The organism is Hyphomicrobium sp. 2TAF46, assembly GCF_052114865.1.
GTDB lineage: Bacteria > Pseudomonadota > Alphaproteobacteria > Rhizobiales > Hyphomicrobiaceae > Hyphomicrobium_B.
Window position 1 is genome coordinate 515984 of the sequence record NZ_JBFRFO010000003.1, and the last position, 57671, is coordinate 573654.

Genomic DNA, 57671 nt, shown 5'->3' on the forward strand with positions numbered 1-57671 from the left:
GGACGGGCGAGAAGTTAAACTGGAGCCTCGGCTGGTTCCGAGCGCTCAACTCCGATGACATCATCCAAATCGCCGATCGGCAGCAAGGCCGCGGATACTTCGCCAACGCGGGCGAAACGCAACGCCAGGGCATCGAAGCTAGCGTCGACTACCGCTCGCAGAGGTTTTTTGCCTATGCCAGCTACGCCTACGTCGACGCAACCTTCCAATCGACGAACATCATTCCGTCGGAGAACAATCCGCATGAGGAAACGCCCTGCCCTGTGGATCCTAGCGCAATCGATGATGAAGTTCCCACTTGCCTCACCATCCGGCCCGGCAACCGCATGCCCGGCGTTCCGCGCCATCGCTTCAAGGTAGGCTTCGACTATAAGCTGACGCCCAAGTGGACCTTCGGCTCGGATCTCATCGCTGCCAGCGACCAGATCTTCTACGGCGACGAAGGCAACCATGACCGGCCGCTACCGGGCTACGCCAAGGTCAACCTACATACGTCCTACGACATCACCGACCGTATCCAGGTCTACGGACTGATCGAGAACCTGTTCGATCAGCAGTACGGCGTCTACGGTACATACTTTAATACTGAGCTGGCTCAGGAAGCTGGCCCCGGCGCGGGTGGTTCAGGTGGGCCTGATCCGTCTCTCAAAGGCTTGAAATATGATCCGGACAACGCGCGGACGATCACTCCGGCCATTCCGTTCGCGGCGTATGGTGGTGTGAAGGTCAGGTTCTGATCGTAGATAGCAGGCGCCCGCTTCGGCGGGCGCTTCGATCGCATTCTGTCAATCGAGTACAACCCGTCTCTCGATTGCGTAGCGAGCGGTGGCCCAGAAATGGGCTACCGCTCTTCTCTTTCGAGCAACGACAATAGAGATGAGCCAGCCAAAACTCTATTTGGCATCCGGCTTGACTGCGACGCCCCATGGGAGGCGCCCCACACGAATGGACTTTTCGGCCTTGAGCGTCGCCACATCGATAACTGTCACGTCATTGGTCATGCCATTGGCGACGTAAAGTTTGGTACCGTCAGGCTTCAAGGCGAGATGCCAAGGCCGCTGTCCGACCAGGATGTAGCTTTTGATTTCATGCGTCGCCGCGTCAACAACTGCGACCCTGTTGGACGGCCCGAGGGCTACGAATGCCGTCTTGCCGTCGCGCGTAAATCGAATGCCTATTGGCTGCATCAGTTCGGGGCGAATGCCGGGCACATCGAACGTGAGCTTTTTTTTGATCTGAAACGACTTGGTGTCGATGACGGAGACCGTGCCGCCCACCTCTGCAGAGACCCAGACCTCGCTGCCGTCTTTGGTGAAAGTTGCTTCTCGCGGCCGGGTATCGACGAGGATATTGGCCAAGACCTGATTGGTCTTCGCATCAATAAAATGCGCCATGCTCGTCTGTTCGGAGGTATTCACAACAAGGCCATCATCCGGCGAGACCGCCATACCCTCGGGCTCTACGCCGACGGGAATTTCCGCGATCGCTTGGCCCGTGGCCCGATCCATGACAGTGACCAGCCCATCGTCTTCGTTCGCAACGTAAATGCGATCACCCTTATGATTGATATCAAGAAGCTCCGGATCTGGGCCGGACGCCGGATAGGATTTCGTAACCTCCAGATTTTCGGTATCGATAACATCGAGGCGGTTGTCGTCGCCAACACATACGATCAGCTCTTTGTAATCCGGTGTAATGACGATCCCGCGCGGCCGCTTTCCGGTCGGAATGCTCTTGATGATCTCGAGCGTCTCGCTGTCGATGACGGTCACGGTATTATCGCGCTCGTTCGAAACAAAGATCTTATCGGCAAAGGCGGATGGCGCGGCGCTTAGCATGAGCGTGGCACACAACGCCCGCGTCGCAGCTTTTTTCATCGTCGTCATCCTCCAATGCATTGATCAGTTCAGCCTGGAAGTTTGCAAGCTGTTTCCGGCGCATCGACGCCGAGCGTGTCAGTCAGATGTTTTTGATGCAGGAAACCTTCCTGCGGAGACATCGAGACGAGAGAGCGTGGCCCGGTCAGGATGATGGGTTGACGGAGTTGCCTGTCCCATGTGCGGAACGACATGCCCTGACCTTTGAAGCCGGCAACCTGAAAGTCTTTCGACAATAAATACGCGCGCAAACTCGAGATATCGGCCTTCCCGCTGCGCGTCACCGCCTCACCAAAGACGCGCGCCGCGAGCCACGCCATGTAATCGCGCTCCGTCATCTGCCGTTTGGCCATTGCGAGAAATCGGTTTTGGAGCTGAATGCCGCCGTATTGCTCATATGAGCGATGCCAAGCGACGGCGACGAGACCGTGCGTGCCAGCGACCGGCTTCGGCACCAAGGTTCGCCAGAGCAGATACTCTCCGAACGTATCATCTGTATCGGCGGCGAAAACGATATCGTGCGGTGGCGGAGACTGCGTCAACATCGGAATTTGCGCTTGAATTTGCTGGTGTCCGGTTTCTGAGCGCCGATTGCCCGGATCGAATGTGATCGTTCTCTCTTCGGCGATGGTGCTGCCAAATTTCTTCGCCGCGCGCTTCATTGCATTGGCGTAGTCGATGTCCTCCTTTGAGGCGCCTCGAAGAAGGAACCAAGTGTTCCACCGTTTCCACGCCATGTATTGCGCCAGGGCGTCCGCGCGCATGGCCCAACTCGGTGCGACGTGGAAAACATTTCGCCGACAATTCACGCCTCTCAGATCATCGTCGCTCGTGCGCACGTTGATGATGATGGCATCATGCGCTTCCGGTAGATCCGCGAGGCGGAGAAGATCGTCCTGCTCCAGATCGGCAAGGAGCAGATGCGTCGACTGCAGCAACGCCTTGGCATCCGCGACGACGTCGCCGTCCTTCGGCGTGATCTTTTCGTCGAGGCGATACGACTGGCTAAGAAAGCGGCCGGTTGCGAGATTGTCGCTGACGCCAAGCCGTGCACCTTGGACGCCCTGATCCGTGATAACCGGTTCTACCAGCGAGACCGGCAGCGGCTCCGGATAGGCGCGGCCGAGATATCCGATCTCGACTTGAAGCGGCGTTGTGGGGGTTGAATTTGCGGCTGCCGCAAACGCCAGAACGAAGGGCAGCAGGCAGGCAAAAAGTCGAGCTCTCGCTTTCACAGACTGTCACTGAGTTGTCTTGACTTCGTTGGCCGGCTTCCCGGTCCCCGAGCCCGCAAGAAACTTCAACGCGCCGACTGCAGATTCATTGCCCGCGCCGGATGCTATGTCGAGGGCAGTTTTTCCCACGGCCGATTTCATTTTTGGATCTGCACCCGATCGCAGGAGGAGGCCAATCATCGGCGCGCTGTTCTGTCCGGCCGCGATCATCAGAGCCGTCACTCCATCGGTGGAAGCTGAGTTGACATCCGCGCCGCGTTTGATGAGTTCCTCGGCGAGTGCGAGCGGCGTGGGTCCGTGAGCAAGCTGATTGAGACGCTGTTGCGGTTGCAGCTGTGTTGCGCAGACCATCAACGGCGTCAGCTTCTCGGGACCGCCGCCAGCGTTCACCTTAGCTCCGGCATCGATGAGGGCCTTGGCGGCGAAAAATTTGCCGTCCGAAAGCGCGACTTCAAGTGCCGTGTAACCTTTCTCGGTGCCGCGTTCGATGTCCGCGCCGCGTTTGGCAAGCAGCTCGATTGACGGCACGTGATTGACGTTGATCGCGTGTTGCAGCGCGGTCATGCCGTCACTGTCCTGCGCATCGACCTTGGCACCGGCGCCGAGGAGGATCTCCATAAGGTCCGACCTTCGGATGCTTGCTGCGGAACCGAGAGGCAGGGCACCTAGTTGATCCCGCTTGTTGACGTCGGCGCCCTTCTCGATGAGGAATTTCAGGCGCTCGGCGTCAGCGCCGACGACGGCATTCATCAGCTCGGTATTGACGTCAACACCCTCTTTGAGCCACGCCTCGAGACGCTCGCGCGAGACGATCTGATCGGGTGACGCTTCGGCGCTCCGCTTTCTGGTCTCCTGAACTTTGAGATAACGATCCTCATAAGCTGCGCCCTGGGTCTCCTGGATGACGCCGTGGGACGGCAGATTGCCCTCGACGATGCAGTTTGAGCATTGAACAAGCGGCACGCCGTAGTCTTCGAGAATCTTGGCGATCTCGTCTTTAGCGTCTTCCATCGCCATGTCGATCTTGAGCTTCAGAACGACGTCGGTGTTCTGCACACCCCATCCCAGAGAGAACTCGAGAGGTGTCGTGTCGACCATCATGTTGACCGGCTGGATCGTGAGCGGCGCGCGGTTCTTTTTCACCCAGCCGGCAAATGGCCCCCAGACCGCGGCAACATCGATCTTCTTGTCAACCACGCGCTGCACCTGACGCCAGGGTTGCTGCTCTGGTTCCAAATCGGCGTCGACACTGACGATTTGAAGATCGACATTTTCCTTGATGCCATGATCGGCGAGAACATCTCGCATAGCGGAATGCTGGAAGACGCCGACCCTGAGCTGATGCAGGGCCGGATCATCCATACTCTTTATATCGATCCCACTATCGGATCGATAAGCGAGTACATACGTGGTGCGGTAGAGCGGCACCGTTGTCAGCAGATTCGGATAATCGGTCGGCATGCCCAGCAGAACTTGGCATTCGTTGTTATCGAATGTCTCGCGCGTCAGCCCACGTTCGATATAAGGCCGCCAGAAGAAAGTAATATCGATGCCGAGTTTGTGGCCTATTACATTGGCGATCTTATTTTCGTAGCCTTCCTGTTTGTTATCCGAGAGCGGCATGTTGCCAGGATCTGCACAAGCGACAAGGCGCGTCACCTTCAAATTCTTCGCTTCTTCTTTGGCTGCGGATAGCTCGGCGGAAGTCAGCTGATCGAATGGCTTGGATTTGAGATAGCTCAGGTCTCGGCACAAGCCGGGCGTAGTTGTTGCCGCGAATGCTGCACTGATAAGAAGAAGCTTCAGGCCACGCATTAATCTTTGACCTTTTTGTTGCGTTGAATTCTGCCCGCTCGGCCGCCTGTCGCGCACAAATTGGTGCATCAAACGGAAATGGCGTCCGGCCTCTTTGAGGTCCGGACGCCGTCTTTGCAGTTACATCATCCTTACGGATAGACGCGGAACGTAGAGAGGACACCGCCCTGCGGGATCTTGTCGAGGCCAGCGGCTTTCGCCATGGCCGTCGCACCGATCGCGCCGAACTTGTCGTCCATATCGAGACCTGCAGTGACCGGGATACCGATCCAGCCGCCAAGACCCTGGAACACGGAGATGTACTCTTTGTCGCCGACTTTCCAGGCGATCGGGTTGCCGATGATGCCGGAAGCAAGCTTGCGTTCCCAAAGCACCTTGCCGGTATTGCGATCGACCGCGCGGAAGTGGCCGCTGTTCGAGCCGTAGAACATCAGGCCGCCGTCGGTGTTGAGCGTACCGGACCAGTTCGGATAGGGATCCGGAATTTCCCAGTCTGCCGTACCGGTCACGATGTCGAACTTCTTGATCTTGCCGGTAATGCCTGGCTTTTCAGGATACATGTAGACATTGGCGAAGACGTACACGGTGCCCTGCTGGGTATGCGTACGATCCTGCGGTTCGTCTTCCATGCACCAGTTGTTGGTCGGGCAATAGAACTTGTTCGGTTCTTTCGGGTCGACCGAGCACGGCTGCTGGTCCTTGCCGCCCATCGCCGACGGGCAAGCCTGGACGTTGCGGTGACGCTCGAACGGCGAGTGCTCATAGACCTTGATCGGACGGCCGGTCTTGAGATCGACCTTCTCGGCCCAGTTCACGGTCACGAACTTATTGGCGCGCAGCAGCGTGCCGTCGTCGCGATTGAGAACGTAGTTGAAGCCGTTACGATCGAAGTGAACAAGGACGTCCTGCTTCTTGCCATCAATGTCGAGATTGTCGACGAGGATGTTCTCGTTGACGCCATCGTAGTCCCACTGATCGAACGGTGTCATCTGGTAGGCCCAGGCGACCGAGCCATCTTCGACGTGGCGGGCGAAGATGGTCATCGACCACTTGTTGTCCCACTTGCCGTTGTTGCACTCGTCATGGGTCTTGGCGCCGCAGCGATAAGACGGGCTCCAGTGGCCGGGGTTACCGGTCGACCAGTAGACGAGCTTACGCTTCGGGTCGTAGCTGCCCCATGCCCAATACGAGCCGCCGCCGATTTTCCATTCGCCGCCGTTTGTCGCTGGGTAGCTCGAAACGCCGATGTCGGAACCGGCCGTGCCGTACTCAGGGTGCGCTTTATTGGTGTCTTTCGTCAGGCACACGTCCTTGTCGGGGCCGTTCGAATGGCACTTCCACACAACTTTGCCGGTCTTGAGATCATATGCCGTCAGACGGCCGCGTGCAGCAAATTCGTCGCCGCCGAAGCCTGCGATCACAAGGTTCTCGGCAATCAGCGTCGGACCAGTGATCGTTTCGCCTTTTTCAGGATACGCATGCTTGACGACCCACACTTCCTTTCCGGTCGACGCGTCGAGTGCGATCACGAAGCCATCCAGAGTGTGATAGATGACCTTGCCGTCGGCATAGTTGACGCCGCGATGAACGGTATCGCAGCAGGCGCGCGGCACGGCTGTTTCATCGCGGTCCGTTTTCTTGACGTAGTTCCAGACCTGGACGGGATTATCAGGGTCCGTCAGATCGAGGGCCTGCAGGATGTTGCACTGGGCCATGTTGGGGCAGCCCGACGAGAAGTACATCATCGGCTTGCCGTCATGAATGACGACAATCGGCTGGCCTTCATGTCCGCGTAGCGCGCCGGTCGATTGCGACCAGGCAAGCTGTAGCTTGTCGACGTTGCCGGTATTGATGTCGGAAAGATCCGAGTGGCGCGTCAGCTGGTTGTCGCGGCCCGGCGCCGGCCACAAATTCGGGTTCTTCGCCTCTTGTTCAATCTGCTCGTTGGCAAAACTTGGCACAACTGTAGCGCCGCATAGGAGCGCCACCGCAAGCCCGCCCGCCAACAGGAACGATTTCCTGAAGCTCATGGGTTTTCCTCTCCATCCTTTTCGATACAGACGCTTGCCTTGCAACCGTGCCTTTCAGCGCCGGTTCGCTTCCAATTGCGGCCACACAAGCAAGAGCAATCGGCATTGCATCTTTTGGTCGCCAGGCAGGCACGCGTTCAACACGCGTAACTTCCCAACAAAAGAGCGGAGGATGGCGTGAACATCTGGAGGACCGGATCTTCACTCCAACCTGCCGCAAGCGTGGCAACCGGACACTAGGTGTCAGTTCCCCAGCCCACCACGGGATGATTTCCCGATGTTTTTTGTCTGCATTCCCATTGCGATCGGGATTGATCGGTTGACGCGCGGTTCTAATTCTTGCGCATTTCAAGCGCCATTCTGATGAGATCGGCGGTCCTCTCGACCGCAAGCTTGTTCTTCATCAGACTGCACGCATTGGCGACCGTCTTGTAGGCGACATTGAGAGTTGACGCGATCGCCGAGAGGCTCTTGCCCTCGCCGAGCAATCTCAAAATCTCGATTTCCCGCATAGTCAGCCGCTCGAGAAGATCGCCGTCCCCGGAAAACTGCTTCATAGCGAGGTCCGTCGCGATGTCCCGCTCTACGTAGCGTTTGCCTTCGGCGACGCGCAGCACCGCGGTTACGAGCTCTTCGGCGGAGGCGCCTTTCGAAATATAACCCCGCGCGCCCGCCTGCACAGCTCGCGCGGCATAGATCGCCTCGGCATGCATGCTAAGCATCAAGACCTTTGCGTTCGGATTCTCGATAAGAAAGCGCTTCAGAAGTTCGAGGCCGCTCGATCCTGCGAGACTGATATCAAGCACAACGACATCGGGGCTCTGCTGGCGAAACACTGTGAGCGCTTCGTAACTCGTCGCCGCTTCGTAAATGTCCGCACTCGGGATTGCTGAGAGAAGACGGCGGACGCCCTGGCGGACAAGAACGTGATCATCGACCAATAGGATCTTCATCATATCCCCGTGCCTGTTCTCAAGGATTCGGATGCACTCGATTTCATGGCGAGATAAGGGAATTGCGCCTCGACCAGCGTGCCGCTGCCGTCCGGACGATTCCTTATGCTGAAAGTGCCGTTGCGCGAGGCGACCCGCTCCCGCATGCCCGTCAGTCCGTGTCCCGAACGGTTGGATTTCAGGCCGCCACCATCGTCGACGACGCACACGCGGACGCTGTTGCCCTCCAAAGCAACCGTGGCGTCGATCGACGACGTATTGCCGTGACGAACAGCATTGCTCATGCTCTCTTGAATGATGCGGTACACGACGGAATCGAGCTCGGCGCCGACGCCGCCCTCCGGAATGATTGTGTGAACATTCAATCCGGGATGACGGGAGGTCCAGAATTCAACCAATCTCTGAACGGCGGCTTCAAGGCCCAGATCTTCGACCGTTCCGGTTCTCAGCCTCCCGAGAATTTGGAGGACGCGCTTCTGACTAAGACCCACCGCCTCGCGAATGGAATCGAGGCGCTCAAGCACGTCAGGGTTTGCGCTGTCTCCGAGCGCCTTCTGCACCGCCGCCGCGTCGAGGCCAACGGAAAACAAGAGCGGCCCGATCTCGTCATGAAGATCGCGCGCCAGCTCTGCCCGCTCTTCGTCCTGCACGGTCGACAGCTGCTCTTCGAGCAACGTTTTCGAAGCCTCGGCCTGTTCGAGCTGTCCCACCATGTGGTTGAAACCGCTCGTTACCGCCCGTAGATCGCGAGGACCGCCTTCAACGATCCGCAAACTGAAATCGTGCTGCGCTACTCTCGCAATGGCGTGGCGCAATTGATCGAGCGGTTTCAATTCCCGCTCAACGGTCCAATAGATGAGCGCTGAAACGAGCCCGGCGAGAATCCCTGCGAGGAGCAGGCTGTTCGCAAGATCTTCCCAAACCTCCTGCACTTCGTTGCGGGGTTCCGCCTCGATCAGAAACGCGGAATAGCCCTGAACATTCGGCGGCGTCGGAACCCGTGCTGCTTCGGGTGACCCTCCGAGCAATTTGTAAAACCAGGCCGGTGCTGGATCATTGGGCGTTTCAATATGCGATTGCACGACCCTGTCGCCGCTCATATCGAGAAGCGACACACGCAAATGGCGCCCATTGTTGAACTGCTCGATGATGCCGCTCAATTTCTGATACGGGTTCGGAGAACCCTTCAGCCCATTTACTCCATCCTCCAGAACCTGTTTGCCGACCACGAACGCGGAATGCAGCTCGGTCTCTATCTTTGCAGCGGCGCGCCAGTAGGACATGAACGCGCCGATCAACAGGCTTAGTGCCAGCACGAGCGCGACGTTCAACAGGAGCCTTTGACGGAGCGACATGGCGCGAACATCAGGGTTTGATGACAAGGCCCCATGGGAGGCGGCCAACGGGGATGGATTTCTCCGCTTTCAAGCTGGCGACATCGATTACGGTAACATCGTTCGAGAGGCCATTGGCGGTGAACAGCTTCGTATGATCGGAATTGAAGTCCATATGCCAGGGGCGTTGACCCACGAGAATAAGGCTCAACGTCTTGTAAGTGGCTGTGTCTATGACCGCGATGCGATTGGCCCGGCCTAAGGCGACGAACGCGTGCTTGCCGTCGGGAGTGAATTTCACGCCCATGGGCTGGATGAGTTCCGGCCGGACGCCCGGGATGTCGAACGTCAACCTTTGTTTGATCTTGCGTTGCTCCGCGTCGATAACCGATACCGTGCCGCCGACCTCCGCGGTGACCCAAACCTCTTTTCCATCGGGCGTATAGCGGGCGACTCGCGGACGCGTATCGACGAGCACGTTGGCAACGACCGCCATCGATTTGATATCGATGAAATGGGCCATGCTCGTCGATTCCGAGGTCGCAACCACGACAGTATCATCAGGGGATACCGCCATCCCTTCGGGCTCGACGCCGATCTGGATCTCGCCGCGCACCGATCCGTCGGCGGCGCTGATGACCGTCACCATGCCGTCGTCTTCGTTGGCGATGTAGATGAACTTGCCGGCGTGATCAATGTCGAGCAGCTCGGGGTCTGGACCTGACGTCTCGTGTGTGCTGGTGATTTCAAACGTGGTCGTATCCATCACGTCGAGGCGATTGTCGTCGCCCGCGCAGATAAAAAGCGTTTTGTAATCGGGCGACAGCACCATTCCGCGCGGCCGTTTTCCGACAGGCACGGTCTTCACCACTTTCAGCGTACCCGTATCGAGCACTGTAATGGTGTTATCTTTCTCGTTGCTGATGAAGGCGGTGCCAGCGATTGCCGGGTGCGCGAGCCAGAACAAAACAATTGCCAATTTCCAACCCAATCGCATCATTCGGCGCCCTATGATCCCTGCCCTTAGTTTCGCTGCCGACATTTCGACTCTGGCTCGTCGTAGCCGAGCGTGTCGGTGAGATATTTCGGATGCAAAAAGCCGTCCTGTGGCGATATCGAAACAAGCGCCCGCGGGCCCGCAAGCAGGATCGGCTGACGCAATTGACGATCCCACCGGCGAAAATTCATGCCTTGAGATTTGAACCCGGCGACTTCGAATTTGTCCGACATCAGGTATGACCGGAGCACGCCCGGCTCGGCCGAGTTCGTACGCGTCACCGCTTCGCCGAAGGTGCGCACGGCGAGCCAGGCGGAATAATCGCGCTCTGTCATGATGCGGCCGGTCTTGCGTTCGAACCGGTTCTGCATCTGTGTTGCGGCGCTCTCCTCGTAGGAGCGATGCCATGAGACGGCGGTGAGGCCGTGCGTGCCTGCAACGGGGCGCGGTTCGTAGGTGTTGAACAGAAGGTAGTCGCCGAAGCTTTCCTCGACATCCGCAACGATGATGACGTCAGCATCGCCGAGGCCCTGCGTGAGCAACGGCATCTGCTTCTGGATTTGTTGATGCCCGGTGTCTGTGCGGCGAGAACCCGCGACATATGCGTAGGTCTTCTCGCCAACAATCTTTCCACCGAAGCGCACTGCCGCCCGGCGCATCGCAGCTGCGTAGTCCTTATCCTTCGGCCTCTCACCGGAGATCAGCGCCCACTTCCTCCATTGCTTCCAGATCAGGAACTGAGCGAGCGCATCAGCGCGCATCGCCCAATCGGGAGGGATGTGAAAGACGTTTTGACGGCAATCTTCGTTGCGAAGTCTGACGTCGCTCGAGCGGATGCTCAGAATAATAGCATCTCTCGCCTCGGGAAGATCGGCGACGGCAAGAAGATCGGCCGGTTCGAGATCCGCGACGATCAACGAAACGCCCGACTTCAGCAGTTCGAGCGCCTTCGGCTCAAGATCGTCGCCTTCAGGAATGATGGCTTCGACGAGTGCATAGTTTTGGCCAATAAGGCGGCCCGTCATGTTGTCTTCAGTAATCCCGACTCGCGCGCCCTGGATGCCCTTATCCGTATAGATCTTATCGATAAGGGAGAGTGGCTCAGCTTCTACGTATGTCTTGCCAAGGTAGGCTATTCTTATGGAGAGTGACGCGTGCGCGTCGCCACCGGGCGGAGCGTCATCGCTCCGCACCGGATCAGCCACACACATCAGAAATGCCGCCAGCACGAATGCAAACCCTTTGGCAACATGCATTGTGCTCGCAAGGACGTACGAGGCGCGTCGTTGTTGCCGCGTCACCAAGTCCTTTTCGAGCCCTTGTAGAGCGAGTGAACGAAGGCAATGATCTTCCACAGCTCGTCGTCGTCCTTGATGATTTCGCCGAATGGCGGCATCGGTCCAACGACGGCTTCTTGGCCTTTGCGGGTCAAACCGTAAGTCTTCTGCAGCTCTTGGCTGCCATGGGACACCAACCGGAAGAGTGTGTCGTCCTCGCCGCCATAGACCCAGGTTTCATTTGTGAGCGGCGGACACATGCCGCCGCCGCCACCACCACCGTGGCAGCCGTTGCAGCTGTATGAGAAGTAGAGTTTCTTGCCCTCTTCGATTTTGTCGGCCTGATCCGTGTAAGGGTTCTTCATTGTCCCTATCGGATTTGCCTTGTCGACTTCGAGAGGTGGCTTGTGCGTCACCTCCGTCGGCTTCCTGGCCTTGAATTCTTCGTAAGCCTTGGCGGCCGCGGCTTTGGCTGCAGCCTGCGGATCATCGTCGTCATCGGCCATGACGATGTGAGCGGATGCGAACAATGCCGCCGCGCCGAGTATGAGGGCAGCGATAAATACAGATACCCAATTCCAATTTCTCACGAGCCGATCCTTCCCTGCATATTCTGATTGACCCCAAGTTCCCAATTGATTGGTTCGGTTGACGACCGACGCCTTCCATTTAACGCGTTCGCCGTTGCCGAAATTTCCCGAAATTGATTGTCAGAGCGCGGCTCAATTGCTCCGCTCCTGAGAGAGAAGGCCGAGCAAGCTGACGACCGAAGCGTTGCCATTCTGGCGCGCGAGATCGACGGCGGTCTGGCCTTGCGGCGACTTGAAATTCTGATCGGCACCCGCCTGTGCCAGCAGCCCGACGATCGGCGCGTTGTTGTGCGCGGCAGCGAGGAGAAGCGCCGTCACGCCCGAGCCGGAAACATCGTTGACCTTCGCACCTTTTGCGATCATCGCGCGTGCAACATCGATCGGACCCGGATCGCTGGGATTTACCTTTTCTATGCGCGATACCCCGGCGCCCAATGTCAGCTCTCGGTCTTCAGAACCGGAGATCAGCATCAGTGGCGTCAGCTTCGCCTCCCCGTCCGCCGTCTCGACGTTCGCGCCGGAGGCGATCAGGGCGACCGCTGCCTTGTATTTGCTTTCCAGGATCGCCAGCGCGAGCGGCGTCACACCTGCCGGCGTCCGCGCTTCAAAATCGGCGCCATGCGTCCCCAGCGCTTCAATGGTGGGCGCCGAATTACGCAGTACGGCATGCTGTAACGGGGTATAGCCGTCCCGGTCCTTTATGTTGACATCGGCTTTGCGGGCAATCAGTTCAGCGATGATTTCCGGACGCTCGTTTCGCGCCGCGATGTGCAACGGCGCATATCCCTCTGGATCGAGCTTGTTCACATCAGCACCCTTGTCGATCAGGAAAGAGACGCGGTCTTTGTCATTGGCGAGAACGGCGTTCGAAAGCTCCTGGTTGATGTCGGCTCCGTCCTTAAGCCAGTTTTCCAGACGTTCACGCGTGACGTTCTGGTCGGGCGCGATCGCGACGTGCGCAGGGCCGGTATCCACAACGGGCTTCGTATAGATACCGTGCGAGGGTAGATCGCCGGCGACGAAGCAACGGCTGCACTGTACGAGTGGCACGCCATAGTCCCGCAGTATTTTTTCGATCTCAGCCTTCTTCGCTTCCAGCGCCAAATCGAATTTGTATTTGAGAATCCAATCGATTTTCCTCAGTCCGATCGTCAGATCGAATTCGAGCGGAACATCATCCTCGTCGAGATTGACGGGCTGGATAACGAGTGGCTCGCCCTTCATCGTCTTCAGCCAACCGGCGAATGGGCCCCACACTGCCGCAACATCGAGTTTGCCGTCGAGGACATCCTGCACCTGCCGCCAAGGTTGGGCTGCGGGATCGAGGTCAGAATTGTGGCTCAGGACGTGCAGGCTGACGTTGCTGCGTATGCCGCGCTCGGCCAGCGCCATGCGAATGCCGGACGTCTGAAACGTGCCAATGGAAAGCTTCTGCAGTTGCGGATCGTCGAGGTTCTTGATCTTCAGACCGCGGTCGCTGCGGTACGCGAGGACATACGTCGTCCGATAGATCGGCTCCGTCGTCAGGACGCGCTCGAAGCCGACTGGGAGATCGAGCAGGACATCACAATCGCCGGATTCGAATGTTTGACGGGTGATTCCTCGTTCGAGATAGGGGCGCCAGAAATAGGTCACGGACGTGCCCATTTCGGCCGCAAGGAGTTCGATAATCTTGTTTTCGAAACCGGCGCGATTGATATCCGAAAGCGGCAAGTTTCCCGGATCGCCGCAGACCTGGAGCGCCGGAATCTGCCGCTCCATCGCGGCCTTTTTCAACGCGTTGTGATCGGCAGACGTCAGCGGTATCTGCGCTTCGAGGTGAGCCAGCGCCGTGTCGAGACGAATCTTGTCTTTGTCCGCCGGAGCATCTGCAGCGATAGCCGTCTGGCCGGCAACATTCAGGCCGGACGTCAGCAGTGCAGCCGCGAGGGCCCGGAAACGCCGCGAACGCCGCCAACTGCGATCAGAAGCCATTGAGGTGACTCTCATTTTGAAATCGCGCGCCTTGCTCAGAGGCGCTCATACCGACGACGGCGCCCGGCGAGTAATTCGCCGAGCGCCAATCGACTTCTTTGCGTAGCGACGGATTATTCCATCACCCGGAACGTGAAGAGCGTTCCGGCCTGGGGAATCTTGTCGAGGTTTGCAGCTTTGGTCATGGCCGTGGCGCCGATCGCACCGAACTTGTCGTTGAGATCGAGGCCTGCGGTGACGGGTACGCCGATCCATCCGCCAATACCCGACAGGATCGAGACATACTGCTTGCCTTTGATCTTGTAGGTGATCGGATTGCCGATGATGCCCGAGGCGAGCTTGCGATCCCACAGTACCTTGCCGGAGTTGCGATCGACCGCACGGAAATCACCGCCAAGCGAGCCGTAGAACATCAGGCCGCCGGACGTGTTGAGCGTGCCGCCCCAGTTCGGATACTGATCCGGAATTTCCCAATCGGTCTGACCGGTCAAGACATCGTACTTTTTGATCTTGCCGGTGACGCCGGGCTTCTCCGGGAACATGTACACGTTGGCGAACACATAGACCGTGCCCTGTTGCGTGTGGCTTCGTTCTTGCGGCTCAAGCTCCATGCACCAGTTGTTCGTGGGGCAATAGAACTTGTTAGGTTCTGCCGGATCGACCGAGCACGGCTGCTGGTCCTTGCCGCCCATCGCCGACGGGCAGGCATTGACGTTGCGGCCACGTTCGAGCGGCGAGTGCTCGCGCACCTTCACCGGACGGCCCGTCTTAAGGTCGATCTTCTCGGCCCAGTTCACGGTCACGTACTTATTGGCACGGAGCAGCGTACCATCGGTCCGGTCGAGAACGTAGTTGAAGCCGTTGCGGTCGAAGTGGACGAGCGTCTTGCGGTCTTTGCCGTCGACGTTCATGTCGACGAGAATGTTCTCGTTGACGCCGTCATAGTCCCACTGATCGAACGGAGTCATCTGGTAAGCGAAGACCGCTTCACCCGTATCGACCTTGCGCCCGAAGATGGTCATCGACCACTTGTTGTCGAACTCCCCCGTGTTGCATTCCTCGTGCGTTTTCTTGGCGCAACGATATGCGGGGCTCCACAGGCCAGGGTTGCCTGTCGAGTAATAGACCATCTTCAGTTCCGGATCGTAGCTGAACCAGCCCCACGCCGAACCGCCGCCGATCTTCCAATCGTCGCCGACGTGCGTATGGATGCCGAGATCCTTGCCTGCCGTACCGTAATGGGGATTTGCCTTGTTGGTGTCGGCAGTCAGACAGACGTCCTTGTCGGAGCCCGTCGAGTAGCATTTCCAAACCTGCTTGCCGGTCTTCAGATCATAAGCGTTGACCCGGCCGCGGGCCGCGAACTCGTCACCGCCGAAACCGATAATAACAAGACCATCGGCGATAAGCGGCGCGTTGGTGATCGTCTCACCTTTTTCCGGCCACGCATGCTTGACGACCCAGACCTCCTTGCCGGTCTGCGCGTCGAGAGCGATGAGGAAGCCGTCGAGCGTGCCAAACACGACCTTTCCGTCGCCGTAAGCCGGGCCGCGGTTGACCGTATCGCAGCAGGCTCGCGGCACGGCGGTTTCATCGCGGTCAGTCTGCTTTACATAGTTCCAAATCTGCTTCGGATGGTCGGGATCGGAAAGATCGAGACCCTGTACGATATTGCACTTCGACATCTCAGGGCAGCCCGAGACGAAGAACATCATCGGTTTGCCGCCGACGTCTTCGATCACCACGGGCTGGCCTTCATGACCGCGAAGCGCGCCGGTCGATTGCGACCAGACCATCTGAAGCTTCGAGACGTTGTCGGTATTGATGTCCTTAAGTGGGCTGTGACGGGTCAAGGCATTGTCACGGCCTGGCGCAGCCCACTCGTTGGGGTTGGCCGCGCGTTGCGTAGCTTCATCGGCAGCGGCTGGCAGGACAAACCCGATCAGCGTCGCCAAGATGCCGCCCGCAAGATAACGGAGCGATCTCATTCTCATTGTGCTTCCTCCTAGCCTCTCATTTTCACCGCGGTCCGCTTTCGCCAAATCGCGGCACGGCTCTTTTCCGGCTTCGCGGCAAGCAAAGAGACTTCGTTCCGCAAACCGGATGGTCGCGGATTGAGAAACGACGAAGTGAATTCGCTGACTGCGTGCGTCGGGTCGTTATTCAGCTACCCCGCTCAACGCGCGGCAACTCGCTGTACTTCAGCGTTCGGACGCTAATGTTCAAAATTTTCCGAAACCATGGGAGTAGTTCCTAGCGCACAGAGGAAGACTTCCTCTTCACACGGATGTGATGTTATTACGACGCCTAGGGATCACTTTGCCCGCGAGGAACGCGGCTCCGCTAACGTCATCTGACGACGGAAGCCAAAAAAATGGCGCCGAGCGGGAGGACGGGAGGAAACCGCTCGGCGCCTTGCAACGTGGCATTTGCAATATGCCGATAGCCTTCAACATTCCGCCACGGGCAATTCTCCCGAATTCCATGCCTCAAAATCCCGGGAGCGAGATTTAAGTTCAATCGTTTGTGAAAGTTGGTCTTCAAGGCCCTAGGACGAGTGCCGCGAGCTTATCGGCCAGGACGTCCATGTCTTCCACGCCGTCGCTATTCGTCAGTAGGGTAACCGACACCCAATGATTGCCGCGAGGGCGCACGATCAAATTGAAAGCCGTGTAACCCGAGACGGTTCCGCTGTGAAAATAGCGGTCCACGCCATCCTTGTGCGTGATGAACCAACCCGCGCCATAGTACGTCCAGACATCGACGCGGGCCGAATCCGAGAGCATGACATCGCGCATAGCCGGGGTCAGTGCGCGCCCCTCCATCAGGGCCTTATTCCATTTGAAGATATCGATGACGGACGAAGCAACGTCGCCACTGCCTTTCAACCAATCGGGCTGCGTGAAACGCGGCCGGCGGTGATAGTGCGGACTTGCCAGGCGATGGGCAAAGCTCGGGTCGCTTCCGAATCCCGTGTCAGCAAGGCCGAGGCGCGAGAAGACTTCCTCCTGCAGGATGCGGCGGTAATCGCGCGACAAGCCATTGACCTCGACGGTCTCCATGAGTTCGGAAAGCAGGAAGTAGCTCGTATTCGAGTATTCGAACGATCCGGGAAAGCCGCTCGGCCGATAGTCTTTTATGCCATCGAGCAAGCGTGGGGCGGGCACGGCTCCCCAGGGGTCCAGCTCATGGGGCGGGCGCCGCGTGAAGTTCGGAAGGTTCGACGTCATCGACAAGAGATTGCCCACCGTAATGGGCGGCCCCCCTTCGAGCGTCCAGCCATCCGCGACGTTGAGCAGTTTTGCGACGGGCGTGGCCGTGGTCAGCGGTGAACCGTCTCGCTGGACAACTGCGTTCTTCTCAATGAGCCGCAGGACTGCCGTGGCTGTGAACTGCTTCGTTATCGAGCCGACCATGTAAATGGTTTGCGCGGCCGCCGGACGGTGCTTGTCATCCACGTCTCCAAATCCATCAACGTAGAGCAGTGTTCCATCGCGGCCTATTGCGACGCTCATTGCCGGGATCCGAAACGACTTGCCATCGGCGCTCGCGGCCATGAAGTTTTGAATCGACGTTGCAGCAGACGCCCCAAGGGAGCCGGGTGTGTCCGCTGCCCCTGCCGGGGTGCGCGCGAGCGACATGGCGACTACGGCTAGAAGCAATATCCAACGGCAAGCTGCCATACGCGTCCTCAGCCCCGCGGCGCGAAGTCGTGCATTGCCGGTGCGGCTCCCGGCACAATCAGGAATATTTCCCCATGGAACAGCCGATTGCAACGGCTGGCGATGAAGTATTCTAAGCGGCATGCTTCGAGCAACTGCACAGCTGTCGTTTTCTCATTCGCCATCGACTGCAGAGGAAACCATGCAATCCATTTTGCGAAAATTTTCGGCTGTTCTTGCGTCCGCAGCAGCCGCACTCATGACCTTTACATTTGCGGTATCGGCCGACGATGATCCTTGGCCTGAAATCCAAAAAGCGCTCTTCGCCAATCGGTCAGTGCAAGACGACCCGGCGAGTGTCCAGATCTTTGCGCCGAACCAAGCGGATGACGCCGCCGTGGTGCCAGTCTCGATCAAGATCCCGTCGACCGTGGCGCCTTCCGCAAAGTCCCTAACGCTGATCATCGACAGAAATCCTGTGCCGATTGCCGCGACATTCGCATTTGGCGATGGCTTCAGGAAGGGAGCTGACATCGGAGAAAGGACGATCGCAACTCGTATTCGAGTGGATGCGTTCAGCCGCGTTCGCGCCGTTCTCGAGACGACCGACGGCGTGCTCCACATGGCATCGAAATTCGTGATCGGCTCGGGAGGATGTTCGGCGCCGGCTTCAAAAGATCAGGAACAAGCACTCGCACAAATGGGAAAGGCGCATCTTACAGTTTTGCGCGACGATTCGAACGGCAAGGATTGGCGCGAAGCGCGTGTGATGATCAAACACCCGAACTTCACCGGCATGCAGATGAACAAGACAACGGGCGATTACACGCCTGCTCGCTTCGTCAACGCCATCGAAGTGAAGCAAGGCAATACTGTGTTGTGGTCGATGGAGGGGGGCATTTCGATCTCGGAAGATCCCAACATCCGCTTCACGTTCGCGACGGATAGCCCCGCCGATCTCGAGTTTACTGCGACCGACACGAGCGGGGCCAAATTCCGGGCGACGGGCTCGATATCTCCGCCCTCCTAATTCTCCCGCCGTTCGGCCTCACTTCCGTTATCAACGGGCACGTCAACGTCTTGCGCAGGGCTTCGACGAGTTCATCCTCCGTCTCGACCGAGAGATAGAGGCCGCCGGTTTGTTCAGCCAAGCAGCGCGCGCCAAAGACCGCTCCGAGCCCAGCCGCATCCCTATGACGATAGCCGATAACATGGATCGTCAAATCCGTTGCATCCGCTTTCAACGCTTCGGCCAGCTCGCACGGCTTGCCGGCGCAGGTTTCTTCGCCGTCGGTCAAGAGAACGACGACCGAGGGATTGTGCCGATAATCCAGAATATCAGCGGCGTCGCGAACGGATTGCGTTAGCGGCGTACGGCCCATTGGCTGAACCTTGTCGACCTCGGCGACGATCGTCGGACCGGCATTCAGTTGCGGCCGGACCTTCAATTCAATGCTGTCGCATTGGTTGTAGGCACCCTCGCCGTAGATGATCAATCCCATTCGGCGGGATGCCGGAATTTCCGGAAGAATCCGATGGAGCGCCCTTTTCACCCGCTCGATGTGCGGTTCCTTCGCGGTGAGGTCCGTCGTCCCCATCGACCCGGACGCGTCGAAGACGAACATCAGATCCTTGGTGCATTCGGCCTTCTTGTCAGCCGGTTCGGCTCGCGCCGAAAGCGATACTGGCGACATGATCAGGAGCGCGTAGAACATGCTCACGCGCCACAGCCACCGCAGGAAAATAGCTTTTCCAATCATCGGTACGCGCTACCGGGCTGGAAGTCGCGACAAATCCCATATCCGCGCCTTGCCGTCATAGGACGCAGTCACGACCTTGCGTCCATCGGGCGAAAACTCGGCATCCTCGACCTCCATGAGGTGACCTGCCAGGATCGCCAGAGGCGCACCGGTCTTGGCATCCCAGACGCGCGCGGTCTTGTCGTGCGACGCCGTCACGAGCCGCGTGCCTTCGGCATTGAGCGCCAGCCGCATGACGTAGCGATCGTGCCCCGTGAAAGTCGCGATGACCGTTCCCGTTTCGACATCCCACAGCTTCGCCGTCTTGTCGGTCGAAGCCGAATAGAGCTTCGTTCCGGTGTGGTCGAAGATAACTTTGAGAACACCACGCTGATGGCCCTCGAGCTTTCGAATGAGTGTGCCAGTGCTTGCATCCCAGATGCGAACGAACTTATCGCTCGACGACGTCGCGACTTTCTTTCCATCAGGACTGAACGCGACGCTCGTGACCATGCCGCCGTGATCGCCCAGCGTGAAGAGCAATGCTCCGGTCTTGCCGTCCCAAATTCTGGCTGTCCGATCGTTCGACGACGTCGCTATGCGCGAGGCGTCCGCGTTAAATTCAATATCGGAGATATTGCCCTCGTGGCCGGTGAGCTTCAAAAGCTCCTTCCCGCTGCCGGCATCCCAGACGCGGGCCGTCATATCGAGGGAACCGGTCGCGATCCTTGACCCGTCCCGGCTGAAGGTGACGGCTTCCGTCATCGCAGTATGACCGACGAGTTGGCCGAGTTCAGCGCCTGTCTCGCCGTTCCAGAGACGGCCCGAACCATCTCGCGCGACAGTAACGACGATTTTGCCGTCAGGGCTGAACGCAGCGTTGCGCACACCTTGCTCGTGCCCCGTCAAGGTCGCGATCTCGGCGCCGGTTTCGGCGTTCCACAGCTTGGCAGTCTTGTCGCTCGACGCCGTCAGAACACGCGTTCCGTCGGGACTGAACTGAGCCACCCAAAGATCGCTCGTGTGACCGGCCAATACGAACTGCGGATCGGTGAAAACGACGCCATCGGCTCGGGAATTCTCCGGCAAGAGCGCGCACATGGCGAGGACGACGAAACTCAGGCCTCTTGCGAATGACATCCGAGTTTCACCCGTCCAACAGAACCGACCGGAGATTGATAACGAACAATAGGCAACGGCAATGGGAATAATTCCCGAACTTTATTTCCCCTTCATCCAATCGTTGCACACCTCACCGAAGCGGCATTAGAGATCCGCGGCGTGCGGATGAAACACGTTTCGCCAACAAGAAGCCGCCTTGCCGTTCCGGAGACACCCGATGCGTTCGACAGCTCTGCTCTTCGCTCCCCTCGTCTTTCTCGCGTTTTCCACATCCTCCGCCTCAAGCGACGACGCACAAGCGACGCTGCCCGAGCGAAAAGCCGGGCTCTGGGAGCTGAAGACTGTTATGGACGAAGGCAACGGCCCGCACGACCAGACGATGAAGCTCTGCATCGACGGCCAAATGGAAAAGAATACCGTTTCAGCCAGCGTCCTCGAACACAAGGCAAACTGCACGTCCTACGACGTCAAATCTGCGGGCGGCTCCACCGAAGTCAATGCCGATTGCCTCTATAACGGCCGCAAGGTCATGAGCACCACGACCATGTCGGGTGACTTCAAGTCCGCATTCGAGATCAAGATCCAGAGCACGACGACCGAGCCCGAGAAGAAGGAGCAAAGCGTCGTCGTCAAGCGGACGATCACGCAGGTTGGCAAGTACGTCGGTGAAACGTGCGGCGACCTGAAAGCCGGCGAAGCCGAAGCGGCCGACGGAACGCGCATCCTTGTTCAGTAAATATCGAGAGATGGATCAAACATGCGTCGTCTCACCGGCATCGCTCGTGCTTGCGCGTGCGCGACACTGCCAGCTTTCTTATCCGTAGCCATCATCGACGCCATCCGGCCGGCGTTGGCGGCCGACGGAGCGGCCTCGGTGCAAGCGATCAACGATTGTCCCACGGCGCATTGTCCGGACATGGTCGTCATCCCAGCTTCGCCACCGGGATTCGAGATTGGCTCTCCGGAAAATGAGCCCGAGCGTTTGCCGTCGGAGAAGCTGCATCACGTTTCGATTGGGTCATTCGCGATGGGCAAATATGAAGTGAGGACGGCGGAATATATGGCCTGCGTCGAGGCGAAAGCCTGCCGGCCGCCGGAATGGCTCGAGCCCGGCGGTGAGCACAACATCTATACGGGCAACGGTGTGACGTACAAAAGCATGGCGGACTACATCAAGGGCGACAATCAGCCGATCGTCGGCATCAGCTGGGACGATGCCACCTCCTATGCTGACTGGCTATCCAAGAAAACCGGTCATCACTATCGCCTGCCGTCGGAAGCAGAATGGGAATATGCGGCACGCGCAGGCAGCAAGTCCGCGTACTGGTGGGGAAATGACGTCAAAGACAACGGTGAAGTGATGGCTTGCTGTCGCGGCTGCGGAAGCGAGCGCGATGGCACCGGCGCCTATCCGGTCGATAGCTTCAGGCCGAATGGCTTCGGCCTCTATAATGTCCACGGCAATGTCTGGGAGTGGGTCGCCGACTACTATTGCGACGACTACGAAACGGGTCCGAAAGATGGTTCCGCACGTCAATCAAAAAGCTGCGGTAAGCCCGGCGTGATTGAGGGACTGCGCATTTTCAGGGGCGGATCGTGCTTTTATGAACCGCGTCAGATGCGCGCCGCCATGCGCCTCAGAAATTGGCCGTTCTTCCGCAATCAGACACTGGGCTTTCGAATTGCTAGAGATCTTTCGCCCTGAGCGTCTTAAAAAAACCAATCGCGCTCAAACAAGCTTTAGCTCAACGGCAATGCGGACCATTTCTGATGACGTACGCGCGTTAAGCTTCGTGCGCAACATCGCGCAATCAGCTGCAACGGTCTTGTACGAGACGGAAATATCGTTGGCAATTTCAGCCATGCTGCGCCCCCGAGCCAGCATCCTGAGGACCACGTGCTCACGGTCGCTAAGTAAAGCCGTCGTCCCCGGCGCCCGCGACCGGATAAGCGCCATCTCCTGGATTAGCTCATCGGATATCCAGGAGCCCCCGCTCGCAACCGTGAGGACGGCATCTCTCAAATCGAACGGGTTGCCGTTCTTGCTAACATAACTTTTCGCCCCGCATTCGATTGCCTGGATAGCTAGCATCGGGGTGTCGCTCATCGAAAAAACGACGATCCGTGCATTGGGATCCTTGGAGACAAATTCCCGAGTGAGATCGAGGCCTGAACCGTCGGGAAGATTGATGTCGACAACTGTGACGTCCGGCGTCTCGTCTTTCATCGCGACGCGTGCCGCCGAGACCGTGCGCGCCTCGATCATTGTCACTCCGTCATCTTCCGAAAACAATGCCCGGCAACCGGAGATGACGATAGGATGATCCTCGATCACGAGAAGCTTCACGTTGGCTCGCGCTCTTCTTGACTTCCAGAACAACTTTGGTTCTAGCGGGCGACGACTGATTATCAATATCCATTTTTCCGGGATATTTTCCCGATCAGCTGCGAGCATTCCCATGTCCATTCAGCTGCGTCTCAATCTTGCAATCGCGCTTCTCTCGGCGTTGGGCCTCTTTTGCATGATCGCTTTCATTCTCATCGATGCAAAACCGCGTATGGACGACGAAAATGCGAGCACGATGCTGCTGACCGAGACACTGATCCGATCTTCGCTGGGGCCGCTCAAAGATTCGCAGGACCCAAAGGCAGCGCTGCTAAACCTTGTGGGCGAACTCAAGAATCTTCGCCACGCATCGGTGTCACTGGCTTCGCAGGAGGAGGCGGAACGCCCGGCCGTTCAGGACGACATCGAACAATCTTGGCTCCTTGGTTACAATGGCCATCCTTTCGTCCCGGTCAGGATTCCTGTCGAAGGGCGCGGCAAGATTATCGACACGATCGTGATCATGCCGAAACCCAGCGATGAGTTCTCCGAGCTTCTCGAAGCCATTTTCCGGATCTTCGAATGGGGCGTCATCATCTCGACGGTGACGCTCGCTCTGACGTGGCTCATTATCGATCGCTCTCTGGGCCCAATACATGGGTTGCGCGATGCGATGCGGCGCATGGCAGACGGCGAGTTCAATCTTCGCGTTCCCGAAGCGGGACCGCCCGAGATCAAAAGCATTTGCGGAAGCCTGAACGGCTTAGCGGCCGCACTGCAGAATGCACGACAGGACAATCAGCAGCTGACGAGTAATATGATCCTGATCCAGGATCAGGAACGCCGCGAGATCGCTCGCGAGCTGCATGATGAACTCGGTCCCTACCTGTTCTCGATCCGGACCGACGGGATGCTCCTCGGCCGCGAACTCGAGCGAGCAGAACCGGATTTCACGCGAACGCAACGGCTGAACAAGCAAATTCTCGGTCACGTCGATCTTCTGCAACAGACAAACCGCAGGGTACTCCAGAGATTGACTCCTCCCGGCCTCTCGGAACTCGGTTTGAGCGGTGCTCTCCGCGCCATGACTGAGATGTGGCAGCGAAACAAAAATTCCGTCACGCTCGAACTTGCAATCGATGGCCCTATCGATACGCTCGACGAAACAACGAAGTTAACGGTCTATCGGATTGTCCAAGAGGGTCTGACGAACGCCTTTCGGCATTCCGGCGCCTCGGCCATTGCGGTCGACGTCTCTTTGCGGCGTGACGATGCCGTCAAAGTGAGTGTGCGGGACAACGGTCGCGGACGATCGCATTCGTCAGCGGACGGATTGGGTTTGAAAGGCATGCGCGAGCGCGTCAACGCTCTCGCCGGGTCATTCGCACTCTCCTCCGCAGCTGACGGCGGAACTTTTCTGCACATCCGTTTGCCGGTCACGTCTCCGGCGCCGACCGAGCGCGAGACGCCGCGACCAGGAGATCATCTTTAAGGCGGATGATTTTTTTCGATCTCCGACCCGCTTAGAAGGACCAGCATCACCGAACCGCAGCGGAAAAAGTTGCTCTTGGGCGCATCGAAAGCGGCGTTTAGGGAAAAAATCCATCAAATGAACCCATGTGGTAACGCCGTTACATCCCCAAATTCGGTTCAAAACTCCAGGAAGTTTTCCCATATCCTCAATTTATTGCCATTCGATAGTAATTCCCCATCGGAACTAATGCGAAATTGGTCGGGCAAATAAAGCGCCGACGTAGCAAACATCACTAAAATCCGGAATTCGGCAAAGGCCTGACCGGAACCGCCTGAAAAACAAACAATGATAACCAGCCGGGCTTCCAGTCCGGATGGGAGGAGGAGTCGTGTCGAGTTTCATCCGGAAAAATGGGCTAAATCGCGGTCATTTTACTCTCGTGTCGCTGACCGCGGCGTTGGCTATGGGCGCATCGCATCAAGCCATGGCGGCAGGAAGTTGCACAGTGACCGACACCGCATCGGGGAGCCTCCTATGCTCGGGCGGTGTGATCTCGACAGCGATCACAGTTTACGACGCCGCCGCGCAATTTCAGCCGACGAATGGCAGCAATAGCTATACGCCAAACAACCCTGCCTTTCCGACCTCCGGCTACAACCCCAATCCGCCGACGACCGTCATCACGATTGATTCCACGGCGACGTTCAACTTTGTGAATCCAACCACCTCTCAGCTCGCCGACAAAGGCATCATCGCGGCAAACTTTTCAAACAGCGAAAATCCCGCCGTAAACAATGTAGAAATCGACAACTACGGCTTGGTCGCGCTTACGACGAATCAATTTGCCAGCCGCATGCATGGGATCGTTGCCGACAGCCAAGTCAATAATTTCGTCGTCAACAACTACTTTGGCGGCACCATCTCCGCAACGCAGACCGGCACCCCCGGCGCTCTTACCGTCACAAGTTCTGGTTCGCCCGCAACCTATTCGGCTCGCCAAGGCGGAGCTGCATTGAACATTGTCTCGGCCATTTACTCGGATGACAACACCAACTCGTTGACGGTCAACAACAGCAACGGCGCTTTTATCACTGCGACCGGATCATTTGCCGCTGCGGTTTATGGGCGTGCCGATACGACGATCGTCAATAGTGGCACTTTCGGAAGCACGTCCTGGGTCTGGGGTGATGCGCTTTCGGCTGGCCATTGGGCCGTCGGCACATATGCCGGTGCGGAATTCGACGCCCTTCCAGGATCCCCCAATCCCGACTCGCCTTTCTATAACGTCACCAACATCGTCGGTGGAGTCGGCCAAGTAATCGTCACGGATACGGCGGCGACGACAATTACGAACAATGCAAACGGAACCATCAAGGGCGACATTCTCGTAATGGATACCAATCCGCTGGTAACGACCGCCGGCGGAACATCCGCGCCCAATGGCTTCTTCCTTCCGACTCCTTATGCGGTCAGCGGAACCAACTCCGGTCCCCGTGACAGCAACATCACAAACGCCGGTGAGATCGACGGCAACTTCTATCTGGGTTCTGGCGCTCACGTCATACAAAACCTGAATGGCGGCACGATTTCTGGAAATATCAACGTCGATCAATGGGCCAGCGTCGGCTCGTTCGCGACTGCCGTCGCGGGTACCGCCAGCGGCACCTACCAGAGCACGGGAACAGGCACGGATTCTCAAGGCAACGCTTGTCCGACAGCCGGCAGCAACACCACGGATCTCAATTGCGCAAAATCTGCAAACGTCCTCGCGGCTTTCCACGGCGATCGCCGCTTCACGCTTGAGAATGCCGGAACCTTGAATGGCAACGTAACCGTTCGCACCGCGACCACCAATGGAGACGAGGTTACAATCGCGCCGCACATCTTCGGCAACGGCGCCACAAGCGCAGATTCCGTCGTCGATAACCGCAGCGGGTTTATCGGAGGCACGCTCAAGATTTGGGATGGCACGAACAGCAGCATCCAAGCGACCACGACAATCACGCCGCTTCTCGACGCCACCGTGAAAGACGGACAATGGTACACTGTCGCGACAGGCCTTTTCGGCACGTCGGCGAATACCGCGCTCGCCGGTCTCAACGTCGCGGGAAGCGCTCTCGTTGACTGGTCGGCGCAGACGAACAGCACGAACGAACTGGTCATTGGGGCAAACGTCAGAGATGCCTTCGATGTCGCAGGAATTTCAAAGCCGGGTGCGTCAACGATCAACGCCCTGATCGACGCGGGTGGAAATGATCCGACACTGGATCAGCTTGGCGCCGCCGTTGAATCGCTTCCGACCGACGCAGCTGTCGCCAAAGCCGCCAAGCAACTGGCGCCGCAAACGAACTTTGCCGCGCAGCAATCGGCGATCACGCTCAACAATGCGATAGGCCAGCACATCGACGCGCGCCTCGACGCAGTGGGTGGCACAGGCGCATCTCCGCAAACTGCTTTTGCGAAGCCCTATGGACTGGGCGCAAATCAGGCCGCCGATCCTAACCGCTCGAACCTCGGTGGCAGCCTCAAAGACGGCGATGACGATTTTATCGTACCTCGCAGTGCCGCGCTCTGGGGTCAAGCGTTCGGCGCCGGCATGAACCAAAACAGCATCGACAACGTCGACGGCTACAACGCCCGTCTCTATGGCATCGTCGCCGGCTACGACAATTGGATTTCACCGGGGGTCCGCGTTGGTATCGCGGGCGGCTACGCGAATACCAGCATCGACGGCCAGGGCGACACCGTGCAAAACCGCACGGGCATCGACAGCTATCTTGTCGAGGCGTATGGCGCGTTGAAGAGAGAGGGATGGTACGCGACGGCTCGCACCGGCTTTACCTGGCATAATTACGATACGACGCGTGTCCTGACGGTCCCGTATTCTGATGTAGCGAAGGGGACCCATAACGGCGACCAGTTCAACGCTTCGATCGAAATCGGTGCGCCCATGCAGCACGCGGGAACGATCATCACACCCGTTGCGTCGCTCACGTATTCGCATCTGCATCAGGATGCCTACACGGAATCGAGCGATGGCGGCATGGCGCTCGGCGTCGACGGCCAAGACAATAATTCACTGGTCTCGGGCTTGGGCTTGAAGGGTCTCGTGCCGATCGCAAACGATACGGTGATCGAAGGACGTGCCCTTTGGCTCCATGAGTTTGGCGACGACGCCCAATCAGTTACCGCGAGCTTCGCTGCGGGCGGCGGAACGTTCACTTCCGCGGGGCCAGCAGTCGGCCGCGATACCGCGGATCTCGGAGTTGGAATGTTGGCTCAGATCGGACCCAACTCAGCGTTCCAGCTCAACTATGACGCCAACGTTCGTCAGGATTATCTCGCTCACGTCGGCTCGGCTCGGCTCGATATCAATTTCTAAGAGCTCCCCGTCCTGCCGTCGCTGACGTCGAACTCGTTTGGTTGAAGAACTCGATGTGAAGGCACCAGATGCAAACGAATTCAGTCAGCGCCGGCAGCGAGCAAGGGAACTGAAAGGGGGGACAACATGAAAATGAAACTCGGGAATTTCACGTCAACAGCCGCTATCGCACTCTTCGCGACTGGGCTCGCTGGCCCGGCGATTGCTCAGGACGCGAGCGGCTCCAAGGCCGTTCCATCGTCAGACTCTAAGCTGCCTGAGGTGCAGGTCATCCAGGAGCAGAAAAACGCCAAAGCCAAACCGGTCAAACAAGCGAGTAAACCGAAGAAGAAACCTTCCGCTGTCGCGACAGCACCGGTGACGCCGGCGTCCGCTCCTGTGCCTGCAGTGGAAACATCGGTCGAGGGTACGTCTGACGGGGCACACTACGAGGTGGCTCCGGGGCCAGCTGTAGCAAAGATGTCGCCGATCAGCGGCAGCGAAATCCCGATCGCGAAGGTTCCGGGCGGAGTCAGCACCGTATCCGCTTCTGAATTGGCGCGGACCGGCACCGAGTACGTCCCCGACGCACTGGCCGCTTACGTTCCCGGCGTAATCCTGAGTGACTTGCAGGGAAACGTGTTTCAGACAAACGTGGACTACCGCGGCTTTAATTCGTCGCCGGTCGATGGTGTCCCGCAAGGTCTTGCTGTCTACCAGAACGGCGTGCGCATCAACGAAGTCTTCGGTGACACCGTCAATTACGACTTTCTGCCGACTGCCGCCATTCAAAGCATGACCATCATGAGTGGCAATCCCGTGTACGGCCTGAATGCCATTGGTGGCGCGCTTTCGATCGACATGAAGAATGGCTTCACGTACCAGGGGCTCGAGACGGATGCGCGCTTCGGCTCTTATGGGCGCGCACAAGGCTCCATTCAGGATGGAATGCGGTTTGGTAACTGGGCGACGTACATCGCGCTCGAGGATATTCATGACGGCGGTTATCGCGATTTCGGCGAGTCAGATATCCGGCGAATGTATGCGGACCTCGGTGTCAGGGGTGATGGATCGGAGTTCCACCTGAACTTCACGGGTGCCGACAATACCGTCGGCGTCGCTGCTGCATCACCCGTCGAGCTTCTCGATCAAGGATGGAACAAGACCTTTTCGACGCCGCAATCGACGACGAACCAAATGGAAATGGTGTCGTTGAACGGCAAGGTGCGGGCAACCGACACGTTGGATTTTTCCGGGGTTGCCTACTACCGCCACTTCAACCAGCAGCACATCGACGGCAATATTTCCAACGCCTCACCCTGCCCTATAAACGACGGCTCGGGAGATACCGGCGCCTGTCTGCAGAGTCTGGATGGCACGAACATCCTGCTGCATGATACCAATGGCAATGTCATCACCCTGCCAAATGGCATCTCTGGCCTCGGCGAAATCGACCGGACCTCCGTCGATTCAAACAGCTTCGGCGTTTCCGTGCAGGCCGTCGAGAAAGCTAGGCTCTTCGATCATCACAATCAGTTTCTGGTCGGCGCCAGCGTCGACCACGGCAATGTCTCGTTCCAGTCATCCGCGGAGCTTGGTTTCTTCCAGCCACGATTCGTCGTCCAGGGCGGAGGACCATTCGTTGGTCCCATCGCCACGGTCTGCGCAAACAATGTCGCATCCGATGGCTTCTGTACTCCGACTGCCGCGACGACTTTATCGGATATAAGACCGGTCAATATCTCGACCTCGAACACCTACTACGGCGCGTTTTTCTCTGACACGTTTGACGCAACCGATCGCCTGTCGCTGACCGTCGGCGGTCGCTATAACATCGCCGATCTTCAAATCAGCGATCAAACCGGCTTGGCGCCGAATCTCAATAGCTCGCCAACCTACAGCCGTTTCAACCCTATGGCTGGCGGCACCTACAGGCTTTTCGACGGCATCTCGGTTTACGCGAGCTACTCGGAAGCCAATCGTGCTCCTGTCGCTGCCGAATTGGCCTGCGCCGACCCCAATCAGCCTTGTCTTCTCCCAAGCTTTTTGACTTCCGATCCGCCATTGAAGCAGGTCGTGTCGCACACTTGGGAGGCAGGATTCCGAGGCGAGGACACGAATGTTCTCGCACATCAAAAGATCAGCTGGAGCCTCGGCTACTTCCGTACGCTCAATGACGATGACATCACCAACGTCACCTCTGCGATTATCGGCAGAAGTTCATTTGCCAATGCGGGACAAACGTTGCGGCAGGGGCTTGAGGCGCAGGTCGACTACTGGTCAGGGCGACTCTTCGCCTATGCCAGCTATAACTTCGTCGACGCCACATTCCAGAGCGATATCACTTTGCCGTCGCCCAACAACCCATCGGCCGATGGCGGAAACATTTTCGTTCATCCTGGCGACCGCCTCCCTGGCGTCCCGGCGCACAAGTTCAAAGCGGGCTTCGACTATGGTTTGACGCCGAAGTGGCGTTTTGGAGCCGATCTCATCGCTGCAACCAGCCAGGTTTTCTTTGGCGACGAGTCCAACCAGAACAAGCAGCTTGGCGGGTATGCGAAGGTCAACCTTCATACCTCGTATGACATCACCGATAACGTTCAGATCTACGGTCTCATCGACAATCTGTTCGATGCGCACTACGGTGTCTACGGAACGTATTTCGATTGGCAGGGAACCGACAACAGCGGTGCCGCTCTCGGCAGCATCAACTTCACGGACGCCCGCACGATCCTGCCAGCGCCGCCGATCACCGCGTACGGCGGCATCAAGGTAAAGTTCAACTAAGACACTACCTCCCGAACTCGACTTCAAGCGGCGGACACCCAATCCGCCGCTCGATTTTTTTTTAGAAGAACCGTGGTGCGGGAACTTTCGAATAGCTAAAATGGCCAGCTCAAATCAGGTTGAGCTCGGACGCTATCCTCACCAGCTCGGTAGAGTTTCGCGCATCGAGCTTTTGTCGCAAGCCTTGGCAATCCTTGACGACGGTCCAATACGAAATACACATCGTCTTCGCGATTTGCTTGAAGTTTCGGCCTTTTGCGAGATTTCTAACGACCTGCTGCTCCCGAGAACTCAACCGAAATTGAGAGAGCCGCGTCGCCTTCAGAAACGCGATCCTTTGCGCGAAAGGTTCCGATAGCCAGACCTCGCCGGATGCCACTGTGCGGAGGGCCCGCCTTAAGTCAGTGACTTCGTTCGTTTTACTAACGAAACCTTTTGCTCCTCGCTGCAGAGCGTCGAGCGCCACGGTTGGCGACTCCGTCACCGAAAAAACGATAATCCCGATCGTCGGATTTTTCGCCAGTGTTGCCCGGCAAAAATCGAGTCCGGATCCATCATGCATCTCATTGTCGAGCAGCATTACATCCGGAGGCTGATGCTCGATAGCTGCTTTGGCCTCCGCAATTGAACGCGCGTCGCGCACCACAATATCGCTGTCTTCGCACAGTACCAGGCGAACGCCAGAACTCACGATGGGGTGATCATCAACGATCAACAGGTGCATGGCAGCAATTCCAACCGAACAAGATGCCCACGAAGACTTGGTCAAGTGTTGCGGCGTTTGTCGGCGAAGAACGCGTCACGCTCAGCGACGCGCCAGTCGCTTCGCTGCATCATCGGCAAGGAGCTGCCATTTATGCAGAGAAAGCCTCGGAGACATTCAACGATCGCAAACGACCACAAACTTTTGAGGCATTACGCTTGAATGGACGTGTTGCTATTTGAGCTGAATCGATACCGAATTGTAACAATCGCCCATCTCAATAATTTTGTGAGACTAGATCAGAATTGCGCGAACATTCATGGCCGAATGGCTAATGCAAATGGCCGACCGCGTTCGGTCGAATTAAGACCTAACATCTCGCTCCAATCAGATGTCACGGTTGATATCGAGGTCTAGAAAGCCAAGGCTCCCGAAGCCTCATCCGACGGCAAACCCGGAGGACATCACATTGGCCATTGACATCAAGCCGAAGCGGTCTTTGGCAACCTGGAGAACGCGATCCATTCAGAAAGGCAATCCGCTCATAGGTACATGTGCCGATGCCTATTGGACGGCCCGCCATCTTGAAGGTACATCGTTGGGGCACCTTCGCGATGAGGTGGGCAAGCCCATCCCGCTATTTCGGATTTGACGACGCCAGAACGCTGTTCCAGCGCTCGACGAGATCATTCCCTCGCACAAGCCGCCGAATGGCTCGTGATAGGTACTATGGCTACGTCAATCGACACTGGCAGACGGGATCTTGGTGGAGAGGGCTGGATTCGAACCAGCGTAGGCGAAGCCAACGGATTTACAGTCCGTCCCCTTTAGCCACTCGGGCACCTCTCCCCAGGCCGCTGACGCGGCTGCAGAAATGAAAGCGCCCTGCCGACGAGGCAGGGCCTTCGCCCGGGTTATCTTCATGGGGGCCTTTCATGTCAATCGGAAAAGCGGCAATGTGGGCTTCGGCCTGACATCCCGTCGCGGGACAAAGACTTAAGGCGGGCCGTAACGACTGATTTTCGAGGCAAACCCCTGCAGAAACCGCGATTCAACAAGCCGTGGCGCGATAAGAAGCGCTCGAGCGACTTTTCCACCCGCCCGGCAAAAGCGGCCTTTAACGCCAATGCACGCCCCAGGGACGCCCGCCGTCCGGCCGAGGACGAGGATGGCCCCATCCGGCTGTTCGGCCTACACGCCGTCGAGGCGGCGCTGCGGAACCCAGCGCGCCGGGTTCTCCGCGTCCTTCTGACCGAAAACGCCGAACGGCGCCTCGTGGAGGCGCTCGGCACGATCGAACTGCCGATTGAGCGCGTAACGCCCCGCGACCTGGACAAGCTTCTAGGCGCCGATACCGTGCACCAGGGAGCAGCTCTCGACGTCGAACCCCTGCCCGAACCCGATTGGCATGATCTTGCCGAAGCGGCAGGCGGACGCCCACTCATCGTTCTCGATCAGGTGACCGACCCGCATAATGTCGGCGCGATTTTGCGATCGTCCGCGGTTTTCGGCGCGAGCGGCCTCGTCATGACGCGCCGGCATAGCCCTCCTCTCAACGGCGTTCTCGCCAAGTCAGCCTCGGGCGCCCTCGAACTCGTGCCCGTCGCCCTCGTCGCCAATCTTGCGCGCGCGCTCGATGAGCTGAAATCGGCGGGCTTCACCGTCGTCGGCCTCGACAGCGAAGGCGAACAGAGCATCGAGACCCTCGATTGGTCGCGACCGACAGCGTTGGTGATGGGATCGGAAGGCAAGGGTCTGCGCGAACTGACGCGCAAGACGTGCGATAGCCTCGCGCACATCACGACAGATGATACGCTCGCGAGCCTCAATGTTTCGAACGCCGCCGCGATCGCACTTCACACGGCTCTGCTCGCCAGAAAGAAATAAGGCAAAAAATGAAATCGGCCGGCGCGTTCCCGCGCCAGCCGCTAAGTCTCAACCCGAGTGATCTCGCTCAATCGCAGATCAGCGGACGTTCGCAGAAATACCGGCCACCACGGCAAACGGTATCGCCGAATTCGTTTTCGAAGCAACGACGCCCCGACCAACGGCACTCGCGAGGACCGCGATAGCAGCCGCCTTCGTCATAGCGCGAATAGTAGCGCGGGCGGTCATAGTCACGCGCAGCTGCAGCTGCGCCGAGGATGCCGAGACCGATGATACCGGCAGCGACACCGACGCCGACGCCACGCCCATACCCATGCCGGGCCTGTGCCTCGGGAGCGACGGCCAGCATCATTGAACTAGCAGCGGCAAGCGCCATCATCGCTTTGCCAAATCTTTTCATCATGGGTTGTATCCCCCTTAGCAGGTAAACTCGTACGCGTGCTCATACCGAGAGCAATCGCATATTCTCAGACGACCTATGAACATGTCCTGAATGCGAGCACGCCGGCGGCGAAATCATGAAAAAGAAGCGCCCGGCCAACAGAAGGACCGGGCGCAGCAAAATCTTTTACGATCGAATAAGGTCAGATCACCAGTCGCCGCGGCGATGACCGCGATAGTGCAGACGGTGCCATTCGACGTGGTGGTAGCGGCGGTTCGGAGCACCCCAGGAAGCATAGTAGGGCGGCAGCGGACCCTTGTAGCGCTTGACGATCGGCGGACCCCACTCGCCTGAGTTGTAGTAGGGATACCAGCCGCGCGGATCATAATAATAGGAATAGTACTGCTCGAGCGCCTCGTTGGGCTGGTACGGGCGAGGCCTGAGATCGGGACTCTCGAGACCCCATGCGGAAGCCCCACCGCTCGGCGCCAGCGAAGCGGCCGCAAGCACGGCTAGCGCCATCAAGGACTTAAAGCGCATCGGTGAAACTCCCTCGTGGTTCCGGATCGGCCTCGCGCACGCATAGCGCGAAGCAGCAAGAATCGTTGCCCAGACTATCTTAAGAACGCTTGAACACCATCCCGTGAACGAATCCCGGCGCCGAATTCCACGCAGCCGTTACATCTCTGCCCTTGCTGCCGAATGGCGCAGCCCTCAGCGGGCATTGCGCCCCGTCTTGGGCGAAATCACCGTCATCAAGATAATATAGAGATCGAAACCGAACGAACAGTTGTCGATGTAGTAGAGATCGTGATCGACACGTTGCCGCATCGCCTCCTCGGTGCGTGTCTCGCCACGGAAACCGTTCACCTGCGCCCATCCCGTGATGCCGGGCTTGACGTTTAGCCGCCGCGGATAGAGTTCGATCCGCCGCTCGAAGAAGCGGTCATGAGCGACCGCATGCGGCCGCGGCCCGACGAGAGACATTTCGCCCTTAAGCACGTTGATGAGCTGCGGAAGCTCGTCGAGGGACGTCCGCCGCAAGAAATCCCCGACGGCCGTAATGCGGCGATCGTTCTCTGTCGCCTGCACGATGACATCTCCGTCGTCCAGCGACGTCATGGTGCGGAATTTCCAGATGCGGAATTCCTCACCGTTGTAGCCACGCCGGCGCTGCTTGAAAAAGACCGGCCCCGGGCTATCGAGCTTGATGAGAAGCGCGATCGCTGCAAACAGCGGGCTTAGAATGACGAGCGCCACGCCCGCGGCCACCATATCGAACGAACGCTTCGTGACTGCCGCGAATGGACCGAGCGGCGGCCTCGTCAAAGAAAGCGTCGCGGTTTGTCCGAACCGGGCGATGCGCGCATCCTTGAACCGTCTGACGAAGCTGCTCGTGCTGAGGTGCAACGCGACGGGCAGAACCTTGAACGCGTTGACCGCGCGCTCCAGAAACGCGCTGTTGCAAAGCCCATTCGATATGACGATGTCTTCGATGGCCAGCGCCCGGGCGTTGGCAACCGCCGCATCGAGCACGGCGTCGATTTGAGCCGGCTCCTGCGCCGTATTTGGAACCACAGTCCGCGCAATGACCCAAAAGCCGGTTGCGCTTTCGTTCATTTCCCGCTCGAGCGACGCGACCTCGCGGTCCGTCGCCACGATCATGACTTTCCGCCGCCGCATCCAGCCGCGCGCGATAACGCGAGCAACCGCGAGGCTCAGCATCGCGTTGAGGAAAAGCACGCCCGCAAGGCCCGACAGGAAAAATACGACCAGCCATCCGCGCGAAAACTCGTGCGTGGTCTTCGTCAGGAAGCCGATGATCGAAAGTCCGGCAAAGACCAGGCTCCACGTCAGGAAGATACGTCCCGGGCTCCGTCCTTTCTCCAGCAGAACGCCGATGGCGTACTCGTTGCGAATGAGAAACACGGAAGTGTAACCGAGCCCGGCAAGAACGCCGATCGCGGCATAGTTTTCGACGAAGCCCTGCTCCCCATGGACGAGCCCCTGATACGCCATGCCGGTCACGATCGAGATCAGAACGATGCCGCCAAGCTCAATCAGCAATGCGGTGGCGCCGAAGCACGATTGGGCCAAAGCAAAGCGTGAGAACCCCACGAAGTTCGGCGACGCGAGTTGTCGGACACTAGCAAGCACGGATGCGTCTTCCTCGTCAGAACAGCAGGCAGCCAAAACGCTGCCCACCGCCAGCAATGCATTTGCCGGGCCGCGACGGTCCGGCATGACGAGAGACGAAGGATTAGGCATCCGTCATCCTGTGAGTTGCAACAGCATACTCACGCGAAAATGCCTTGAATAACTTGATCTTTTTTCAACTCCCGCAGATTCGCTGCGCAAGACGCATCCTCAATGGCCGGGAAAAACGAGGATCATTCCGCCGCGCCTCGGCTGGCCCGCGCGGGTCGATCCAATGCGCACCGCACTCACCGTGCAATATCGGGACGTTCACCCGCAAAAATGGCACAGATCTTGACGGCGCCCCCCGCGCCGCGGCTCCCGCCCCTCTCAATTGCGAGGCATGGGACTTGCTCCCTCGCAAGCTCTCAGGGACTCGATAGCCGGATCAGAGATCAAAAGTGCAACAGACGAATGCCGCCGCCCTCGCCTTGGCGGACCTGGAATTACCAGGCACCGCGAAAGAGCAGACCCCAACCCTCGCCTATGTCGACGGCTGGGCGATCAACACGCCGGATATGGAAACGGCGATCTCCCGCACCATCGGCCGGGCCAAAGCAAGAGACGCCTTTACGGTCTTCACTTTGAACCTCGATCACATCGTGAAGCTTCGATGCGACGAGCGGTTCCGCCGCGCCTACCGCAACGCCGACATCGTCACGGCCGACGGCGCGCCTGTAGCCTGGCTTGCGCGCTTGCAGGAACCGAGTGTCGTCCGCGCGACCGGGTCCGACATGCTACTCCCCTTGCTTGACGCCGCTGCCGTTGCCGGCCTCCCTGTTTTTCTTTTCGGATCCACGGAAGCGGTGCTGACGAAAGCCGCGCACGAAATCGGCAACGCCACTGATGGTCTCTTGAAGATCGCTGGAATGCTGTCGCCATCTCGCACGTTCGATCCCGAAGGAGCCGAGGCGGACCGCGCCATCGAGACCATCAAGAGGTCGAGCGCAGGCATCTGCATCGTCGCACTTGGCGCACCGAAGCAGGAAATTTTTGCCGAGCACGCCCGCGCGAGAGGCTTGACCTGCGGCATGATCTGCTCGGGAGCATCGCTCGATTTCCTCGCCGGAGCACAGATAAGGGCGCCAGGACTTTTCAGAAAGCTCGGCCTCGAATGGATGTGGAGACTGGCGACGAACCCGCGCCGCCTTGCGAAGCGATACGCCGAATGCGCAATCGTCCTTACAGAACTGCTCATCGCCGAACTGGCTAGGCGGCACCTTCCGCGACCAAGATCCCAAGCGTGACTTGACGGAAAATCAGTTCGGCGAAAGAGCCGGCAACGGTGGATGACGACTGTCGCCACGACGGTTGCGCGGCCGAACATACATGATGACCGCCGTGGGGCACTGCGCCTTCAATTTGAGCGCGGCTACGAGTGCATCGTCGCCGTCGATAAGAACGTGCCCCAGCCTTCCGTCAGACTTGAAACCCACGGCAAACTGCATGACTCGATCTCCTCTCGTCGACGCGACTTTACCACGGTCCGATGAAGTTTCGCACCGTCGGTTTGCACTCAAAGCAAGGCCTCGCGCAACTTTTTGATTTACTTTGGCAAGCCATGGCGATCGGGCCGGTTTGGTGGTGCCCGTAATAGATCGCTTCTGACCGGAAACCAGGGAAGCAGGGAGCAATCTCTGCTTCTTTTTTTGTCCAAGTTGCCCGCGTCACCGGAGATGCGGTGGGACGCTTGCGCACCACCCGCCCCGTCTTGTATCAAGCGCCTGCGCGGAGTCGGACATGACCAGACGACGGCGCAGCCAAAACGACGCGCCCAAACGGGGCGACGCCGCAGGTTCATTTAGCAAGCCGGCTTAGCACAGTGGTAGTGCACCTGATTTGTAATCAGGGGGTCGTAGGTTCAAATCCTACAGCCGGCACCAATGACCGCAGCGATTTAGCGCGCTTCCCACATTCATTCCGACTGTGACGCGGACGGATACGCACGGCATCGGGATGCGCGGCCGGGCGATGATCGGTTCAGCAAATATGTCTCCGAGCACGTTCCGGGGGCGCTGATGCCGCTCAAATGCGATCCTGGGGACGGCGACCAAGTGAAGCTCGTCAGCCTCCACAAGGGCCTCCACGACATTCCGATAGAGACGCTGGACGACGTGCCATGCCCGAACAAGGCAGGCGACAGCGAGATTGGCAGTGCGCAAACGCTTCTCGCACCATCAATCAACTATTGAAATGAAATGTGATCGATCGGTCCCCGTCACCTGCCGCGACGCCGAATAACCCTGCCGGTCCAATAAATCCGGGATTTGCTATTCCGTATTCGGGTCTATTGTCGTTCCGATATTGAAAAATGGAGTATTTCTCGAACCCATTTTCGCCATTCAGCGAGCGAATTGTGCAATTGGGGAAACTGGGCAAATGGGATTGCCCCATCTCATATACGGAATTCGCCGCCGAAGATATTTAGGAAAATTGCGGCTCAACCTGCCCGCGGCACTTTATGCCGCGGCCCGTTCCGTAAACGAGACACGGAAGAAAGCGCGATGGCGACAACGTTTTTCGATTTAATCGTCGTTTTCCTCTTCCCGCTCCTTTTGCTGGCAGTCGCCTGGACCATTTTCAACGGCGCGACAGCCGGAAGAGACGGCATTTCACAAGTCGTTGAAGCTCTAACTCGAACGAATGGCGTTGAAGACGGCGGAAAGCGTGGCACCGGCTTCTCCCAAAGTATTAATGGCGAAAGGCAGAGTGATGAAAGGCCAAAGTTTACGCGATGATGCTCGCTGGAATAACGCAGAAGCCGAAGGCATAGGGTTCCGCCGAAAACTCCCTAAGTGTGCGTCGCCAGCAAAAGCGCCAACATCTCTGCGGATGGCGCTTCTCGTATTACTTGCAGCAGAACTGACTGTCGCCGGTGCACCGGCCGCCCACGCCCGTCGCTTCGAATTCGACCAGCGCCGCACCGAGGTCCGCTTCATCTATAAGATGGCTTACGCGACGCAGCGCGGCCGTTTCACAAAGGTCAGCGGTACGCTCGACTATGATGAAGCCGCCCCCGGGAAAAGCAAGATCAACGCTTCCATTGCTTCGGCGAGCCTCACGACCGGCGAAGCTCTCATCGACAACGAGCTTAAGGGCACGGATTTTTTTAACGTCGAGGGCGCGCCCGTCATTGCCTTTAAAAGCCTCGCGGTCCGAACGGGCTCGCCAACCACTGCAGAGGTTTCGGGCGAGATGACGGTCAATGGCATCACCAAACCCGTGACACTCCAAGTCAGAATCGAGTCACACGACGACCCGGCACTCAAGTACGACGTCGGCGCACGCAGATTTTTCGCCACGACCCGCATTCAGCGCAGCGCATTCAACATGACGAACTACCGGTCCATGGTCGACGATGACGTCGACATCGAGATCGACGCCATCGCCCGGCCTCGATAGGGCGCAGGACATCCTCGCCAGTTCGGCCGCCATCAGCGATCATTCAGAACTTGCTCCGGAGCTCGGTGCGGAAGCCGAAATTATCGTCCGCACCCTCTTGGATCTGATAGGTCGCATCCGCGCGGAACAGCCAGGATCGGGTGATTGGAATCTGATAGCGGACCCCGAAGCCGTACTGCGCACCTTTGGCGCCGATATTATCGTTTTCAAAGGGCTGCACCGTCGCAACCTCGAAGACGAGCTGCTGATCCAGATTGAAGAGATATTCTACGCCAAGCGCACCTCCGAAGGTGCTGGACGCAGTGTCGTCGAGCTTCGGGTAGCCCGTCAGGGCGTCGGTCTCGAAGTTGATGCCGACGTTCTTCAGGATGCCCGCGTTGTTGCCGTCGACGAGAGGCGTGGGATTGCCAAAGCCGACGAAGAAATTGGCGTAGGGAAGCAGAGTACTCGGCAAGGGCGAGATCAGGCTGTTCTCCGAAATGATGGCCACGCCGTCGCCGTTTCCGTGGCCGTCGTCCCCAAAGTTCGCAAACACACGGGTCGAGTTCGAGATCGTATTGGCATAGCGCCGGCTGTAAGCAGCGGTCAGGAAGTGCTGCTCAACACCCGCCTCAGGACCAGTGCCCTGCAGAAAGCCATAGCCTGCTTCGATATAGCCGTTGAAGGCGTCGACGAAGGTCGTCACGCCGAAGAGGTTCGCGTTGTCGTTGTCGATCTTACCGTTCGCTTTGACGAAGCTGGCATTGTCTATGTTGTCAAACCCAGCGAAGAACGTGATGTCGAAGTTCGAAAGGCCGAGAGCCGCCGAATTCTTTGCAGGAAGCGTCACCGCACCACCGAGGATCGCGTCGTTCGCCCAGATCCCGTTCTGCAGGAACAGCGGGAAGAGACCGACGGTGAAGGGGAGGTCGAATCCGGCGTACTGACCCGTGAGGCCCGAATAGATGGAACCGGCGTCGCCCTCAAAAAACAGAGTCTGCGGATTGAGGTTGAGTTCGTCGTTGAACTTACCGTTGCCATCACCGCCGCCGAACTCGAAGCGAGTGAATTTCGTGCCGTCCTGAAGCGGCGTGAAGAAGGCATGGATGCGCTCTGTTGCCGTCAGTTTGAAATCAACATCGAGATTCAACCGCGTCGCGACCTGCGCTATGTCCTTGCCGTTGTTGCTATTGTAGGCCACCGCCGTCCGCCAATCGCCGTAGACGGAGAGTCCCGGCAGCAATGGGTTCAATTTTCCGAAGAGCGTACTGCTCTCGTCGTATATCCCTGACGTGTATTGCTCGCGACCTAACTCAAGCAGCGGGCGTGGCGGCTCCACAGCGGTTTTCCCGCCGTAAATTTCGGATTGTCCCTCGGCATCATATTTTTTTTCGTACTGAGGATCCGAGCGGAAGGCGCTCTTCGTCGATTGGCTCTTCTTGCGCGGTTTCTCACCGTTTTCTTCCTCCGCGGTGGATTTGCTGACGTCGCCCCCGAGGTACTGCTTTGGAACGATCGTCTCGTTTTCGCGTTTCTCTTCGGACTGGGAATTGGCAGGTGCAGCGCTGGACAACGTCGTAATCCAACCATCGTCTTTTCCGGCTTCGGCGCCACTTTCACGGGGTTCAGTTTTTGCGCTCGTGCCGGACATCGTCAGATAGCTTCCGGCCATCAGAACAATAACAGCAGTCGTCGCACTCGTTCGATATCGAAGGTTGCCCTTCGCGTAGCAAGTCATCTGGAAGCTCCCACTTCACGCCCCTGGCTCGTAAGTTCGCTCGAGTATCAGGTGGCTTCAGAGAGGCTTCGGACCCGCTTTTTTGGACTCGTGGCGAGACCAAATCCGAAACGCTCGGCTCTTCGGTGTTACCCGTTCACAAGGACATCAACTTCGAAGTCATGGAAGTTCATGATCCGCTCATTCATGCTCTCCTCCATGGCTTTGGTGGCACCGACGAAGCGCATGAAGTAGATGGGCTCGGCGCGGCTGCGCATGCGGAAGGCGAGGCGATATTTGCCAGGCTTCTTGATCAGCTTTCCCGGCACCGAATATTTCGCCTCCCTCACCCCTAGCGGCGGCAGAGAATGATTCTCCATACGCACGAGTGGCGGATGGTTGAGAACCGTGGTCGGGATGCTCGGCGGACGCAGCTGGGGCAACGGATCGATGTCGAAGTTCACCGGCAAGTACATCTCGCGGTCAGTACCCTTGACGTTGGTCGTGAGGAATTTGGTCTGAAAGTTCACCAGCATTTGGTCCGTATCGATGCGGCCGGCGGCGACGTCCAAACTGTGCAGATCGGCCATGTCGCCGTTACTGTCGACGTAACCCGACTCCCAGATGTTCTTGCCATCCGGATCGACCACGGCGACGTTCACCCAAAGCTGCGGTTGAGCCCCAAGCGAGCCTGACGGCAGATTGTGCCCGGTGTTGATGTTCTTGATCTTGTAGGAGAACGCCAGATCCGCGCCGACCCTCGGTGTACCCTCGACGTAGGGACCGTCGACCTTGCTGCTGTTCTCCATCACTTGGCGACGGAGCTTGTCACGCTCGTCGAGCTTCTTCAGATTCTCATCGATGATCTCTCTGGCATCTTCGCGATCGCTCTGATCGGCCCAACGCTTTGGAAATTTGACATTGATTTTTCCGGCCGCGATCTTGTCTTCGAACTTGGGGCTCCCCCATCCAGCGCGCCAATCGAACTGCAACCAGTCCTCGATGCTCGTGGCCTGAGCTTTCGTGTTGTGCGGGAAGATACCTGGGTGCGCGATGGAATAGCCCGGACCGATAAATCGATGGTTCGCGTGCTTCCGCCCCGGGTTGATCTCCTTGCCGCCGACAATCGCAGAGGGCGCCGTGGCATAGCCTGCAGGCTGCCCGGGAGACTTGCCCATGTGGCAGTCCTGACAGGTGACGCCGGCCTTGCGTGCAGGGCTGTCGCGATATTGATCCCAAACGATTTCTAACTTGATGCCGAGGTTGACCGCGACCTGATGGCAGCTGACGCAGAACTCCGACTTAGTGATCTGATCGTTCGTAATCATGCCCTTGTGAATGTCATTGCCGCGCCCATCGGCTCCCGTTTTGACCGAGTAGGTTTCCTTGTTGGCCAGGACGTTTTTGATAACACTCTTTTCGCCGCTGCCGTATACGGGCTCGTAGATTTTTCCCGGCTCGACACGGCGCTCGCCGTTGACCTTGCCGTACTCTTCCTTGACCCGATGGCAGGTGATGCAGGTTATGCCCTCGCGCGAGATCTGGCTGCGCGCCCAGAGTGGTGCTTCCCGCGCCTCGCCGAGCTGCGTTCCGACCTGTTGATGGCATCGCACGCAAAAGGTGCCGACAGTTCCTTGAGTAAGGGACTGGAACTTCTGCTCGAACTTATGGAACATCGGTGAGATGGACGCATAGGCATGCTGTGAGGACGACCACTCCTCATAGATTTGCTTATGGCATCCGCCGCATTGCGCAGCAGTGGGATATAGAGACTCGTCCTGGCCGCTGTGAGCATCGGACTTGGATCTTACAATCTCGATATTCTTGGCGTTCGCGGGATCGCTCTCTCCGGGCGCCGCGGCATTCTTTCCTAATTTCTGCTGAGATTTGGACTGTTGAGTTTGCTCAACGCCCTCGGAGCCAGCGATCGCGTTTTGCCGTGAGAACATAACGCAGACCAGCGTCGCGCCCACGCATGCGCAGGCGAGCAGTGAAACACGCGAAACTTGAACCATAACCCCCAGTCCAATCTGCCCGATACCCGTCGGAGCAGAACTCGAAATTGCTTGATCGCGCGAAATGCCGTCCGATTTATGCGATCCCCCGTCGAAATTAAACAATATGGAAAACGGGGCAGCGATATGGCCGGATTTAATTGAATGCAAAACTGAATATAGTTAATTCTGAATCGAAAAAACGATTCTATTCCACTCGATGTGAATATAAAAAGAATTATGCTCATCAATATAGTTAGGGAAGCCGCGCGCAAGCCACTGAAATAGTGTAAAATTTCAGGCAATTCAGTTTTTGCTGCGGCGAGCAAAACGATAAGCATCGCGGGCGGCGCGATTAGTGCATAATTTGAGCTTATTGGCTGAAATTATTCGCCTTCAATCCGTGTTTCATTTTATTCGATCGCCGCGGGGTCATTGTCTAACCATAATAGCTGGATAGCCAATTGCGAATACCCTGAAATGGCGAGAATTACAGGCACGTGATGGCAAGAAGCCATAAAATTACGATCGATGGAAAAAGCTTCGAGGCGCGCCCTGGCGAGTTACTGCTCGACGCGGCTCTGAACAACGGCGTTGATCTACCCTACGATTGCCGCGCCGGACACTGCGGCACATGCTGTGTTCGGTTGGTTTCCGGCGACGTGGTCGGAGGCGAAGGCTCGGAGCCTAGCATCGTCCATGCGTGCCAGTGCCGAATCGCCAGTAACGCGGTTCTCGAAAGCAATCGCCGGACAAGCATTCGCACTGTCGAAGGCGTGTTGAGTTCGTTGCGCCCCCTGTCGGCCGAGGTGATCGAGGTCGGCATCAAGACGGACCGGGCGCTGGCGCATCATGCCGGTCAATATGCGCAGGTGTGTTTCAAGGGCTATCCGCGCCGCCCTTTCAGCATTACCCATCCGCTGCGCGGCAATCCGGACAGCAGCTCTATCTGGTTTCACGTCCGGCGCATGAAGGGCGGTCGCGTCAGCGCATCGCTCGGCAAGCGCATCAAGCTGGGTCACCGGGTGACTTTGACGGGACCCTACGGCTCGGCACATTTACGGCCCAATCTGGAAGGCCGCCTCATTCTCGTCGCCACCAATACTGGCTTCGCACCGATCTGGTCCATCGCCGTCGCCGCTTTGCGAGAATGGCCGGAGCGAAGGATGATGATCATTGCCGGTGGCCGCACCGTCGAGTCTCTATATATGGGCCAAGCTCTCGTGAAGCTCGCCCGTTTCCCCAATGTCCTTGTCGTGCCAGTCTGCAGTACGCCAGAGGCTTTGCCCAACGCCATCATGCCCGGGCGGCCGACCGACTATCTGCCGCGGCTGCTGCCGACCGACGTTCTCTACGCCTGCGGCGCGCCAGGGATGGTCGAGTCAGTCAAATCCATCGCCGCGCATGTTGGTGCGACCTGCCATGCAGATCCTTTTCTGCCAAACGCCGATGGCACGAGCGAGGGCAGCGTTCTGACCCGGGCGATAAAAAAACTTGCTCTGCCCCTCGGTCGCCCGATGCGCAATCCCGATTTAGATCGCTCCCGCGACCTCGCAATCACATTCGATGTGAGCGCGTAGAGGCCAGCCGAAGCAAGGTTCGAACGCGTTGTGGTTTTAGATCGTTTGAGTTTCAGTCCCTCGGATTCCGGCACACGGCGCCTCTCTCGCCTCGGCACCTTTCTCTCCGGCTCGCTGATCATGTGTTTTGCCGCGTGCGCTGCGGCTGCGTCCGATCCCACCCTAATCGTCGGGCCGAACGCCTGCGCCGAGTGCCACAAGCAGGAGACCGAAGCCTGGAAGACGACGCATCATTTCAAAACATTTCGAGACCTTCCACGCAGCGACGAGGCGAAGAAGATCGCGGAAAGAATGGGCATCAGACGTATCAAGTCGGAAAGCTTGTGCGTGAATTGTCATTATACCGTGCAGCAGAAGGACGACAGCAAGGAGCCGATCGCAGGCATCTCCTGCGAATCTTGCCACAGCGCCGGCAAAGATTGGATCAAGGTTCATAGCGGCTACAGCGGCAAGACAGCGAAGACAGAAAGCAAAGCCGAGGAAGCGGCGCGCTGGAAACTTGCCGATTCCAAAGGGATGATAAGGATCCGCGCAATCTATCAGCTGGCGAAGAACTGCTACGGCTGCCACGTCGTGCCACAAGAGGAACTCGTCAACAAAGGCGGCCATCTTGCTGGTAGCGCCTTCGATCTGGTGTCCTGGTCGCAGGGCGAGGTGCGCCACAATACTTGGTACTCCAAAGGCAAGGAGAACGCCGCCGCGAACCCGACGCGCAAGCGGATGCTCTATCTCGTCGGCCTTGGCGTTGAACTCGAGACTTCGTTGCGCGCCGTCGCGAAGGCGACAGTGAGAAAGCCTTACGCGTTCTTCATGGCGCAGCGCGTTGATCGGGTCCGAAAGCAACTTGCGGCTGCGGCAAAAGCCGCGCCGAACGTGCCGGAAATCGCCAAGTTGGTCGAATATGCACATGCGGCATCGCTGAAGCTCAATAACGAGCGCCAGCTGACCGCCGCAGCTGACGGCGTTTCGAAGCTGCTCACGGGCCTCACCGACAAATACGACGGCAGCACGATGGCCAGCCTCGATGCGCTTATTCCGGGACCGGAAAAGTACGTGGGGCCAGTGAGGCAACCGAGTGCAACCAACTGATCTCGACGCGATGTCAACCGCAACAGCCTAACACGCACAATGGGGGAACGACGATGAACGGTATTGGCGGGCCGCCTTGAAATTGGTGGCGCGGCGCGCGGCTAACGGGTCCATGGGATTACGCTCTCAGGGCTCGACAGCGGGAGTCAGCGGCCAGACAATCACTGTGATACTGCTCGCAGCCGTCTCCGGCAGCCTATTCTGGCTTGTCGAAATCTACGCTCAAGGACTTCGCGACCCACGCTATCTCGACGGCTGGCTGCTGGCTGCCGGAATGAGCCTGCAGCTCCTTTTTCATGTCGCCACGAAAACGGGCCGCCTATCGCCAAAATCCCTCATGCGCTGGCGGACGTTTCATATTTTCGTCGGCTATCTGCTGGTCGCTGCATTCCTCTCCCATTCAAATTTCTCCTTTCCGAAATCACCTTTCGGAGCGGCGTTGTGGACGGGATTCGTGCTCGTAACTTTAAGCGGCCTGTTCGGCACCTACCTTGCATGGTCGCTCAAAACCAGGGGCCGCATCGACGAGCGCGTCGGCTATGACCGCATTCCGCTTCGCGTCGCTGAACTCGCGCAAGATGTCAAAGCCGTCGTTGCAATGCCCGATCCACCGGCGGACGCGATCGCCTTGCCCGCGGCGCCTTACAATGCCTGGATCATCGATCTCTACACCAACCACCTCAACGATTTTTTCGAGGGGCCCCGCAATTTCTCATCCCATCTGGTCGCTTCGCAACGCCCGGTCAAACGGCTGATCGACGAAATCAACCACCTCTCGCCCTACGTTGACGCTGAGGGCCAGGAAAAGCTTCTGAGACTCTGGAACCTTGTTATCGAAAAGGATCGGCTCGATTTCGCGCGCGTCCATTTCGCCCTCACCAGGGCTTGGCTCTTTGTGCATGTGCCCGTCACCTATGGGCTGCTCGTGCTCTCGGTGCTGCATGTCCTCATCGTCTACTCCTACGCATCCGGGGCTTTGTGATGTGGCGTTTCTTCTGGCCGCAAGAGAGCGAAAATCCGAAACCTCCGAGTTTTCGGCGTGACCGTCTCGCCCTGCTCGTGGCGCTCATCACGGCCGCCTGCACGTTCACCGCCTTCTTTCTCTCGAAGGGAACGCACTTTCTCATGCCCGGGCAGCTGACGAGCGCTCATGCTTCGATTGAAAATTGCTCGTCGTGTCATGGCAAAAGCGGCGAGGGCAAGTTGAGTTGGCTTCACGGCCTTATCGCCGGCGACCCGATTGCAGATAGCAAGGCCTGCATGACCTGCCACAAGATGCCAGCAACCGCTTTCTTCCCGCACGACGCTTCGCCCGACGTCCTGATAGCGAGCACCAAGCGGCTGACCAAGACTGCCGCGACAACGCCCGAGCCGCTATCGGCGCGCGCGCAAAACGCCGCCTTTCCGGCCCACGACGTCGTCTCGCGTGGCTTGACTTGCGCGACGTGCCACCAGGAGCATCAAGGCACAAATTTCAATCTGAGCAAGATATCCAACGAGCAGTGCCGCTCGTGCCATACCGTGAAATTCGACAGCTTCGACGGCCATCACCCGCAATTCGAAAACTATCCGTTCGATCGGCGCACGCGGATCATCTACGACCATGCTGGCCACTTCGATAAACACTTCCCCGAAGTGGCGAAGAAGGATGCAGCAAAGCGCATTCCGCAATCCTGCTCGACCTGTCACGACAGCCAGAAGGACAGGCGGATCATGAGCGTTGCACCGTTCGAGAAGACCTGCAGCGGCTGCCACCTCGATCAGATCACCGGCAAGGAGCGGGCTACTGGCCCGAAAGGCATCGCGTTCCTCGCGCTCCCGGGCCTCGACCTCGAAACCCTGAAGAAGAAGAATGCCGCGATCGGCGAATGGCCGGAGGCGTCGGAAGCCGATCTAACGCCGTTCATGAAGGTGATGATCAGCCGGACCGAGAAGGGCCGCGCGCTTATCAAGACCGTCGACAAAGTGAACCTCCAGGATCTGTCCAATGCGAACGATGAGCAGATCACGGCGGTGAAGGATCTGACCTGGGAGATCAAGCGGCTGCTGTATGCGCTGATCTCTGGCAAGGCTTCGGACGTTCTCGGTGACTTCAACATCGGCAACGGCGGCAAGCTGAGTGCGTCTCTCGTCGCCGATCTTACGGCCAGCATACCGCGTGATGTCGTCGTCGGTGCCCAGCAACAGTGGCTGCCAAATCTCGCAAAAGAAGTTACTGGCGGTCCGGTCACTACCGATCCGCAACCGGTCGTGAATGAGCACGAGCAACCCAAATCGAGCACGACTACGACGGAAGAGCCGTCTGCCCCGGATGCGCCTCAGCCACCCGCCGAGACCGGCGAGAAAGAGGTGACGAGCGAAAAGGAGGGGACGAGCAAAGAAGCCAGCAAAACCAAATACGATCCGCCAGCATGTGTCATGCGCGTTTTTGGGCAGTGCCTCATGTCCGCAGGACAGGAGAATAAGCCTGAAGATCCGGATCCCGCCAAGTCGGATGAAGGCAAGGAAAGGCACTCCGCCGGTAGCCTCCCCGAACCTATGAGAGCGGGCTTGAATGACGTCGGAGCAGCCGGAAATTCTCAAGCTGGCAGCGAAAAGGCGACGACCCAATCTGATGATCTGCTACGTCCCACGGAGGAAGAGCTTCGCGAGATGAAGTCTCGCAGCAAAGATGGCGCAAGAGCGACGCAATCTCGCGAAGTCCCATCGCAGCCGGACAATGTATCCGGATCTCAGGAGAAGACCGCACCTGTGATCAGCATGGAGAGCAATGTTGATCCGGAAAGCTGGGCCGAATACGGCGGCTGGTACCGCCAGGATTACGCGATTTTCTATCGCCCAGTAGGTCACAAGGACAAATTCGTCTACTCATGGCTCGCGCTGACCGGGCCTGAGGCGCCGAGAGGTGATCGGAGCCCCGCAGCTGCCGTCTTCGATTTTCTGACGAGCAAGGACGCTCAAGGATCATGCCCGAAATGCCATAGCGTCGACGACATTCAGGGCAAAGGGCGAGCAGTCAACTTCGCGCCGCCATCGGCCGACACGAAACTCGGACGCTTTACGAATTTCATTCATGAGCCACATTTTGGGGTCACGCCAAATCGCGGATGTCTAACCTGCCATAGCCTCGAGAAGAACCGTCCCTATCTGAAGAGCTACGAGCAGGGCAATCCGCACAACTTCACCTCCAATTTTGGTGTAGTAAGCAAGGACATTTGCCAAACCTGCCATGCCACGAACAAAGTGCGCCAAGATTGTCTGACGTGCCACAAGTATCACGTGAATGGCGTGATCTCACCAATCATGAATACGAAAATTCCGATGCCATAGCGCCAAGCGCGCCGCTCGATTCAAAACGATCACGCAGCAGATATTTGCACAGCGGCTCTTCATGTTTTGACGCGGGCGATCTACGCTAACGCCTCATTTTGCGTCCCATTCTTCTGCATAAAATGCGTTCGCGAGGAGGGGATATGAAACAGCTCTATTTGATGGTCGCCACGGGAACAGCCGCCACGCTATTGGCGACGGCTCTTTTCCTCTTGCGTGTTAAATTGCACGGCAACCGGCCGGCGCTGATGCTCGTCAGACGATGGGTCGCGTCGAGCTTCCACACATCCGGTCTCGTATTGGTTCCACTCGCTATGATTGCCGTCTCTTGTTTTGCCGGCGTCGTCCAAAGCGAATTGAATTCTTCGAGTGACCTATCAACGTTGGGTGATGATGCAGCGTCGACGCAAATTCCAGCATCCGAATCCAACGATGGGTCGGATCCGACTCAAGCGCTCGAGTCTCTACGTGCGTACGCCGACACGATCGATGCCAATCGGGGACCAACAGCCGCGCAATCGTCGGCTCCGAATTCGGTCGAGCTGCCCGACGTCGAAACGATGATCATGAAGCTTGTGACGAAGCTCGAAAAAGATCCGAACGACGTGAATGGCTGGAAAATGCTTGGTTGGTCGTACCTCAATACGGATAGACCGGACGATGCGGTCAAAGCCTACGAAACCGCGCTGAAGCTCGACCCCGGCAACGTGGAACTCAAGAAAGCCCTCGAGCAGGCAAAGGCGGCACAGATCGCGGCAGGCACTTCGCCATCGGCTTCAACATCGCTACCTGCCACAGGGGACACCGCTCAACGTAACGACATGATCCACGGCATGGTCGACAAGCTCGCAGCCCGGCTCGAAAAATCTCCAAATGACGAGAATGGCTGGCTGCGTCTGATGAGTTCGCGCATGACGCTGGGTGAGAAGGATGCTGCAAAAGCCGCGCTGGCGAAAGCGCGCGCAGCATTTGCAAGCGACGCCGAGGCAACGACGCGCTTGAACGCTGCAGCGCGCGAACTTGGCATCGAGAGCAACTAGTCAGCCACAACTTCACCGCACGCAGAACATGGAAGCAGCAAAGCGTTGGCTTAATCTGAAAACCGCCTCGCGCCGAAGCGTGTGAGGACATTGTGCGTGATTTGAACGGCCGCATCGCTCAGCCGCGATGTTCGAAGCTCGGGCGCATTGAAGTCGTCCAGCCCCCAACACCACTGAATGCTTCCCGTCGCGAAGACCTGCCCTCCCGATGGCGTGGCGTAGGTCGCCATGTTTGCGATCACACTTCGACTGGGATCAGTGAGGTTCTGTGCCGGAGAGGCCGCCAGCACAACAAGGCCCTCCGGCGCGCGATCCGTCACACCGTCGACCTCATAGCCGAGCAGCCCGTGGAGTTCGGAACCCTCACGAAGGCCCGTATTTTCAAACGCCCAATGATCGGGATTTGACACGACGATGTTGCCGTCAACCGGGTCCATTAAATACGAGATCCCGATAAGCGCGTCCTCGGGCCGCGCAACCGGCGCGTCGCGCCAGTTGATTGTCGCCAAATGGTCGTTGGCGTGGTCGCCATCGATTAGAACCGGATCCGACGCCGCAGCGCATTCTTTATAGATTGCCAGAAACCTGCAAGGACGCCCCTTGCGATCCTTCTCTTGCCGCACCTGCCAATAGACGGCGTTGGCGCCTGAGAAAAACAGGCTTGTCCCGTTGGACAAAGCCTTCTCGATATTGTTCCGGCTTTCCCAAGACCAATACTCGTCATGCGCACCCGCAATGAAGACTCGACGCCGTGAAGCGACGTCGGGCGAATTGTGACTATCGACGTTCGTTATATAGGTGACGTGGTAGCCTTCGCGCTCCAACCAGCGAACCGTATTGTAATCCCACCCAGCGCTCGAAATGGGATAGCCTTCGCTCACCGGCTGCACGTTCGATAGGAACTCACCCGCACCCATGCCAAACACAGCCGCTGGATTATTGCTGGCGGCATAGGGTCTGTTGAAGGAAACCATGACCGCGGGTTGGCCCTTCGTGGAACCCCATGGCATCCCATTGCCACTCCCCCACGAATAGCCCGACTTGCCGCCCCAAAAATTGTAGACTTGATAGGTGTTGAGCGGCAGTTGATATACGATATCGGCTTGATCGATATCACTTCTCACCACGAAAATAATATACGACTGACGCCCCCTGATATTTTCCTCCAACTTGGCCAGATAGACTCCCGAGGGCCAGCTCTTCGGGACAACCAACTCGCATGGATCCTTCCAGTCGCAATCGACGAGTCCCGTCTCGATGTCTTGGCCCGGAAATGCTTGGCGGCAACCCTGGACCGAGACGGGGCCAAAGACATGTCGCGCACCTTTGCCGCCGTACCAACCCATCCGAAAAATTTCGATAGTGTACGAACGAGCCCGAGTACTGACGTAAAACGCGATCGTCTCGCCTGCTGAGGCACTGCAGAGAGACGCGTATCCCTCGATCTCGCGCCATAAGGCAGGTCTCGTCAGTTTCCAGCGTTCCGTGCCGCGGCGAAGGTTCTCAAACACGATCGGGTTTGACTTCTTGGAGAGAACGAGCCGGGCTCGCGCAAGGAGGCGACGCAACGACGCGGGAAAATGAGCAGCCATCGGACAATAGCCTTCATTCAAAATGATATATTCAAAGAATGTATTTCAGAGAAAACTTCGAATAGTCGTCAGCGCAAAAACCAATAGGGTTTCACATTATTCTCCATCAAGATCATGGAGCATCGAATCCCACGGCCGGCGCGCAATTATCGACAGAAATCGGCCGCAGCTCCGCGGCCGAACTCTATCGGCCAAAACTCTGATGTCCGAGAAGACCGCCGCTACGCGTCCTTGTTCGCCTTCCCCAGAAGCGCGAGCGTCTTTCTGTCCGGTCCATTGCAGAACGTGTAAAGCGCCCGCGCGTAGATGCTCTCGTGTCCCGTGACCGATGCGAAGAGCGTCATCGACGAATGAAATTTCAGATTGTCGGGCGTGCCCAGAATATCGATCAGAGACTTGTCTCTATGATCGAGCATCAGCGCCGTAACCTGCGCGAGACGGGGACCGAGCACTGGATGGCCGACGAAGGCCCGAGCTTCCTCATAGCTACCGATGCCAAATTTCTCCGACATCGCACTCGAGCCGAGACCGCGGAATTGCGGAAAGATGAACCACATCCAATGCGATCGCTTCTTGCCCGCTGTGAGCTCAGTCACCACGCGCGCAAAAACGTCCGCCTGCGCACTGACAAACCGCTGGAGGTCGAAAGGATCTGCACGATCTTGCATGGACGTCCTTTTGAGAACACTGGCGCTAGGCTTCCGCCCAGCACTCCTTCATAGATCTCGTGGCCCCGATGTTAGATGTTATTTGAACAATCCGCGAAACTGCAACTTTTCCACTGCACCAGCAGCCAAAACGGCTACTCCGCAGCCGTCTTGCGCCGCACTTTATCGATGTTCATTTTGTGGACGGCCTCGTACGGCTCGAAGTACGTGACCCAACCGCGCGCAAGCGGTCCCGCAAGAAAATCCTGAAGAGGAAGACTGGCCAAACGCTCGTCTCCCGCAGCCGCGAGCAGCCCCTCGACATAAATGCGCGTCGCATCGATCAAACCGGAATCGTAACCCGCGTTCGCGATACGCTCCGGCGCACCATGGTTCGGAAGAATGCGCAAAAATTCCCAAGTCGCAAGCTCGTCGAGCCCCGCGAGATGCGCACGCAGCCGCTCCGGCTCATCGACATAGGTAACGGTATCTTCGAGCGTGTCGCCCGCCAGCAACGTGCCATCCGACGGCAAATAGAGGGCAACACCGTCGCGGCTGTGAATGTCGAGCGGTCGCAACGCGATTCCGATATCGCCGCAGCTCAGCTCCAAGCCACCCGAGAATGTCGTCGTCGGCAGAACGAGAGGTGAGATCCCCGGCAACCCGTCGAGCGTGCCGGCCTCAATCGCCGCCCTCTTTTGCGCGAGCAACCGCGCGGTCTCTTCGCACGCAATGATCTCGCAGTCATCGAACACCGCGTTTCCTGCTACGTGATCCAAGTGCCAGTGACTGAGCACCACGCGAAAATCGCGAACGCCCTGCGCTTCGAGCGTCCGTCTGATGATCCGCGCATGAGCGAGAGACAGGTGCGTGTCGTAAACAACCGCCGACGCCCCATCGACAACCGCGTAGCTGCAGATGCCGAGCGCATAACCGCCGTCATCAACCCAGTTGGGCTCGGACGAATGATAACGCGCGCCCGCTACCCGGCCGTCGTAAAATCCGAGGAGATTAGGTCCAAGCTGAAGCAGCCTCATCGTCGATGTTTCGACCGGCATCGGATCATCCGCTACGTAATGCACGTGACTTGCGCTTCAGCGTTCCCCCACCAGGAATGCAACACCTAGTGGCAACAATCGCATAGAATTCCAGTATATCAGGCCGTGCCAATCGCAACGGCGCGCACCTGACAAGCCCCATTCCGGCGACTTTGCGTTTATTGGTCGCAAATTGAGAATGGCGAGGAAACCCGGGCCGCCACATATCTCCCGCGCACTTGAAGGACGTGCACGCCTCTCGCGGCCATGCTAAACGTTCGAAATGCGGCGCGAGTTCTTTTTCAACCCATGAGAAGCCCGAACGTCCCGTTAAAACCAGGAGGGGTGGTTATGCCGAACTTTGGAATTCCTCGCCGGGCCGCGGCAGATTTCAGAAGCGAGTCTGTGACCGTAAACTGGAGGCGCGGCCTGTTTCGGGTTTGGATCCTGGTTTCCGCGGGCTGGATCATGGGATGGACGATCTATCTCCTGCTCGAAGGCGTACAAGGCAGCCTGAGCACGCGAGGCGATTTCATCGAGGTTCCGATACTGCTCTTCGCTCCGCCGGTTGCACTCTGGCTGTTCGGCTTCGCAGCTGCCTGGGCAATTCGCGGTTTCGAAATTGAGCGATAGCGGCGTCGCCGCCGCCCTCACGTCGCGTCGGATTGCGCGCGCGAAGAATCCGCCGAACCTTTCGTCTTCCAGAACCGGTGCGCCCGCGCTTCCTCGTTGTCGGATTTCGTGAGCGTCAAATGCTCGGCGAGGGCTTTCGAGTCCTTGAAAACGTCTTCCCAGGTTAAATCGGCGGCCTTGAGCATTTCCGAAGCCTTGAGCGCGGCCGATGCCCGTTCCCCTTCATTGGGCGACCCAAGCATTCCGCAAAGCTTGGTAAAGCGGGCAAGATCAAGAGCAACTGGGCGCCGTTCAGCCGGACCATCGGATTGACTGCGACGACGCCACTTGGCCATGAAACCCTCTGCAAACCCCTGCTGCACTTGCAGCGGCCGCAAAGGGCCACCGCAAACACCGGACTAAGTCCTTTTGTACTCCGCGTTTCGGCTGCTTGATAGTGATCCGCGCGTAGAAATGAACGTGAGCCCAGACTAGCCGATAAGTCGTTGGCTTGGTTTGATTATTTCTGAGAAATTGGAGCGGGTGATGGGAATCGAACCCACGTATTCAGCTTGGAAGGCTGCTGCTCTACCATTGAGCTACACCCGCGATCGAGCCAGGGGCCCGGAAAGAAACGGGTTTCTGCCATAGCCTCGCAGAACATGCAAACGGTCAAAACTGCGCAAATGCGATCGGGCCAGGGTTATCCTATCTAAGTTCCACGCCGTTGCCGATGCAGATCCTGCCCACCGCTTTTCCGGCCGGTCCGGAGCAGGCCGGAGGGCATTGTCTGTTGTAACGGAGCCGGAACGCGTCCGGAATGCGCCGATCCCTCAGGATGTTTGTCTTTCGGCCCCCCGCAGCTCGAACGCGTGTTGATTGTGTCAGGTTCGACATGCGAAATAGCGAAAAAAATTGCCGCGAAACGCAGCATAATTTTGGGGGAAACAACGCATGACAGCAGCCAACCCAGCGGACGAGTCTGCTCCCGGTTTGCTCGATCGAGAACGTATTGTCGCAAAGGCAGGCTTTAATCGCTGGCTCGTCCCGCCAGCGGCTCTCGCCATCCATCTTTGCATCGGCATGGCCTATGGCTTCTCGGTCTTTTGGAAACCGCTGCAGGGCGCGCTGGTTGGAGCCGACGGCAAATCTCTGCCGGAATGCTCCGCAGGTGCGGTGACCTTCAGCGAGAAAGCGGCAGGCACGCTCAAAGCCCTGACTGCTACGGACTGCAATTGGAGCCAGTTCGATCTCGGCTGGATGTTCACTTTTTTCTTTGTCCTGCTCGGCGTCTCTGCCGCGATCTGGGGTGGCTGGCTCGAACGGGCCGGCCCACGCAAAGCGGGCGTCGTCGCGGCAATCTGCTGGTGCGGCGGCCTCGTGATTTCCGCTCTCGGCATCCACCAGCATCAGCTTTGGATCATGTGGCTCGGCGCTGGCGTCATCGGGGGCGTCGGTCTCGGACTGGGCTACATTTCGCCGGTATCAACGCTGATCAAGTGGTTCCCCGATCGTCGCGGTATGGCGACCGGCATGGCCATCATGGGTTTCGGCGGCGGCGCAATGATAGGCTCGCCGCTCGCCACGCTGCTCATGAGTCACTTCAAGACGGCAAGCGATCCCGGCGTCTGGGAGACATTCCTCGTCATGGCGGCGATCTATGCCGTATTCATGCTGATCGGCGCGTTTGCCTATCGCCTCCCGCCGTCTGGCTGGAAGCCAGAAGGCTGGACACCGCCGGCGACAACGAACGCCATGATCACGTCCAACCAGATCCATCTCGACAACGCGCACAAGACGCCGCAGTTCTGGCTGTTGTGGCTGGTGCTCTGCCTCAACGTCTCTGCCGGTATCGGAATCATCGGCGCTGCGTCTCCAATGTTGCAGGAGACATTCGGCGGGGCCTTGATCGGTCATCCCGAGCTGGCATTTGCCGATGTGAAGAAAGACGCCGCCCTCGCAGCGCAAGCTGCAGGCGTCGCCGCCGGATTCGTCGGCCTCATCTCGCTCTTCAACATCTTCGGGCGAATTGCGTGGGCCTCGTCCTCGGACGCGCTCGGCCGCAAGCTGACCTACTTCATCTTCTTCGTGCTCGGAGCGGCGCTTTACGCGCTCGCGACCCAGGCCGCCGAGTGGAAGTCGCTGGCGCTGTTCGTCGGCTGCTTCTGCATCATCGCATCGATGTACGGCGGCGGCTTTGCGACGATACCCGCCTATCTCGCCGACATGTTCGGCACGCAGTTCGTCGGCGCCATCCACGGCCGTCTCCTCACGGCGTGGTCGACGGCTGGCATCGTCGGTCCGGTGATCGTCAACTACCTGCACGATACCCGGCAGGCCGAGGGCATTCCCGCCGATCAAATCTACGGACCTATATTTTACGTCCTCGCGGCGCTTCTGGTCGTTGGGTTCGTCGCCAATTTGCTTGTCCGTCCCGTCAACGCGAAATGGAACATGTCGGAGGCCAACATCGCCGAAGAACGTGCAAAGCTGCATGAGAAGGCTTCGAAGGGGATCACCGGCTCGTTCGGCATCGGCAAGGGCGGCATCGATGCGAAGGCCCTGCCCTTCTGGCTTCTCGTTCTCATTCCGCTCGGCTGGGGAGTTTGGACCACGGTCCAGAAAGCCGCCGCGCTATTTTGATCGAGGTTGCATCGGCGCGTGCGACCTGCTCATCAGAGGTTCCTTGGTATCGAACTCGAGCCGCACCTGCGATTGCATATCGCGGGAGCTCGTCCAGCCCATCAGCGGATCGATATCGCGCGGGCTCGCGGGTCCGAACTCAAGCACCCACTCTTTCGTGCGCGCTTCCCCTGATTGCATGGCGGTTTTGGCGGGCTTGAAGATCCGTGCCGTCATGTTAGCTCCGCTCAGACATTGAGATCGACAAAATCGTCGGCGCAATCATCTAGCATTTACCAACCCCCATTTCGACGGCAATTTCAGCGCAGACACCCTAATCGGTGCCGCCGTCCCAGGATTCCTCAGCGGGCAACGTCTGCGCTGCCGCGGCGCCGTTTCCTGCCCCGGAGCGCTCAGCCTTACGGAATTATCGCGACTTTTAGATACGGCCTTAAGACTGCAGGTGCGCACTCCGACCTATACTGATCGGCAGACGGGGGACACTTGGCGGCCATCAAAACCAAGGAGGAGCCCAGACTATGAAATACGTAATCGCCTCGGCACTCGCCGCACTCACACTCTCCGCAGCAGCGACACTTGCAGTCGCCGAAGACCAGTCACCAGCGGACCCGACCCGGCACCGCATGGGTGATGAAGGCAAGCTTCCGCCAACCGGCGCCGTCACCGGTCGTGTTCCAGAAATGGGAGCCGGAACGGGTCAGAGCACGGGCACAGAAGGCACGTCACAACACAGAATGGGTGACGAGGGCAAACTTCCGGCAACAAACTCGATGAGCAAGAAGGTGCCGGAAATGACACCCCCGAACACCGAGAACCCCGGGAAGTAGGACATTCCTGCTCTCGTTCGCGGCAGATGACGAACGCAGTCGGCGTTCCCACTCAGAGTGGTTCGCCGGTTGCCCATTATGAGGTCTCAATCCCTTTGCAGAATTCCGGAGACTCTTCATGGCAGTCAGACCAATATTAGAAACACATTCTTCATCGGCAGATCCGAGTTGGTGGGGAGCCATGCTTCTCGGCGCCGTTTTCATCATCGCCGGCCTCATCGTGCTGGGTGACGTCGTCGCCGCAACGATGATCAGCGCCATTCTCATCGGCATCGTGTTGCTCGTCGCCGGTGCGTCGGAGGTGTTCCAATCCTTCTCCGCCCCGCATTGGCGCGGCTTTCTGCTCAGACTTCTCATCGGACTTTTGTATGCCGTCGGCGGATTGATGCTCGTAACCGATCCAGCTGGCGCCTCCATCGCCCTCACCCTGGTATTCGCGCTGGCGCTCATCGCGTCCGGCG

At 58.2% G+C, this 57671-nt stretch carries 48 protein-coding genes and 3 tRNA genes (2 of these 51 running past the window's edge); 22 read left to right on the top strand and 29 right to left on the bottom strand.

The genetic code is table 11. From position 1 onward, the window contains the following. On the top strand, window positions 1-737 hold the final stretch of the coding sequence (locus AB4Z24_RS09155) for a TonB-dependent receptor (protein WP_441707799.1). 1645 nt of this gene lie to the left of the window's left edge; 737 of the gene's 2382 nt are visible here — the last part of the coding sequence; its start codon lies off the left edge, out of view; its stop codon occupies window positions 735-737. A 156-nt stretch (window positions 738-893) separates the two neighbouring features. Here the strand turns inward: AB4Z24_RS09155 and AB4Z24_RS09160 are convergent, their stop codons facing one another. From AB4Z24_RS09160 to AB4Z24_RS09215, 12 genes are all read right to left on the bottom strand, one after another. Continuing rightward, complete coding sequence (locus AB4Z24_RS09160) at window positions 894-1877, bottom strand: PQQ-dependent catabolism-associated beta-propeller protein (protein ID WP_441707663.1); 984 nt, start codon at window positions 1875-1877, stop codon at window positions 894-896. A 29-nt stretch (window positions 1878-1906) separates the two neighbouring features. Then, entirely contained in the window at window positions 1907-3112 is a 1206-nt protein-coding gene (locus tag AB4Z24_RS09165) for an ABC transporter substrate-binding protein (protein WP_441707665.1), read from the bottom strand. 6 nt (window positions 3113-3118) lie between these two features. Then, window positions 3119-4927, bottom strand: a complete 1809-nt coding sequence (locus AB4Z24_RS09170; protein ID WP_441707666.1) for a quinoprotein dehydrogenase-associated putative ABC transporter substrate-binding protein — start codon at window positions 4925-4927, stop codon at window positions 3119-3121. 131 nt (window positions 4928-5058) lie between these two features. Then, the gene (locus AB4Z24_RS09175; protein WP_441707668.1) at window positions 5059-6957 is read right to left on the bottom strand and encodes a PQQ-dependent dehydrogenase, methanol/ethanol family; all 1899 of its coding nucleotides are present in this window, start codon (window positions 6955-6957) and stop codon (window positions 5059-5061) included. A gap of 332 nt (window positions 6958-7289) precedes the next feature. Beyond that, window positions 7290-7910: a response regulator gene (locus tag AB4Z24_RS09180; protein WP_441707670.1), complete on the bottom strand. Its 621-nt coding sequence runs from the start codon at window positions 7908-7910 to the stop codon at window positions 7290-7292. After that, the gene (locus AB4Z24_RS09185; RefSeq protein WP_441707672.1) at window positions 7910-9265 is read right to left on the bottom strand and encodes a histidine kinase; all 1356 of its coding nucleotides are present in this window, start codon (window positions 9263-9265) and stop codon (window positions 7910-7912) included. The genes AB4Z24_RS09180 and AB4Z24_RS09185 overlap by 1 nt, the downstream gene beginning before the upstream one ends. 10 nt (window positions 9266-9275) lie before the next feature. Further along, window positions 9276-10244, bottom strand: coding sequence for a PQQ-dependent catabolism-associated beta-propeller protein (locus tag AB4Z24_RS09190; protein ID WP_441707674.1), 969 nt, complete (start codon window positions 10242-10244; stop codon window positions 9276-9278). A gap of 23 nt (window positions 10245-10267) precedes the next feature. Next, complete coding sequence (locus tag AB4Z24_RS09195; protein ID WP_441707676.1) at window positions 10268-11497, bottom strand: ABC transporter substrate-binding protein; 1230 nt, start codon at window positions 11495-11497, stop codon at window positions 10268-10270. 41 nt (window positions 11498-11538) lie between these two features. Continuing rightward, a complete protein-coding gene (locus AB4Z24_RS09200) occupies window positions 11539-12108 on the bottom strand; it encodes a c-type cytochrome (RefSeq protein WP_441707678.1) in 570 nt (189 codons plus the stop codon). Between the two features lie 132 nt (window positions 12109-12240). Beyond that, window positions 12241-14082 carry a quinoprotein dehydrogenase-associated putative ABC transporter substrate-binding protein gene (locus tag AB4Z24_RS09205; RefSeq protein WP_441707680.1) on the bottom strand — a complete coding sequence of 614 codons (1842 nt, stop codon included), beginning with the start codon at window positions 14080-14082 and terminating at the stop codon, window positions 12241-12243. 113 nt (window positions 14083-14195) lie between these two features. Next, window positions 14196-16076 carry a PQQ-dependent dehydrogenase, methanol/ethanol family gene (locus AB4Z24_RS09210; RefSeq protein WP_441707682.1) on the bottom strand — a complete coding sequence of 627 codons (1881 nt, stop codon included), beginning with the start codon at window positions 16074-16076 and terminating at the stop codon, window positions 14196-14198. Between the two features lie 546 nt (window positions 16077-16622). Beyond that, on the bottom strand, window positions 16623-17765 hold the full coding sequence (locus AB4Z24_RS09215; protein ID WP_441707683.1) for a serine hydrolase domain-containing protein: 1143 nt from the start codon (window positions 17763-17765) through the stop codon (window positions 16623-16625). Between the two features lie 238 nt (window positions 17766-18003). Between AB4Z24_RS09215 and AB4Z24_RS09220 the strand changes: the two genes are divergently transcribed. Beyond that, window positions 18004-18774 (top strand): quinoprotein dehydrogenase-associated SoxYZ-like carrier, encoded by a 771-nt coding sequence (locus tag AB4Z24_RS09220; protein ID WP_441707685.1) that lies wholly within the window; start codon window positions 18004-18006, stop codon window positions 18772-18774. Here AB4Z24_RS09220 and AB4Z24_RS09225 read toward each other — a convergent pair. Both AB4Z24_RS09225 and AB4Z24_RS09230 read right to left on the bottom strand, forming a co-directional pair. Continuing rightward, entirely contained in the window at window positions 18710-19504 is a 795-nt protein-coding gene (locus AB4Z24_RS09225) for a vWA domain-containing protein (RefSeq protein WP_441707687.1), read from the bottom strand. The two genes, AB4Z24_RS09220 and AB4Z24_RS09225, sit on opposite strands and share 65 nt — an antisense overlap. 9 nt (window positions 19505-19513) lie before the next feature. Further along, window positions 19514-20623: a WD40 repeat domain-containing protein gene (locus tag AB4Z24_RS09230; protein ID WP_441707689.1), complete on the bottom strand. Its 1110-nt coding sequence runs from the start codon at window positions 20621-20623 to the stop codon at window positions 19514-19516. A gap of 199 nt (window positions 20624-20822) precedes the next feature. Between AB4Z24_RS09230 and AB4Z24_RS09235 the strand changes: the two genes are divergently transcribed. Together AB4Z24_RS09235 and AB4Z24_RS09240 are read left to right on the top strand one after the other, a co-directional pair. Next, on the top strand, window positions 20823-21341 hold the full coding sequence (locus tag AB4Z24_RS09235) for a DUF3617 domain-containing protein (protein ID WP_441707691.1): 519 nt from the start codon (window positions 20823-20825) through the stop codon (window positions 21339-21341). A 21-nt stretch (window positions 21342-21362) separates the two neighbouring features. Continuing rightward, entirely contained in the window at window positions 21363-22310 is a 948-nt protein-coding gene (locus AB4Z24_RS09240; protein WP_441707693.1) for a formylglycine-generating enzyme family protein, read from the top strand. Window positions 22311-22334: 24 nt separating this feature from the next. Here the strand turns inward: AB4Z24_RS09240 and AB4Z24_RS09245 are convergent, their stop codons facing one another. Continuing rightward, the gene (locus tag AB4Z24_RS09245) at window positions 22335-22952 is read right to left on the bottom strand and encodes a response regulator transcription factor (protein WP_441707695.1); all 618 of its coding nucleotides are present in this window, start codon (window positions 22950-22952) and stop codon (window positions 22335-22337) included. A gap of 112 nt (window positions 22953-23064) precedes the next feature. Here AB4Z24_RS09245 and AB4Z24_RS09250 point away from each other — a divergent pair, with 112 nt between their 5' ends. The 3 genes from AB4Z24_RS09250 to AB4Z24_RS09260 all read left to right on the top strand — a co-directional run bounded on the left by AB4Z24_RS09250 (window position 23065) and on the right by AB4Z24_RS09260 (window position 30553). After that, window positions 23065-24423 (top strand): ATP-binding protein, encoded by a 1359-nt coding sequence (locus AB4Z24_RS09250; protein WP_441707697.1) that lies wholly within the window; start codon window positions 23065-23067, stop codon window positions 24421-24423. A 370-nt stretch (window positions 24424-24793) separates the two neighbouring features. Next, window positions 24794-27787 carry an autotransporter domain-containing protein gene (locus AB4Z24_RS09255; RefSeq protein ID WP_441707699.1) on the top strand — a complete coding sequence of 998 codons (2994 nt, stop codon included), beginning with the start codon at window positions 24794-24796 and terminating at the stop codon, window positions 27785-27787. Between the two features lie 126 nt (window positions 27788-27913). Further along, window positions 27914-30553 (top strand): TonB-dependent receptor domain-containing protein, encoded by a 2640-nt coding sequence (locus AB4Z24_RS09260; protein ID WP_441707701.1) that lies wholly within the window; start codon window positions 27914-27916, stop codon window positions 30551-30553. Window positions 30554-30662: 109 nt separating this feature from the next. On the opposite strand, the gene AB4Z24_RS09265 is transcribed toward AB4Z24_RS09260, so the two are convergent. Together AB4Z24_RS09265 and AB4Z24_RS09270 are read right to left on the bottom strand one after the other, a co-directional pair. After that, window positions 30663-31277 (bottom strand): response regulator transcription factor, encoded by a 615-nt coding sequence (locus AB4Z24_RS09265; protein WP_441707702.1) that lies wholly within the window; start codon window positions 31275-31277, stop codon window positions 30663-30665. A gap of 743 nt (window positions 31278-32020) precedes the next feature. Next, window positions 32021-32105 (bottom strand) — tRNA-Tyr (locus AB4Z24_RS09270). A 327-nt stretch (window positions 32106-32432) separates the two neighbouring features. Between AB4Z24_RS09270 and rlmB the strand changes: the two genes are divergently transcribed. After that, the gene (gene rlmB / locus AB4Z24_RS09275; protein ID WP_441707801.1) at window positions 32433-33143 is read left to right on the top strand and encodes a 23S rRNA (guanosine(2251)-2'-O)-methyltransferase RlmB; all 711 of its coding nucleotides are present in this window, start codon (window positions 32433-32435) and stop codon (window positions 33141-33143) included. A 67-nt stretch (window positions 33144-33210) separates the two neighbouring features. On the opposite strand, the gene AB4Z24_RS09280 is transcribed toward rlmB, so the two are convergent. The 3 genes from AB4Z24_RS09280 to AB4Z24_RS09290 form a co-directional block, all read right to left on the bottom strand. Then, the gene (locus AB4Z24_RS09280; RefSeq protein WP_290989526.1) at window positions 33211-33546 is read right to left on the bottom strand and encodes a hypothetical protein; all 336 of its coding nucleotides are present in this window, start codon (window positions 33544-33546) and stop codon (window positions 33211-33213) included. Between the two features lie 186 nt (window positions 33547-33732). After that, complete coding sequence (locus AB4Z24_RS09285) at window positions 33733-34065, bottom strand: hypothetical protein (protein WP_441707704.1); 333 nt, start codon at window positions 34063-34065, stop codon at window positions 33733-33735. Between the two features lie 174 nt (window positions 34066-34239). Continuing rightward, the gene (locus tag AB4Z24_RS09290; protein WP_441707706.1) at window positions 34240-35793 is read right to left on the bottom strand and encodes an undecaprenyl-phosphate glucose phosphotransferase; all 1554 of its coding nucleotides are present in this window, start codon (window positions 35791-35793) and stop codon (window positions 34240-34242) included. Between the two features lie 329 nt (window positions 35794-36122). Between AB4Z24_RS09290 and AB4Z24_RS09295 the strand changes: the two genes are divergently transcribed. Beyond that, the gene (locus tag AB4Z24_RS09295) at window positions 36123-36968 is read left to right on the top strand and encodes a WecB/TagA/CpsF family glycosyltransferase (protein WP_441707708.1); all 846 of its coding nucleotides are present in this window, start codon (window positions 36123-36125) and stop codon (window positions 36966-36968) included. A gap of 12 nt (window positions 36969-36980) precedes the next feature. Here AB4Z24_RS09295 and AB4Z24_RS09300 read toward each other — a convergent pair whose 3' ends face one another. Beyond that, window positions 36981-37169 carry a hypothetical protein gene (locus tag AB4Z24_RS09300; protein WP_441707710.1) on the bottom strand — a complete coding sequence of 63 codons (189 nt, stop codon included), beginning with the start codon at window positions 37167-37169 and terminating at the stop codon, window positions 36981-36983. Window positions 37170-37529: 360 nt separating this feature from the next. On the opposite strand from AB4Z24_RS09300, the gene AB4Z24_RS09305 reads away from it, so the two are divergent. The 4 genes from AB4Z24_RS09305 to AB4Z24_RS09320 all read left to right on the top strand — a co-directional run bounded on the left by AB4Z24_RS09305 (window position 37530) and on the right by AB4Z24_RS09320 (window position 39123). Beyond that, window positions 37530-37604 (top strand) — tRNA-Thr (locus AB4Z24_RS09305). Between the two features lie 135 nt (window positions 37605-37739). Further along, entirely contained in the window at window positions 37740-37913 is a 174-nt protein-coding gene (locus AB4Z24_RS09310) for a hypothetical protein (protein WP_441707712.1), read from the top strand. 312 nt (window positions 37914-38225) lie between these two features. Beyond that, entirely contained in the window at window positions 38226-38459 is a 234-nt protein-coding gene (locus AB4Z24_RS09315; RefSeq protein WP_441707713.1) for a hypothetical protein, read from the top strand. A gap of 94 nt (window positions 38460-38553) precedes the next feature. Next, entirely contained in the window at window positions 38554-39123 is a 570-nt protein-coding gene (locus AB4Z24_RS09320) for a YceI family protein (protein ID WP_441707715.1), read from the top strand. Between the two features lie 43 nt (window positions 39124-39166). Here the strand turns inward: AB4Z24_RS09320 and AB4Z24_RS09325 are convergent, their stop codons facing one another. Next, on the bottom strand, window positions 39167-40840 hold the full coding sequence (locus AB4Z24_RS09325; RefSeq protein ID WP_441707717.1) for a hypothetical protein: 1674 nt from the start codon (window positions 40838-40840) through the stop codon (window positions 39167-39169). Window positions 40841-40968: 128 nt separating this feature from the next. Continuing rightward, window positions 40969-42834, bottom strand: a complete 1866-nt coding sequence (locus tag AB4Z24_RS09330) for a multiheme c-type cytochrome (RefSeq protein ID WP_441707718.1) — start codon at window positions 42832-42834, stop codon at window positions 40969-40971. Between the two features lie 482 nt (window positions 42835-43316). Here AB4Z24_RS09330 and AB4Z24_RS09335 point away from each other — a divergent pair, with 482 nt between their 5' ends. The 5 genes from AB4Z24_RS09335 to AB4Z24_RS09355 all read left to right on the top strand — a co-directional run bounded on the left by AB4Z24_RS09335 (window position 43317) and on the right by AB4Z24_RS09355 (window position 49852). Then, window positions 43317-44393 (top strand): 2Fe-2S iron-sulfur cluster-binding protein, encoded by a 1077-nt coding sequence (locus AB4Z24_RS09335; RefSeq protein ID WP_441707803.1) that lies wholly within the window; start codon window positions 43317-43319, stop codon window positions 44391-44393. Window positions 44394-44423: 30 nt separating this feature from the next. Further along, a complete protein-coding gene (locus AB4Z24_RS09340; RefSeq protein WP_441707720.1) occupies window positions 44424-45482 on the top strand; it encodes a cytochrome c family protein in 1059 nt (352 codons plus the stop codon). A gap of 112 nt (window positions 45483-45594) precedes the next feature. After that, entirely contained in the window at window positions 45595-46464 is an 870-nt protein-coding gene (locus AB4Z24_RS09345; protein WP_441707721.1) for a hypothetical protein, read from the top strand. Then, window positions 46464-48812, top strand: a complete 2349-nt coding sequence (locus AB4Z24_RS09350) for a cytochrome c3 family protein (protein WP_441707723.1) — start codon at window positions 46464-46466, stop codon at window positions 48810-48812. The genes AB4Z24_RS09345 and AB4Z24_RS09350 overlap by 1 nt, the downstream gene beginning before the upstream one ends. 143 nt (window positions 48813-48955) lie before the next feature. After that, on the top strand, window positions 48956-49852 hold the full coding sequence (locus tag AB4Z24_RS09355) for a tetratricopeptide repeat protein (protein WP_441707724.1): 897 nt from the start codon (window positions 48956-48958) through the stop codon (window positions 49850-49852). 50 nt (window positions 49853-49902) lie between these two features. Here the strand turns inward: AB4Z24_RS09355 and AB4Z24_RS09360 are convergent, their stop codons facing one another. From AB4Z24_RS09360 to AB4Z24_RS09370, 3 genes are all read right to left on the bottom strand, one after another. Then, complete coding sequence (locus AB4Z24_RS09360; RefSeq protein WP_441707726.1) at window positions 49903-51444, bottom strand: N,N-dimethylformamidase beta subunit family domain-containing protein; 1542 nt, start codon at window positions 51442-51444, stop codon at window positions 49903-49905. Between the two features lie 221 nt (window positions 51445-51665). Next, window positions 51666-52112, bottom strand: a complete 447-nt coding sequence (locus AB4Z24_RS09365) for a DUF1810 domain-containing protein (RefSeq protein WP_441707727.1) — start codon at window positions 52110-52112, stop codon at window positions 51666-51668. 134 nt (window positions 52113-52246) lie between these two features. Next, window positions 52247-53149 (bottom strand): MBL fold metallo-hydrolase, encoded by a 903-nt coding sequence (locus AB4Z24_RS09370; protein ID WP_441707729.1) that lies wholly within the window; start codon window positions 53147-53149, stop codon window positions 52247-52249. Between the two features lie 384 nt (window positions 53150-53533). Between AB4Z24_RS09370 and AB4Z24_RS09375 the strand changes: the two genes are divergently transcribed. Next, the gene (locus tag AB4Z24_RS09375) at window positions 53534-53761 is read left to right on the top strand and encodes a hypothetical protein (RefSeq protein WP_441707731.1); all 228 of its coding nucleotides are present in this window, start codon (window positions 53534-53536) and stop codon (window positions 53759-53761) included. Between the two features lie 17 nt (window positions 53762-53778). On the opposite strand, the gene AB4Z24_RS09380 is transcribed toward AB4Z24_RS09375, so the two are convergent. Together AB4Z24_RS09380 and AB4Z24_RS09385 are read right to left on the bottom strand one after the other, a co-directional pair. Next, window positions 53779-54096 (bottom strand): hypothetical protein, encoded by a 318-nt coding sequence (locus AB4Z24_RS09380; protein WP_441707732.1) that lies wholly within the window; start codon window positions 54094-54096, stop codon window positions 53779-53781. Window positions 54097-54275: 179 nt separating this feature from the next. Further along, window positions 54276-54349: transfer RNA gene (locus tag AB4Z24_RS09385), tRNA-Gly, on the bottom strand. Window positions 54350-54694: 345 nt separating this feature from the next. Between AB4Z24_RS09385 and AB4Z24_RS09390 the strand changes: the two genes are divergently transcribed. Beyond that, the gene (locus AB4Z24_RS09390) at window positions 54695-56383 is read left to right on the top strand and encodes an OFA family MFS transporter (protein ID WP_441707734.1); all 1689 of its coding nucleotides are present in this window, start codon (window positions 54695-54697) and stop codon (window positions 56381-56383) included. Here AB4Z24_RS09390 and AB4Z24_RS09395 read toward each other — a convergent pair. Further along, window positions 56375-56599, bottom strand: a complete 225-nt coding sequence (locus AB4Z24_RS09395) for an NADH dehydrogenase ubiquinone Fe-S protein 4 (protein ID WP_441707736.1) — start codon at window positions 56597-56599, stop codon at window positions 56375-56377. The genes AB4Z24_RS09390 and AB4Z24_RS09395 overlap by 9 nt on opposite strands. 302 nt (window positions 56600-56901) lie before the next feature. Between AB4Z24_RS09395 and AB4Z24_RS09400 the strand changes: the two genes are divergently transcribed. Both AB4Z24_RS09400 and AB4Z24_RS09405 read left to right on the top strand, forming a co-directional pair. Beyond that, window positions 56902-57210, top strand: coding sequence for a hypothetical protein (locus AB4Z24_RS09400; protein ID WP_441707738.1), 309 nt, complete (start codon window positions 56902-56904; stop codon window positions 57208-57210). A gap of 118 nt (window positions 57211-57328) precedes the next feature. Beyond that, window positions 57329-57671, top strand: the 5' portion of a protein-coding gene (locus tag AB4Z24_RS09405; protein WP_441707740.1) for an HdeD family acid-resistance protein. 227 nt of this gene lie beyond the right edge of the window; only the first 343 of its 570 coding nucleotides appear in the window; its start codon is at window positions 57329-57331; the stop codon falls past the right edge of the window.

Excerpts from the sequence above, each read along its gene's own strand:
- AB4Z24_RS09160 (WP_441707663.1), bottom strand. The coding sequence starts at position 1,877 with ATGAAAAAAGCTGCGACGCGGGCGTTGTGTGCCACGCTCATGCTAAGC.
- AB4Z24_RS09170 (WP_441707666.1), bottom strand. The coding sequence starts at position 4,927 with ATGCGTGGCCTGAAGCTTCTTCTTATCAGTGCAGCATTCGCGGCAACA.
- AB4Z24_RS09175 (WP_441707668.1), bottom strand. The coding sequence starts at position 6,957 with ATGAGCTTCAGGAAATCGTTCCTGTTGGCGGGCGGGCTTGCGGTGGCG.
- AB4Z24_RS09180 (WP_441707670.1), bottom strand. The coding sequence starts at position 7,910 with ATGAAGATCCTATTGGTCGATGATCACGTTCTTGTCCGCCAGGGCGTC.
- AB4Z24_RS09185 (WP_441707672.1), bottom strand. The coding sequence starts at position 9,265 with ATGTCGCTCCGTCAAAGGCTCCTGTTGAACGTCGCGCTCGTGCTGGCA.
- AB4Z24_RS09190 (WP_441707674.1), bottom strand. The coding sequence starts at position 10,244 with ATGATGCGATTGGGTTGGAAATTGGCAATTGTTTTGTTCTGGCTCGCG.
- AB4Z24_RS09195 (WP_441707676.1), bottom strand. The coding sequence starts at position 11,497 with ATGCATGTTGCCAAAGGGTTTGCATTCGTGCTGGCGGCATTTCTGATG.
- AB4Z24_RS09205 (WP_441707680.1), bottom strand. The coding sequence starts at position 14,082 with ATGGCTTCTGATCGCAGTTGGCGGCGTTCGCGGCGTTTCCGGGCCCTC.
- AB4Z24_RS09210 (WP_441707682.1), bottom strand. The coding sequence starts at position 16,076 with ATGAGAATGAGATCGCTCCGTTATCTTGCGGGCGGCATCTTGGCGACG.
- AB4Z24_RS09215 (WP_441707683.1), bottom strand. The coding sequence starts at position 17,765 with ATGGCAGCTTGCCGTTGGATATTGCTTCTAGCCGTAGTCGCCATGTCG.
- AB4Z24_RS09220 (WP_441707685.1), top strand. The coding sequence starts at position 18,004 with ATGACCTTTACATTTGCGGTATCGGCCGACGATGATCCTTGGCCTGAA.
- AB4Z24_RS09225 (WP_441707687.1), bottom strand. The coding sequence starts at position 19,504 with ATGATTGGAAAAGCTATTTTCCTGCGGTGGCTGTGGCGCGTGAGCATG.
- AB4Z24_RS09230 (WP_441707689.1), bottom strand. The coding sequence starts at position 20,623 with ATGTCATTCGCAAGAGGCCTGAGTTTCGTCGTCCTCGCCATGTGCGCG.
- AB4Z24_RS09235 (WP_441707691.1), top strand. The coding sequence starts at position 20,823 with ATGCGTTCGACAGCTCTGCTCTTCGCTCCCCTCGTCTTTCTCGCGTTT.
- AB4Z24_RS09240 (WP_441707693.1), top strand. The coding sequence starts at position 21,363 with ATGCGTCGTCTCACCGGCATCGCTCGTGCTTGCGCGTGCGCGACACTG.
- AB4Z24_RS09250 (WP_441707697.1), top strand. The coding sequence starts at position 23,065 with ATGTCCATTCAGCTGCGTCTCAATCTTGCAATCGCGCTTCTCTCGGCG.
- AB4Z24_RS09260 (WP_441707701.1), top strand. The coding sequence starts at position 27,914 with ATGAAAATGAAACTCGGGAATTTCACGTCAACAGCCGCTATCGCACTC.
- AB4Z24_RS09265 (WP_441707702.1), bottom strand. The coding sequence starts at position 31,277 with ATGCACCTGTTGATCGTTGATGATCACCCCATCGTGAGTTCTGGCGTT.
- AB4Z24_RS09280 (WP_290989526.1), bottom strand. The coding sequence starts at position 33,546 with ATGATGAAAAGATTTGGCAAAGCGATGATGGCGCTTGCCGCTGCTAGT.
- AB4Z24_RS09285 (WP_441707704.1), bottom strand. The coding sequence starts at position 34,065 with ATGCGCTTTAAGTCCTTGATGGCGCTAGCCGTGCTTGCGGCCGCTTCG.
- AB4Z24_RS09290 (WP_441707706.1), bottom strand. The coding sequence starts at position 35,793 with ATGCCTAATCCTTCGTCTCTCGTCATGCCGGACCGTCGCGGCCCGGCA.
- AB4Z24_RS09300 (WP_441707710.1), bottom strand. The coding sequence starts at position 37,169 with ATGCAGTTTGCCGTGGGTTTCAAGTCTGACGGAAGGCTGGGGCACGTT.
- AB4Z24_RS09310 (WP_441707712.1), top strand. The coding sequence starts at position 37,740 with ATGCCGCTCAAATGCGATCCTGGGGACGGCGACCAAGTGAAGCTCGTC.
- AB4Z24_RS09315 (WP_441707713.1), top strand. The coding sequence starts at position 38,226 with ATGGCGACAACGTTTTTCGATTTAATCGTCGTTTTCCTCTTCCCGCTC.
- AB4Z24_RS09320 (WP_441707715.1), top strand. The coding sequence starts at position 38,554 with ATGGCGCTTCTCGTATTACTTGCAGCAGAACTGACTGTCGCCGGTGCA.
- AB4Z24_RS09325 (WP_441707717.1), bottom strand. The coding sequence starts at position 40,840 with ATGACTTGCTACGCGAAGGGCAACCTTCGATATCGAACGAGTGCGACG.
- AB4Z24_RS09330 (WP_441707718.1), bottom strand. The coding sequence starts at position 42,834 with ATGGTTCAAGTTTCGCGTGTTTCACTGCTCGCCTGCGCATGCGTGGGC.
- AB4Z24_RS09335 (WP_441707803.1), top strand. The coding sequence starts at position 43,317 with ATGGCAAGAAGCCATAAAATTACGATCGATGGAAAAAGCTTCGAGGCG.
- AB4Z24_RS09345 (WP_441707721.1), top strand. The coding sequence starts at position 45,595 with ATGGGATTACGCTCTCAGGGCTCGACAGCGGGAGTCAGCGGCCAGACA.
- AB4Z24_RS09350 (WP_441707723.1), top strand. The coding sequence starts at position 46,464 with ATGTGGCGTTTCTTCTGGCCGCAAGAGAGCGAAAATCCGAAACCTCCG.
- AB4Z24_RS09355 (WP_441707724.1), top strand. The coding sequence starts at position 48,956 with ATGAAACAGCTCTATTTGATGGTCGCCACGGGAACAGCCGCCACGCTA.
- AB4Z24_RS09360 (WP_441707726.1), bottom strand. The coding sequence starts at position 51,444 with ATGGCTGCTCATTTTCCCGCGTCGTTGCGTCGCCTCCTTGCGCGAGCC.
- AB4Z24_RS09365 (WP_441707727.1), bottom strand. The coding sequence starts at position 52,112 with ATGCAAGATCGTGCAGATCCTTTCGACCTCCAGCGGTTTGTCAGTGCG.
- AB4Z24_RS09370 (WP_441707729.1), bottom strand. The coding sequence starts at position 53,149 with ATGCCGGTCGAAACATCGACGATGAGGCTGCTTCAGCTTGGACCTAAT.
- AB4Z24_RS09380 (WP_441707732.1), bottom strand. The coding sequence starts at position 54,096 with ATGGCCAAGTGGCGTCGTCGCAGTCAATCCGATGGTCCGGCTGAACGG.
- AB4Z24_RS09390 (WP_441707734.1), top strand. The coding sequence starts at position 54,695 with ATGACAGCAGCCAACCCAGCGGACGAGTCTGCTCCCGGTTTGCTCGAT.
- AB4Z24_RS09395 (WP_441707736.1), bottom strand. The coding sequence starts at position 56,599 with ATGACGGCACGGATCTTCAAGCCCGCCAAAACCGCCATGCAATCAGGG.
- AB4Z24_RS09400 (WP_441707738.1), top strand. The coding sequence starts at position 56,902 with ATGAAATACGTAATCGCCTCGGCACTCGCCGCACTCACACTCTCCGCA.